The 54,018-nt window shown below is 68.3% G+C and carries 41 protein-coding genes, 1 tRNA gene and 12 pseudogenes; 33 read left to right on the top strand and 21 right to left on the bottom strand.

Annotated features, from left to right (window positions below):
* The 3 genes and pseudogenes from AOK23_RS01470 to AOK23_RS01460 all read left to right on the top strand — a co-directional run.
* Positions 1 to 280, top strand: a pseudogene (locus AOK23_RS01470) (DEAD/DEAH box helicase); the annotation flags it as partial.
* Between the two features lie 84 nt (positions 281 to 364).
* Positions 365 to 550 carry a hypothetical protein gene (locus tag AOK23_RS01465; RefSeq protein ID WP_055710918.1) on the top strand — a complete coding sequence of 62 codons (186 nt, stop codon included), beginning with the start codon at positions 365 to 367 and terminating at the stop codon, positions 548 to 550.
* Between the two features lie 267 nt (positions 551 to 817).
* Positions 818 to 4,543, top strand: coding sequence for an nSTAND1 domain-containing NTPase (locus AOK23_RS01460; protein ID WP_055710917.1), 3,726 nt, complete (start codon positions 818 to 820; stop codon positions 4,541 to 4,543).
* A 65-nt stretch (positions 4,544 to 4,608) separates the two neighbouring features.
* Here AOK23_RS01460 and AOK23_RS01455 read toward each other — a convergent pair whose 3' ends face one another.
* Complete coding sequence (locus AOK23_RS01455; protein ID WP_055710916.1) at positions 4,609 to 5,007, bottom strand: hypothetical protein; 399 nt, start codon at positions 5,005 to 5,007, stop codon at positions 4,609 to 4,611.
* 265 nt (positions 5,008 to 5,272) lie between these two features.
* Here AOK23_RS01455 and AOK23_RS49230 point away from each other — a divergent pair.
* Positions 5,273 to 5,553, top strand: a pseudogene (locus AOK23_RS49230) (IS6 family transposase); the annotation flags it as partial.
* A gap of 512 nt (positions 5,554 to 6,065) precedes the next feature.
* On the opposite strand, the gene AOK23_RS01450 reads toward AOK23_RS49230, so the two are convergent.
* From AOK23_RS01450 to AOK23_RS01425, 5 genes and pseudogenes are all read right to left on the bottom strand, one after another.
* Positions 6,066 to 6,785 (bottom strand): IS6 family transposase, encoded by a 720-nt coding sequence (locus AOK23_RS01450; protein ID WP_055710915.1) that lies wholly within the window; start codon positions 6,783 to 6,785, stop codon positions 6,066 to 6,068.
* Positions 6,786 to 6,995: 210 nt separating this feature from the next.
* Positions 6,996 to 7,073 (bottom strand) — tRNA-Met (locus AOK23_RS01445).
* A 97-nt stretch (positions 7,074 to 7,170) separates the two neighbouring features.
* A pseudogene (locus tag AOK23_RS46470) lies at positions 7,171 to 7,996 on the bottom strand (IS5 family transposase).
* A gap of 109 nt (positions 7,997 to 8,105) precedes the next feature.
* Entirely contained in the window at positions 8,106 to 8,882 is a 777-nt protein-coding gene (locus AOK23_RS51325; RefSeq protein ID WP_079049215.1) for a calcium-binding protein, read from the bottom strand.
* Between the two features lie 64 nt (positions 8,883 to 8,946).
* Entirely contained in the window at positions 8,947 to 9,720 is a 774-nt protein-coding gene (locus tag AOK23_RS01425) for a calcium-binding protein (RefSeq protein ID WP_055710912.1), read from the bottom strand.
* A gap of 496 nt (positions 9,721 to 10,216) precedes the next feature.
* On the opposite strand from AOK23_RS01425, the gene AOK23_RS01420 reads away from it, so the two are divergent.
* Together AOK23_RS01420 and AOK23_RS01415 are read left to right on the top strand one after the other, a co-directional pair.
* Positions 10,217 to 10,570, top strand: a complete 354-nt coding sequence (locus AOK23_RS01420) for a hypothetical protein (RefSeq protein ID WP_055710911.1) — start codon at positions 10,217 to 10,219, stop codon at positions 10,568 to 10,570.
* A 261-nt stretch (positions 10,571 to 10,831) separates the two neighbouring features.
* A pseudogene (locus tag AOK23_RS01415) lies at positions 10,832 to 11,236 on the top strand (IS5 family transposase); the annotation flags it as partial.
* On the opposite strand, the gene AOK23_RS01410 reads toward AOK23_RS01415, so the two are convergent.
* Both AOK23_RS01410 and AOK23_RS01405 read right to left on the bottom strand, forming a co-directional pair.
* Entirely contained in the window at positions 11,208 to 11,486 is a 279-nt protein-coding gene (locus AOK23_RS01410; RefSeq protein WP_240496201.1) for an ankyrin repeat domain-containing protein, read from the bottom strand. The pseudogene AOK23_RS01415 and the gene AOK23_RS01410 sit on opposite strands and share 29 nt — an antisense overlap.
* 41 nt (positions 11,487 to 11,527) lie before the next feature.
* Positions 11,528 to 12,453 (bottom strand): annotated as a pseudogene (locus tag AOK23_RS01405) (IS3 family transposase).
* A 388-nt stretch (positions 12,454 to 12,841) separates the two neighbouring features.
* On the opposite strand from AOK23_RS01405, the gene AOK23_RS01395 reads away from it, so the two are divergent.
* From AOK23_RS01395 to AOK23_RS01370, 6 genes are all read left to right on the top strand, one after another.
* The gene (locus tag AOK23_RS01395) at positions 12,842 to 13,246 is read left to right on the top strand and encodes a hypothetical protein (protein WP_055710907.1); all 405 of its coding nucleotides are present in this window, start codon (positions 12,842 to 12,844) and stop codon (positions 13,244 to 13,246) included.
* A gap of 20 nt (positions 13,247 to 13,266) precedes the next feature.
* Positions 13,267 to 13,680 carry a hypothetical protein gene (locus AOK23_RS01390; RefSeq protein WP_063791277.1) on the top strand — a complete coding sequence of 138 codons (414 nt, stop codon included), beginning with the start codon at positions 13,267 to 13,269 and terminating at the stop codon, positions 13,678 to 13,680.
* Positions 13,681 to 13,777: 97 nt separating this feature from the next.
* Positions 13,778 to 14,656, top strand: a complete 879-nt coding sequence (locus tag AOK23_RS01385) for a hypothetical protein (RefSeq protein WP_055710905.1) — start codon at positions 13,778 to 13,780, stop codon at positions 14,654 to 14,656.
* The gene (locus tag AOK23_RS01380; RefSeq protein WP_055710904.1) at positions 14,653 to 15,873 is read left to right on the top strand and encodes a peptidoglycan-binding protein; all 1,221 of its coding nucleotides are present in this window, start codon (positions 14,653 to 14,655) and stop codon (positions 15,871 to 15,873) included. Before AOK23_RS01385 ends, AOK23_RS01380 begins: the two co-directional genes overlap by 4 nt.
* Complete coding sequence (locus tag AOK23_RS01375) at positions 15,870 to 16,544, top strand: ABC transporter ATP-binding protein (RefSeq protein ID WP_055710903.1); 675 nt, start codon at positions 15,870 to 15,872, stop codon at positions 16,542 to 16,544. The genes AOK23_RS01380 and AOK23_RS01375 overlap by 4 nt, the downstream gene beginning before the upstream one ends.
* Positions 16,544 to 17,788 (top strand): ABC transporter permease, encoded by a 1,245-nt coding sequence (locus AOK23_RS01370; protein ID WP_063791275.1) that lies wholly within the window; start codon positions 16,544 to 16,546, stop codon positions 17,786 to 17,788. Before AOK23_RS01375 ends, AOK23_RS01370 begins: the two co-directional genes overlap by 1 nt.
* A gap of 7 nt (positions 17,789 to 17,795) precedes the next feature.
* Here AOK23_RS01370 and AOK23_RS51320 read toward each other — a convergent pair whose 3' ends face one another.
* Entirely contained in the window at positions 17,796 to 18,467 is a 672-nt protein-coding gene (locus AOK23_RS51320) for a helix-turn-helix transcriptional regulator (RefSeq protein WP_055710901.1), read from the bottom strand.
* Between the two features lie 766 nt (positions 18,468 to 19,233).
* Entirely contained in the window at positions 19,234 to 23,049 is a 3,816-nt protein-coding gene (locus AOK23_RS01360) for an nSTAND1 domain-containing NTPase (RefSeq protein WP_055710924.1), read from the bottom strand.
* Positions 23,050 to 23,191: 142 nt separating this feature from the next.
* Between AOK23_RS01360 and AOK23_RS49215 the strand changes: the two are divergent.
* Positions 23,192 to 23,317 (top strand): annotated as a pseudogene (locus AOK23_RS49215) (GNAT family N-acetyltransferase); the annotation flags it as partial.
* 84 nt (positions 23,318 to 23,401) lie between these two features.
* Here the strand turns inward: AOK23_RS49215 and AOK23_RS01355 are convergent.
* A pseudogene (locus tag AOK23_RS01355) lies at positions 23,402 to 24,297 on the bottom strand (IS982 family transposase).
* A gap of 300 nt (positions 24,298 to 24,597) precedes the next feature.
* On the opposite strand from AOK23_RS01355, the gene AOK23_RS01350 reads away from it, so the two are divergent.
* Positions 24,598 to 25,413, top strand: coding sequence for an IS5 family transposase (locus AOK23_RS01350; RefSeq protein WP_107102698.1), 816 nt, complete (start codon positions 24,598 to 24,600; stop codon positions 25,411 to 25,413).
* Here AOK23_RS01350 and AOK23_RS01345 read toward each other — a convergent pair.
* On the bottom strand, positions 25,346 to 25,840 hold the full coding sequence (locus tag AOK23_RS01345; RefSeq protein WP_055710922.1) for a hypothetical protein: 495 nt from the start codon (positions 25,838 to 25,840) through the stop codon (positions 25,346 to 25,348). The genes AOK23_RS01350 and AOK23_RS01345 overlap by 68 nt on opposite strands.
* Positions 25,841 to 26,276: 436 nt before the next feature.
* Between AOK23_RS01345 and AOK23_RS01340 the strand changes: the two genes are divergently transcribed.
* The 3 genes from AOK23_RS01340 (at position 26,277) to AOK23_RS48320 (ending at position 27,609) form a co-directional block, all read left to right on the top strand.
* Entirely contained in the window at positions 26,277 to 26,594 is a 318-nt protein-coding gene (locus AOK23_RS01340; protein ID WP_063791276.1) for a PadR family transcriptional regulator, read from the top strand.
* The gene (locus AOK23_RS01335) at positions 26,591 to 27,136 is read left to right on the top strand and encodes a hypothetical protein (RefSeq protein WP_055710899.1); all 546 of its coding nucleotides are present in this window, start codon (positions 26,591 to 26,593) and stop codon (positions 27,134 to 27,136) included. Before AOK23_RS01340 ends, AOK23_RS01335 begins: the two co-directional genes overlap by 4 nt.
* 299 nt (positions 27,137 to 27,435) lie before the next feature.
* Positions 27,436 to 27,609 (top strand): hypothetical protein, encoded by a 174-nt coding sequence (locus tag AOK23_RS48320; protein WP_169800263.1) that lies wholly within the window; start codon positions 27,436 to 27,438, stop codon positions 27,607 to 27,609.
* Between the two features lie 39 nt (positions 27,610 to 27,648).
* On the opposite strand, the pseudogene AOK23_RS44245 reads toward AOK23_RS48320, so the two are convergent.
* A pseudogene (locus AOK23_RS44245) lies at positions 27,649 to 27,897 on the bottom strand (transposase); the annotation flags it as partial.
* 101 nt (positions 27,898 to 27,998) lie between these two features.
* Between AOK23_RS44245 and AOK23_RS44240 the strand changes: the two are divergent.
* A pseudogene (locus tag AOK23_RS44240) lies at positions 27,999 to 28,768 on the top strand (transposase family protein).
* A 21-nt stretch (positions 28,769 to 28,789) separates the two neighbouring features.
* On the opposite strand, the pseudogene AOK23_RS01320 reads toward AOK23_RS44240, so the two are convergent.
* Positions 28,790 to 29,137 (bottom strand): annotated as a pseudogene (locus AOK23_RS01320) (RICIN domain-containing protein); the annotation flags it as partial.
* A gap of 399 nt (positions 29,138 to 29,536) precedes the next feature.
* Between AOK23_RS01320 and AOK23_RS01315 the strand changes: the two are divergent.
* The 6 genes from AOK23_RS01315 (at position 29,537) to AOK23_RS01295 (ending at position 35,072) form a co-directional block, all read left to right on the top strand.
* The gene (locus AOK23_RS01315) at positions 29,537 to 31,426 is read left to right on the top strand and encodes an amidohydrolase (protein WP_055710895.1); all 1,890 of its coding nucleotides are present in this window, start codon (positions 29,537 to 29,539) and stop codon (positions 31,424 to 31,426) included.
* Positions 31,427 to 31,507: 81 nt separating this feature from the next.
* Entirely contained in the window at positions 31,508 to 32,410 is a 903-nt protein-coding gene (locus AOK23_RS01310; protein WP_055710894.1) for a TIGR03619 family F420-dependent LLM class oxidoreductase, read from the top strand.
* Between the two features lie 289 nt (positions 32,411 to 32,699).
* Positions 32,700 to 32,981 carry a protein-arginine deiminase family protein gene (locus tag AOK23_RS01305; RefSeq protein WP_055710893.1) on the top strand — a complete coding sequence of 94 codons (282 nt, stop codon included), beginning with the start codon at positions 32,700 to 32,702 and terminating at the stop codon, positions 32,979 to 32,981.
* 9 nt (positions 32,982 to 32,990) lie between these two features.
* Positions 32,991 to 33,881 (top strand): nuclear transport factor 2 family protein, encoded by an 891-nt coding sequence (locus tag AOK23_RS01300; protein WP_055710892.1) that lies wholly within the window; start codon positions 32,991 to 32,993, stop codon positions 33,879 to 33,881.
* A 19-nt stretch (positions 33,882 to 33,900) separates the two neighbouring features.
* A complete protein-coding gene (locus AOK23_RS44230) occupies positions 33,901 to 34,068 on the top strand; it encodes an RCC1 domain-containing protein (RefSeq protein WP_338056417.1) in 168 nt (55 codons plus the stop codon).
* A gap of 2 nt (positions 34,069 to 34,070) precedes the next feature.
* Positions 34,071 to 35,072 (top strand): alpha/beta hydrolase, encoded by a 1,002-nt coding sequence (locus tag AOK23_RS01295; RefSeq protein WP_055710921.1) that lies wholly within the window; start codon positions 34,071 to 34,073, stop codon positions 35,070 to 35,072.
* Positions 35,073 to 35,284: 212 nt separating this feature from the next.
* Here AOK23_RS01295 and AOK23_RS01290 read toward each other — a convergent pair whose 3' ends face one another.
* From AOK23_RS01290 to AOK23_RS46460, 3 genes are all read right to left on the bottom strand, one after another.
* Positions 35,285 to 36,253, bottom strand: a complete 969-nt coding sequence (locus tag AOK23_RS01290; RefSeq protein WP_157877908.1) for a protein-arginine deiminase family protein — start codon at positions 36,251 to 36,253, stop codon at positions 35,285 to 35,287.
* A gap of 29 nt (positions 36,254 to 36,282) precedes the next feature.
* Positions 36,283 to 36,597: a hypothetical protein gene (locus AOK23_RS47590; RefSeq protein ID WP_055710890.1), complete on the bottom strand. Its 315-nt coding sequence runs from the start codon at positions 36,595 to 36,597 to the stop codon at positions 36,283 to 36,285.
* Positions 36,598 to 36,774: 177 nt separating this feature from the next.
* Entirely contained in the window at positions 36,775 to 36,933 is a 159-nt protein-coding gene (locus AOK23_RS46460; RefSeq protein ID WP_206336094.1) for a GntR family transcriptional regulator, read from the bottom strand.
* Positions 36,934 to 36,951: 18 nt separating this feature from the next.
* On the opposite strand from AOK23_RS46460, the pseudogene AOK23_RS44225 reads away from it, so the two are divergent.
* A pseudogene (locus AOK23_RS44225) lies at positions 36,952 to 37,098 on the top strand (LUD domain-containing protein); the annotation flags it as partial.
* 424 nt (positions 37,099 to 37,522) lie between these two features.
* On the opposite strand, the gene AOK23_RS01275 reads toward AOK23_RS44225, so the two are convergent.
* The 4 genes and pseudogenes from AOK23_RS01275 to AOK23_RS46455 all read right to left on the bottom strand — a co-directional run bounded on the left by AOK23_RS01275 (position 37,523) and on the right by AOK23_RS46455 (position 45,728).
* A complete protein-coding gene (locus AOK23_RS01275) occupies positions 37,523 to 40,708 on the bottom strand; it encodes a glycosyl hydrolase family 95 catalytic domain-containing protein (RefSeq protein ID WP_055710889.1) in 3,186 nt (1,061 codons plus the stop codon).
* Between the two features lie 171 nt (positions 40,709 to 40,879).
* Entirely contained in the window at positions 40,880 to 42,931 is a 2,052-nt protein-coding gene (locus AOK23_RS01270) for a family 43 glycosylhydrolase (RefSeq protein ID WP_055710888.1), read from the bottom strand.
* A gap of 1,092 nt (positions 42,932 to 44,023) precedes the next feature.
* Positions 44,024 to 44,832: pseudogene (locus AOK23_RS44220) on the bottom strand (IS5 family transposase).
* An 81-nt stretch (positions 44,833 to 44,913) separates the two neighbouring features.
* Positions 44,914 to 45,728, bottom strand: a protein-coding gene (locus AOK23_RS46455) for an IS5 family transposase (protein ID WP_240496202.1) whose coding sequence is annotated in 2 segments (ribosomal slippage) — positions 44,914 to 45,380 and positions 45,380 to 45,728 — 816 coding nt in all. Because the reading frame shifts where the segments join, the coding sequence is not laid out codon by codon here.
* 266 nt (positions 45,729 to 45,994) lie between these two features.
* Here AOK23_RS46455 and AOK23_RS01250 point away from each other — a divergent pair.
* The 8 genes from AOK23_RS01250 to AOK23_RS01215 all read left to right on the top strand — a co-directional run.
* A complete protein-coding gene (locus AOK23_RS01250) occupies positions 45,995 to 46,879 on the top strand; it encodes a LysR family transcriptional regulator (protein ID WP_055710885.1) in 885 nt (294 codons plus the stop codon).
* A gap of 73 nt (positions 46,880 to 46,952) precedes the next feature.
* Complete coding sequence (locus AOK23_RS01245; protein WP_055710884.1) at positions 46,953 to 48,011, top strand: tartrate dehydrogenase; 1,059 nt, start codon at positions 46,953 to 46,955, stop codon at positions 48,009 to 48,011.
* A 114-nt stretch (positions 48,012 to 48,125) separates the two neighbouring features.
* A complete protein-coding gene (gene solA, locus AOK23_RS01240; RefSeq protein WP_079049206.1) occupies positions 48,126 to 49,262 on the top strand; it encodes an N-methyl-L-tryptophan oxidase in 1,137 nt (378 codons plus the stop codon).
* 124 nt (positions 49,263 to 49,386) lie between these two features.
* Positions 49,387 to 50,067, top strand: coding sequence for a haloacid dehalogenase type II (locus AOK23_RS01235; protein WP_055710882.1), 681 nt, complete (start codon positions 49,387 to 49,389; stop codon positions 50,065 to 50,067).
* Between the two features lie 390 nt (positions 50,068 to 50,457).
* Positions 50,458 to 51,570: an ABC transporter substrate-binding protein gene (locus AOK23_RS01230; protein WP_055710881.1), complete on the top strand. Its 1,113-nt coding sequence runs from the start codon at positions 50,458 to 50,460 to the stop codon at positions 51,568 to 51,570.
* Positions 51,563 to 52,702: an ABC transporter ATP-binding protein gene (locus AOK23_RS01225; RefSeq protein ID WP_055710880.1), complete on the top strand. Its 1,140-nt coding sequence runs from the start codon at positions 51,563 to 51,565 to the stop codon at positions 52,700 to 52,702. Before AOK23_RS01230 ends, AOK23_RS01225 begins: the two co-directional genes overlap by 8 nt.
* A gap of 3 nt (positions 52,703 to 52,705) precedes the next feature.
* Complete coding sequence (locus AOK23_RS01220) at positions 52,706 to 53,593, top strand: ABC transporter permease (RefSeq protein ID WP_055710879.1); 888 nt, start codon at positions 52,706 to 52,708, stop codon at positions 53,591 to 53,593.
* Positions 53,590 to 54,018 (top strand): ABC transporter permease (locus tag AOK23_RS01215; RefSeq protein WP_420823679.1); only part of this gene is annotated, 429 nt, incomplete at its 3' end. The genes AOK23_RS01220 and AOK23_RS01215, both read left to right, overlap by 4 nt.

Below are 54,018 nucleotides of genomic sequence, written 5' to 3'. Positions count from 1 at the left end.
CTCCGACACCAACCCCCTCGCCCCGGCCCGCCGCACCCGCCGCACCTTCGAACAGACCGTCCAGCTCCTGGAACTCTTCCTCCACCGCGACGGCCGCGCCCCCACAGCCCGCGAGACCATCCGCGTCGACGGCGACACCGTCAAGATCGGCGCCTGGCTCGCCAAAACCCGCACCAAGCACCGCACCGGCCAGCTCCCCGAGACCCATGCCTGCCTGGTCGCCGCCCGATTCGACGGCGACTGGACAACCGAGGCCGCCGTCCCCGCCGTCCTGGCCTGAACGCCCGCTGCCAGCGGGGCGTTTCCGGGGCCCGTATGCTGCGCCGGTCCGACGTACCGCCCGCTGAAGGGAAACCGCCCCACCGTGTTCCAGCAGACCCCCGTCTACGACCGCCTCGTCGCCGAACGCGGCGACATCCCCGTCCAGGTCCGTGGGGAAGCCGACCGGATACACCGCGACCTGGTTCAGGTCCTGCGCCAGGCGTCCGCACCCCAGCCGAGCATCCCGCCAAGTGTCTTCGAGCCGAAGCAGCCTCCCAGCACCCTGTAGGCGTGCGGCCGTTGCCCTTTTCTTGGGGGAGCAGCGGACGGGCACCTGACTGGTCCCTCTCCCGCCAGGCTGTCCGGCGCTGTGCGGCCAGGCAGGTCTGGGGGGTCACCCAACTCGCCCCGAGTCGTTGAAGAGGGTGACAGCGCCCCGCCACGCCCTTCTCAAGGCGGAAACTCCGGCCCAGTATGTTCCGAAAACTCTGACGCGGCAGGTCACCCGACCCAGAGGGTGACATGCACGCACCATCCAAGGGGGTTGGGGGACGCCATGGGGCGACGCGAGCGGGACTTGGATCCGGAGGCAGGGCCGTTACAGCGCTTCGCGCAGGAGCTGCGGCAGTTGCGGGAAAAGGCCGGCGGGCCGAGTTACCGGGAACTGTCCAAGCGCGCGCACTACTCGGTGACCGCGCTGTCCGAGGCGGCAGGCGGTGTGACGCTGCCGTCCCTGGCGGTCACGCTGGCCTATGTGGCTGCGTGCGGGGGCGACCGGGAGGCATGGGAAGCACGGTGGCGCGCGGTCGTCGACGAGGTGGTGGTGCCCGACGAGCCGAGCGCCGACGAGTCGGAGACCTCCCCCTATCGGGGGCTGTCCTCGTTCGAGCCCCACCATTCCGAATGGTTCTTCGGCCGCCAGGAACTGATGACCGAGCTGTGCTCACGCGTCGATCGGGAACCCCTCCTGGCCGTGTTCGGGGCTTCGGGAAGCGGGAAGTCGTCACTTCTGCGCGCCGGGCTGCTGCCCAGGGTGCGGACCGGGGCCGTACCGGGCGGCGAGGGCTGGACGACGATCCTGCTGACCCCGGGCCGCCATCCGATCGAGGAACTCGCGGCCAGGCTGGCCCATCTGCTGGGCGTCCCCGCCACCTCGCTCTGCGCCGACCTGACCGCCGACCCGAAGAGCATCGGCGTGCTGTGGCGCCAGGCGCTGGTGGCCAGACCGGGCACGAAGCGGGTGCTGCTCGTCGTCGACCAGTTCGAGGAGATCTTCACCCTGTGCGGCGACCCGCAGGAGCGGGGCGCGTTCATCGACTCCGTAGTGGCGTCCACCGTCGGCCAGGACGACCGGATCAGGACCGTCCTCGGCATACGGGCGGACTTCTTCGCCCAGTGCGCGCGGTACCCCGAGCTGGTGGGTGCCCTGCGCGACCGCCAGGTGCTGGTGGGGCCGATGGAGGCAGCGGACCTGCGATGTGTGGTCAGGGAGCCCGCGCTGCGGGCCGGCATGAAGGTGGAGGCGGCACTGGTCGAAGCCGTCGTCGCCGACACACACGGTGAGCCGGGCGCGCTGCCCCTCGTGTCGCACGCGTTGTACGAGACGTGGAAGCGCCGGAGCGGCAACACGATGGCGCTCGCCCGCTACCGGCTGGCCGGTGGAGTGCAGGGGGCGATTGCACAGTCCGCGGAGCGTGTGTACGCCGAACTCGACGAAGCCGAGCGGTCCCTGGCGAAGAACGTGTTCCTCCGGCTCACCGCCCTCGGCCAGGGCACCGAGGACACCCGGCGGCGCGTCACCCGGGAGGAACTTCTGGGCGGCGCGGATCACACGGCGGTCACCACCGTGGTGTCCCGGCTCGCCGCGGCGCGGCTGGTGACCCTGGGAACGGACACGGTCGAGGTGGCGCACGAGGCGCTGATCAGATCGTGGCCCCGGCTGCGGACCTGGCTGACGGAGGACCGCGAAGAACTGGCTGCGCACCGGCGGCTGACCGACACGGCCGCGGAGTGGGAGAAGCACGGCAGGGACGAGGGGATGCTGTACCGCGGGGTACGGCTGGCCGAGTGGGACAACCGGAAGACGGACCGGCTCAACGAGCTCGAACACGAGTTCCTGGCGGCGAGCCGCCACCGCGCGCAGGCCGAGCGGACCGCCGCACGGCGCCGCGTCCGGCTGACGGTCGGCGGCCTCACGGCGGCGGTCGTCGCGCTGGCCGTCCTGGCCTTCGTAGCGCTCGCACAAGCACGGCGGGCGGAGGCCGGACAGGAGCTCGCCTTTGCCCGGCAACTCGTGGCGAGCGCACGCAGCCAGGCACAACTCGACCCCGAACTAGGTCTGTTGCTGGCCAACAGGGCCTACCGGACAAGCGCGACCGACGAGACCGAGGCGGCGCTGCGCCAGGCCGTGTTCGAGTCACGGGTCCGGGCCGTGCTCCACAGTCATGAGGGGCAGATCCTCGGAGTCTCCTTCAGCCCCGACGGGCGACACGTGGCCACCAGCGGGGGAGACGGCGCGATACGGGTGTGGCGGTACGGGAGGACGCTGCGAGACCCGTTGGTGCTGCGCGGGCACGACGGCGAGGTGTGGACGCCGGTGTTCAGCCGGGACGGCAAACGGATCGCGGCCGCCGGCGTGGACGGCACGGTCTCGGTGTGGGAGTGGGCGAGCGGTGCCAAGCCGGTGATCCTCCGAGGGCACGCGTCACAGGTGTGGAGCGTGGCGTTCAGCAGGGACGGCCGCCGCGTCGCCGGTGCCGGCGACGACGGGACCGTACGGATCTGGAACTCCACCGGGACAGGAGAACCGGTCGTGCTGCGCGGCCACGACGGACGCACGCTCGGAGTCTCGTTCAGCCCCGACGGCCGACGGCTGGCCGGCAGCGGCGGTGACGGAACGGTACGCATCTGGGACGTGGCTAGCCGGCGGACGACCGTGGTGCTGCGCGGGCACGGAAACTCGGTGGAGGCGCTCGCCTACAGCCCGGACGGACAGCGCATCGTCACCGCGAGCACCGACGGCACCGTGCGCCTCTGGGACCCCGACGCGCCCACTGAGTCCGTCGTGCTCGGCAGCCACGACGGCACGGCGGAGTGGGCCGGCTTCAGCCGGGACGGCACCCGGGTCGCCAGCACCGGCAACGACGGCACCGTACGGATCTGGAACGTGCGCCATCGTGCGTCTCCGCTGATCCTGCGTGGGCACCGGGGCACCGTGACCGCGTGCGCGTTCGCCCCCGACGGACGGCGGCTGGTGAGCGTCAGCGAGGACGGCACCGCACGGATCTGGGAGGCGGCCCCGACGGGCAGCGACAGAGTCCTGACCGGTCACAAGGGTCCGGTGTGGGCGACGGTACCCAGCAGGGACGGCCGCCGGCTCGCGAGCGCGAGCGCCGACGGCACCGTGCGCGTCTGGCGGACCGGGAGCACCGCCCCGCCGACCGTTCTGCGGGGCCACGACGGTGAGGTTCTCGGCGTGGGGTTCAGCCCGGACGGCCGCCGGGTGGCCGGCACCGGCACCGACGGGACCACGCGGATCTGGCCGGTGGACAACGCGACGAAACCCGTCGTGCTGCGCGGCCACGACGGGGCGGTGTGGACCGCGGATTTCAGCCCCGACGGACGCCGACTGGTCACCGGCGGCACTGACGGCACCGTACGGATCTGGACCGCCACCGGACGGGGGGCACCCGTGGTGGTCGACACCGGTCAGGGCAGCGTGCGGTACGTCGCCTACAGCCCTGACGGACGACGTGTGGCCGCGGCCGGGCTGGACGGCACCATCCACATCCTGGACGCCGCCACCGGCGACGAGCGGAAGGTGCTGCGCGGTCACAACGGCCTGGTGTGGTCGGTGGCGTTCAGCCCGGACGGGCGACGTCTCGTCAGCGGCGGCAACGACGGCACGGCCCGGCTGTGGGACCTCACCGGACGGAGCGAACCACGGGTGCTGACCGGACACCAAGGGCTGGTGTGGAGTGTGGCGTTCGGGCCGGACGGCCGCCTCGTGGCGACCAGCGGCAACGACGCGACCACCCGGATCTGGAGGACCACCGACAGCAGCCCGCCCGTGGTCCTCCACGGATTCGGCGCGTCCGTCGAGAACACGAACTTCCTGGCCGGCAACCGGTTCGTCAGCTCGCACGACGACGGCACCGTACGCGTGTGGACGTGCCTGCCCTGCGAACCGATCGACGAGGTCGTCAGGCGTTCCCGGGACCACATCACGCGGGAGTTCACCCCGGAGGAGCGGGCCGGTTATCTCAACGAGCCGGCCGGGTGAGCCGGCCGCAGCGGAACGCGGCCGGGGGTGGGTGGCGGCAGGCCACCCACCCCCGGCCGTCGGGCTCAGTCGACGTAGTCGTTCCGGATGCCCTCGCACTCGGTCAGCCCATCGGTCTCCGAGATCTTGCATCCACGCCATTGGATGGTCTGCCGGGCGACGTTGCCGGCGACCGATTGGTTGATCTCGCTGCAGCTGATTCCGCTGGTCCAGCGCCAGGACCCGCTGCCGATCCGGTATTTCACCGCGATGAACCAGCCGTCGCCGCACATGCGGTCCTTGATCGTGAAGCCGTTACGTCCCACCGCGGGGTTGTGGTTCGCCGAGTTGAACCACACCTCGCCGGCGATCGGCCGACTGCCCGACCAGTGGTAGACGAAGCTCTGACTGGTGGCGGCGCTCGCCGAACCGGCAGTCGCGACGAGCAGCCCCAAGGTGCTCGCGACGACCGCGGCGGAACGCATGGGCGAGAGTCGGATTCGTTCGCGTAGAGCCATGTGCCTCTCCCTGTCTCTGCACAGCGGTGGCGCGTGACCCGCGCCGCAGGCAGATTCGCCAGCTCCGCGAATGTCCAGCAAGCCCGGACGACCGTGGACAAACAAAGCCCCCGCCGTGAGCACGATCCCGCGGATCATGCGCAAGCCCCTGCCGAGAAGACGAGTCGGCGCTGTCACGTTGGTTGGCCGGGTGGGATGATCTTCTGGTTGATCGTGTTGGAGGAGGCTGTCCGTGGGGGCCGTGTCGCCGTCATACAAGGGGCACCGGTACCCGGTCGAGGTCATCTCCCACTGTGTGTGGCTGTACTTCCGCTTCCCGCTGTCGTTGCGCGAGGTCGAGGAGCTGATGATCGAGCGCGGGATCGTCGTCTTTCAACGAGACGGTGCGCCGCTGGTGCCAAGTTCGGGCCGGCCTACGCAGGCGCGCTGCGCCGCCGGCGGCCTCGGCCTGGGGACAAGTGGCACCTGGACGAGGTCTTTATCAAGATCAACGGGCGGTTGCAGTACCTGTGGCCGACTACCTCGACCAGTACGGCCGCCGCCACCGCGCCGAGACGATCCCTCCGATCGACTTCTGGGCCGCAGCCGCCAACCACGCCCACCGCGCCGACCTGAACGCACCCGGCGACTCAGCCTGGAACCGCGGCCTGTACCGGGATGCCGCCCAACTCCACAAACGCGCCACCAGCCACGGCAACCCCCAAGCTGCGGTCACCCTCGTCGACCACCTCCATCTCCTGCACCCCACTGATCCCCGCCCCGCCCGATGGGCCGCCATCCGCGCCATCGATGCCGCCCTCGACAACCCGTACGCGGCGGCTAGGCTGCTGAGGGTGCTGGGGGAGGTTGGGGCGGGTGAGCAGGTGATCGCCCTGGCCACACGGGTCGCCACCAAGGCACCCCTCGACAACCCGTACGCCGTGGCCGGGCAGCTGGGAGTGCTAAGAGAGGCGTTGTCACGTTGTTGGGTGTGTGGGTGCCTGTTGGTGTACCGGGGTGTGTTGGGGTGGGGTGTCGGCCTTCGGTCAGGCTGTTGCGGGCTGGCCAGCGGTGCCGGTGATGTGGTCCCAGATGGCGAAGCGGATGGTCATTTCGGCTCGGTAGTTGTGTGCGGTCATCAGGTGCCGGTGGGGTCGGAAGTGGGGTGAGATGCCGCTGAACGCGGACAGGAACCGCTGGGCCCCGCCCGCGGAGCGGAAGCCTTTCATCGCGCGTTCGCGCTGCCTGGTTGGCTGGTGGCTGTTCTCCGCCCGGTTGTTGAGCCCCTTGTGGGAGCGGTGTTCGACGGAGGGGATGACCTCGCGGTGAGCGGCGCCGTAGGAGCGGAGCTTGTCCGTGACGACCACCCGCGGCACCGGACGGGTCCTTTTCATCAGTCGGCGGAAGAAGCGCCTGGCCGCGGTCTTGTCCCGCCGGTTCTGCACCAGGACGTCCAGCACCATCCCGTCCTGGTCGACAGCCCGCCACAGGTGCTTCCGCTCGCCGTTGATCTTGATGAAGACCTCGTCCAGGTGCCACTTGTCACCAGGCCGGGGCCGACGGCGGCGCGGCGAATTGGCGTACCGCTGCCCGAACTTCACGCACCAGCGGCGGATGGTCTCGTAGGAGACGATCGCGCCGCGCTCAAGCATCAACTCCTCGACCTCACGGAAGCTGAGCGGGAACCGGAAGTACAGCCACACGCAGCGGGAGATCACCTCGACCGTGTACCGGTGCCCCTTGTACGACAGCGCCGCGCTCCTCACGGACGATCCCCCTCCACCATGATCAACACGAAGATCATCCCACCCGCTCAGCCAACGTGACAGCGCCCTTTGCCCGCAGCCGTTGTGGCAAGTCCGCCCCACCCCACGCGGCCTCGACAGGGAGCACGCCCCGACGTCGGGCAGCGGCCCGGACGCTGCTCATGAACGGATCCGGCCCCCGGCGACGTGATGTCGCCGGGGGCCGGATTGTGGTAGCGGGGGCGGGATTTGAACCACGCGACCTCTGGGTTATGAGCCCAGCGAGCTACCGAGCTGCTCCACCCCGCGTCGGTCCGACCAGCGTACAGAACACCGGCGGGCCAGGCAGGGATTTTTCGCGCTGTGGTTGTAGGTTCCAGGGCTCAGTTAGGGGCTTTCGTTTGGATCAGCGGGCGGACCACAGGAAGATGCCAGCGATGTGGAGTCCGGCCAGGTAGATGGTCGCGGTCTTCTCGTAGCGGGTGGCGATACCGCGCCACTGCTTGAGGCGGTTGATGCACCGCTCAACGGTGTTGCGCTGCTTGTAGGTCTCGCGGTCGAAGGCCGGTGGCCTGCCGCCCCGGCTGTCTCGACGCAGCCGGTGGCCACGCTGATCTGCCGGGACCGGGATCACCGCCCGGATGCCGCGCTTGCGCAGGTGGTCGCGGATCGCACGGGATGAATAGGCCTTGTCCGCCAGGACCACGTCCGGCCGGGTGCGAGGGCGGCCGCGCCGCCGGGGAACGCGCAGGCGGGCCATGACGTCGGTGAAGGCCGGTGCATCGCCGGCCTGGCCAGCGGTGAGGACGAAGGCGAGAGGTCGGCAGCGGGCATCGGCCGCGAGGTGCATCTTGGTCGTCAGCCCACCGCGGGACCGGCCGATGGCGTGGTCGGCCGGTTCGCCAGCTGGGGCCCCTTTTTGCGGGCCCCGGCCGCGTGCTGGTGAGCTCGCTCAATCGTGGAGTCAACGGACACGGCCCAGGCCAGGTCCTCATCAGCGTCGGCCTGTGCCATCAGCGCGATGAACACCCGCTCCCATGTGCCATCGACGGCCCACATCCGCAGCCGGTTGTAGACGCCCCGCCAGTTGCCGTACTTCTCCGGCAGGTGGACCCACTGCGTTCCGGTCTGGGACTTGAAGGCGATTGGAGCAACGGCTCGGTCCGCGCCCACTGCGCATCTGTCAACGGCACACCCGGACCAACGACCGACTGATCCAAACGAAACTGCATAGCAGTCGTTCATCACCGGCTGTCATCCTGCCGCCGGACAGCCGCTACGGCTGTCCGGCGACGCCTCCACCCGATTGGGCAGCCCATTACTGAGGAAACGAGTGGTTGATCAGGGGCAGTTGACGGCCGTGTCGCCGGTGTCGCGGTTGCAGGTGTCGAAACCGAGGCCGCCGTCGAGGCCGTCGTTGGCGATCACGTTGTCCACGGCGTTGAGGGTGTCGTTGCCCTCGCCGCCGATGTGCGTGTCGTTGCCGCGGCCTCCGGTGAGGGTGTCGTTGCCCTGGGCACCCTCGAGTGTGTCGTTGCCGTCGTCGCCGTTGAGAGTGTCGTTGCCGGCATTGCCGTAGATGGTGTCGTTGCCGGCCAGCCCGGAGATCGTGTCGTTGCCGGGGCCGCCGTTGATGGTGTCGTTGCCCGGCGTCGCCCGCAGGCCAGTGGCATCCGGGTCGTCGCCGACGAGCCGGTCCGCCCGGGGACCGCCGTTGAGGCGGTCGTCACCCGCACCGCCGATCACCGTTCCCGCGGCTTCCAGGTTCGGGGAGATGCTGACGCTGTCATCGGAGTCGTTGGCGTTGACCCGTATCGACGTGACGGGCAGCGGACACTCCGCCGTGTGCGTCCCCGTCGACTGACACGGGGCAACGGCGGACACGGTGTCCCCCGCGTCCGTCACCACGACAACGTTGCCCTGACGCCGGATGGTGATGTCATTCGCCACACCCTGGGCGGCCGTGACACCAAGGGTGTCGCCCACCTCCTGCACGACCGTGGTGTCCGCCAGGCTTCCGCCGGGGGCCGCACCGGGCGCGGCGGAAGCGGCGGTCAGCGGAGCGCAGGTGAGTGCGCCGAGCGCCACCACCGTGGTGCAGATACCTCGTGTTCTCATCGGTGCCCGCCTTTCGTGTTGTCTCGCCGTGTACGGGTACTGGCGTGCTGCTCACTCACGCTGGTCAGGGGCATCCGCTGACGTTGTCGCCCAAGTCGGCGCGGCAGTCGTCCACGTCAGCGCCGCCTTCGACGTAGTCGTTGCCGCTGACGTTGTCCACGGTGTCGATGGTGTCCCGGCCGTTGCCGCCCTCGGCGTAGTCGTTGCCGGCGCCGGCGACGATGCGCTCGTTGCCGCTGCCGCCGTAGATCACGTCGTTGTCGGCACCGCCGTCCACGATGTCCGAGCCGCCGCGTCCCTCGATGGAGTCGTTGCCGGAGCCGCCGAAGATCCTGTCCGCCTCGGCTCCACCGGTCAGGGTGTCGTTTCCTGCGCCGCCGGAAAGGAAGTCGGATCCCTCGTCGCCTTCGAGGGTGTCGTTGGCGGATCCGCCGTAGAGGTTGTCGTTGCCGGCACCGCCGATGAGGGTGACGCCGAGGGCCGCCAGCGAGGAGGTGACGGTGTCGTCCTGGTCGCCGGCGTTGACCACGAGTTCGGTCGTGTCGGCGGCCCTGCAGGCGACTTCGGTCGTGCTGATGGCGGTGCAGTCGCCGGACGGTGCGACCGTGTCTCCTGTGTCTTTGATTCTGATGTTGCTGCCTGACTGCCAGACGCTGATCGTGTTGCCCCGGCCGACTCCGGCGGTGACCGTGATCGTGGTGCCGGTCTTGTTCACCAGCGTCGTGGCGAAAAGATGTGGCGTCGGTGCGTCGGCCGCGTGGGCCACGCCAGGGAGGCACAGAGTGAAACCGCACACCGTGGCCAGAAGTGCCCCGGTGCGATGGTGCGTTCTCTTCATGACCTGCTCCTGAAATTGGGCGTTGAATGTCGATCTCGCAACTGTGCGCAGTGCTTCCCGGCCGAAAATGCCGGTGTTCGCTCGAAGGAGCGCTACCTTTTGCGGTCTGCCGACCGCGGCCGGGACCTGATAACCGGCTCCGGCGGAGTACCGGGGGAAAGGGTGTGGCCGCAAGCGCCGAACGTTCGGTGCGGCCCACTCCGGCGCGACATCCGAATGTTTTTGCTGCATTCAATAGCCTCAGCCCGCGCAGACTCCTCCCATACCGCCATGGCCGACGCCTGCTCGACCGGTGATCGGCGCTGGCGCTTGGGCACCCAGAGCATGTCGGGATGTGAAGCCGTGCTGAAGCCGAATTTGCGCCATTGCCGAACACAAGGGTCTCCGCGCGTGGATCGTCGCCCTCGCCTGGAATGGGATCACCTGGGGCATGCCCGCCGTTTGACTTGCATCGCCCCAGAGGTGTCAATTAACGATTCATTCGTACCGCATTCAATTGATCGCGGTACGGGTGATCCGCGCAGCCCGCGAGCTGGATCTGCCGACGGTGGCGCTGCGCTCCCGCGACGAGGCGGACGCGCTGGTTGTGCGGCCCGGAGACGCCTGCCCCAGCCGCGACGGCTTGCGGTACCGCGACCCGGCCAATGACCCGGACAGCCCCAGCTACGACGGCGACGACAACGGTATCCCCGACCGCAACGAGAACGACGACTGGGGATCGACCGGCAGTAACTCGGGCGGCTCCACCACCAGCGGGGGCAGCGGCGGGGGCAGCTACAACCCCGGCGGCTGCCCCCCTGGCGGCTGCGACAACAGCCGGCAGTGCCCGCCGGGCGGCTGCAAGAGCTGAGCCCGCCTCATGCCCCTTGGGGTCAACGAGGACAGCAGAACTGGCCGACACCACCGACGGGAGGAAAAAGACCGCACTCGGGCCGTCATGGACGCCGCACTCGGGGGCCTGCGGACCAGTTGCGGATTGCCGAGTGTTTCTCGGGCTCGGAACAGCGGGATGCCGGGGCGGCCCGCGCTGCAGCAGATGAAGAACGTCGCCGACCTCACTCGCGAGCATTGGCAGGGCCAGTGGGTCGAAGGCGGCTTCCGCATCTACAACCACTTGATCACCGAGCGGACTGGTCTGCCGCTGACCGTCGGAATCTCGGGTGCGAACCTACATGACAGCCAGGCTCTGATCCCACTGGTGAAGGACATACCGCCAATCCGATCCTGCCGGGGACCTCGGCGACGCAGACCGGGCAAGCTCCACGGCGACAAGGGCTATGACTACTCCCACCTGCGGCGATGGTTACGCGAGCGCGGTATTGCGGACCGCATCGCCCGTAAGGGCGTCGAGTCCTCGCAGCGGCTGGGCAGGCACCGCTGGACCATCGAACGCACCATGTCCGGGCTTGCCGGCTGCCGCCGTCTGCACCGACGCTACGAACGTAAAGCCGAGCACTTTCTGGCATTCACGGCCATCGCCTGCACGTTCATCTGCCTGCGCCGCCTTGCCCGCTGATGTGTCGACGCAACAGCTCTACCGCCAGCGTGTGGTCGTACTGCTCGGCCATGTGCATGGGCGTGTGACCGTCGGGATCCACGAGCTCCGGGTCGGCGCCGAAGGCCAGCAGGATGGCCGTGGTGTGCACGGTCAGCGGGCGCCCGCTCTGCAACGTGCTGTCTCCCTCGACGTCAATGGCGTGCGTCAAGAGCGTTGAGTTGCCCTGTACCTCGTTGGGATCTGTACCGGCGGCCAGCAGACGCGCCAAGGTCTCGGCATCGGGCCTTGACCCGGAGTCCTGGACACGGGTTATGCGGCTGGTGCCAGCGTAGTTGATGTTGTTTCGGACGCTGTCTCATAAGCGATCGGACTGCGATGTCCGAGGTGGGAGTGACGGCGTCGGGTGTTGTAGCGGTGCAGCCAGCGGAACGCGTCGAGGTGGGCCTCGCGCTCGCTGGACCAGTGCTTGCGGTCCTGGAGCGTCTCGCGTTTGAACGTGGCGTTGAAGGACTCGGCGAGTGCGTTGTCCGCCGAGCTGCCGATCGCGCTCATGGACTGACGGACGCCTGCCCTGCGGCAGGCGTCGGCGAAGGCGCGGCTGGTGTACTGGGCGCCGTGATCGGTGTGCATGACCGCTTCGGCGAGGCTGCCGCGGGTGCGTTCGGCGGCGGCCAGGGCGTCGATGACGAGATCAGTGCGCATGTGATCTGCGATTGCCCAGCCGACAAGACGGCGTGAGGCGAGGGCGATGACGGTGGCCAGGTAGAGCAACTTCCCGCCGTCCACGGGAAGATAGGTGATGTCGCCGACATACTTCGTGTTCGGCTTGCTCGCGGTGAAGTCGCGGCCGATCAGATCCGGGTCCTTCACCGCGGACGGGTCCGCGATCGTGGTGCGGTGCCTGCGACGCAGCCGCATGCCTGCCAGGCGGTTCACCAGCGCGTCTCCCCGGCGAAATACTTGGCCGCCTTCCGTAGGATCTCGCGTTCCTCCTCTAGTTCGCGGACCTTCTTGCGCAGGGCCGCGTTCTCTGCTTCCAGCGGCATGGGCGGCTCGGCGGGCGCCTCTGCCCGGCGTCCCCGTGGCCGGCTCGCTCCGGCCGCCCGGACCCTCCGCAACGTCTCCGGATTCACCCCCAGATCAGCGGCGACCGACCTGATCGTCGCTTCCGGCCGCGACTCGTACAACGCGACCGCGTCCGCCTTGAACTCCGGCGGATGGTGCTTCATGACCACGGGACAACCGTTCTCCTGGACTCAAGATCCAAGTGTCTCGGGTGTCCAAGATCCGGGGTCAAGCCCCGAGTCGATATGCACCTCTACTCCCAACATCTGCCGCACCTATCCCATGTCTGACCAACTGTTCCGGGATATGTCCGGGCCAGATCCCGCTCAGTGCCACGAACAAGCCGGGTATGGCTTCGCGTACTTTCTGCTCCTGGATGGGGGGCTTTGGCGATCCGTGGCACATACTTCTCGCCGCCTTCCTGTCGGGCGTAGCGGTGCCGCCCCGACCTGTACCCAGGTCCGATGTGGCGATCGGGAGCCCTCCGTACCGTCGATCCTGTTGCGCCCGGGGCAAGGTGCGCAGCTGATCCTGGAGGTATGGGAGGCAACAGTGCGTTTGAAGAGATTACTGTCGACGGTACTGGCCAGCGCGGCGCTGGCCACGGTGGGCGTGCTCTCCACGGCGAGCACGGCCGGCGCCGACAACGGGGATGGTCTGTCCGCCTGCAATTCGGGTGAGATCTGCTTCTATCGCTACAGCGGCGCCGTGCTGTGGCAGAAGCACTTCTGGTACACGGGGGACCACGGCTCCTACAACTGGTGGGCCGGCCAAGCAACCAACGTCCGGATGCAGGACGACGCGGTCGAGGTCAACAACAGAGACACCCAGTGTCAGGTGCGTGTCGGCAATCTGAGTCCCTCGACGGGGTTGTGGACCTGGCGGTACTTCCCGAACGACCACGTGCGCCGTGACCTCGGCGCGATCAGGAACGCCAACGACCGTCACGAGCGGTGTGCATGACCGGCTTCGGAGGGACATCCATGATCGCTCGTAGTCTTCGTGCGACAGCCGTCGCCGCTGCCCTGACAGCGGCAGCAGTCGTGTCCGTGCCGTCCTCCGCTCACGCGGACAATGGGGACGGCCGACCCGACTGCGCCCACGGCGAAATCTGCTTCTGGTACAACGCCGGCAATACCTACCAGAAGCAGTTCTGGTACACGGGGGACCACGGCGGCAACAACTTCATGTACTACAACGGGTCCGTCTACCGGGAATCGAGCGAGCGCGTGCAGGACAACGCGCTGCACGTCACCAACCGCGACACGCAATGCCGGATCCGGGTCGGGGACCTCTCCGGCGGGTTGTGGACCTGGCGGTACTTCCCGAACGACAACGGTAGGTACCACCTCGGTGAGATCAACAACCGCAACGACCGTCACGAACGTTGCGTGTAGGAGCGGGGCCCGGCCGCGCGAGCGGCCGGGCCCACCCCACCTGCCTCAAGGGACGCTGATGCAAATCCGATCGACACGCACGGCCTTAGGGATCACGATGGCTGCGGTGGTGCTATCGGCCTGTACGGCCGGGGCCACCGAAGCTCCGGACCTAGCTGCCGTCTCGGCCGACAAGGTTGCCGACGAGGTCTTCCAGGCCGACGACATTGACCTGATCGAGTCCGTTCGGAACGGACTGATCGCCGACTGCATGGCAGGGCAGGGTTACCCCCAGCTGAAGCAGGCCGGAGTGCCCCAGGACGCCAAACCGTTCACCGACATGAACGTGCAGACGCCACCGTTCGCCATACGTACCGATGAGCAGGCGACGCTTCTTGGATTTGGGGAGAACAGCCGCCCGAAAGTCGCCAATGTGCTCAGCTACGACCGGGGCTTCGACGCGAGACTGAAGAAGTGCCAGAATAAGGCGGAAGACAAGCTCGGGCACGAGTTCTCCGAGGTCCAGAACCAGAGCTACCAGCTCTACAACGATGTGGCCGACGAACGGGACGTCCTGCTGAAGTCCCCGGAGGAGGCCGAGGTCACCGCCGCCGCACTGCGCCCACTGCTGGAATGCGTCGAGGCCGCAGGCTTCCGTCAGATGGTCTCCGGCGCCCGGACGCTCGACAGTTTCGGGATCGGTCTGCCCAGGGGCCGCTACGAAGGCACTGAACCTCCGGAGCCGAAACGGCTTCCCGGAACCGTCGAGATCATTCCGGCTATTCCCGAGCGGCGCTATGTGCCGACTGCCGAAGAATCACGACTGGCCGTTGCCTCTGCCCGGTGCGCGCGCACGACAGGCTTCGGAGACAAGATCGCGGCTCAGCGTGTCCGCATCCTCAGGAAGGTCGTCGGGGGACACGGCTCCCAGATCGCGGAACTGAAGCCGAAGGTCGAGGCACTGGCGAAAGCAGCGGCGAAACTGGCCGAGCGATGAGCGGATCGACCCTGGCCAGGCAGCGTCATCGCTCCGTCCTGTCCGTTGCCGCCGCCGTGCTGGCGGCAACCCTCGCGCTGACCGTCGGGATATTGATCGGTCCCGCGGTGCGATCGCCCGCACAGGCGGTTGCGGACGCAGGCCCACCCGAGGCCTCCCTGGTGACAGTGGCGGCCGAACGGCGAGTGCTGGCCGAACCGGTGATCGCCCGCGGCACCGTCCGGCCGGGAACCTCGGTCAAGGTCGCAGCGCCGGCCGGCCTGGGGGGCGACACCGCCGTCGTCACCCGACTGACCGCCAAGACCGGGACAGCACTACGCGAAGGCGACATCTTCGCCGAGGTGTCGGGGGCGCCGCTGTTCGGTCTCGTCCTGCCCTTTCCGCTGTACCGCGATCTGAGCACGGGAATGCAGGGTCCGGACGTCACGGCGGTGCAGAAGGCACTGCGCCGCCTCGGCACATCCGCCCAGGTGACTGGAACCTTCGATACCGCCACCGAGCGGGCGCTGGTGGGCTTCTACCGTGCCCGGGGCTACGAGCCGCCCCGACCGCAAGCGCCACACGACCCGGCAGTCGCGCCGTTCGGCAAGCCTTCGGCGAACGCTCCCGAAGCCGCAACGGTGATACTACGGAGAACCGCCGTTGTGGCCCTCGACCGAGACGCACGCACGATCTCTGCCGTGCGAGTCAAGGTCGGCAGTGTGCTCGGTGACGCGAACTCCGTCCTGCTGGAGCTGGACACCGCTGCGGTGACGGTGCAGGTCAAGGTTGACAAGAAGCAGCGCGCGCTGGTGCGAACCGGCGGTACGGCCGAAATCGTCGACGAAACCCAGGGGACTGCGTTGAAGGCCGTCGTCCGTCGGGTGGCCGACCGAGCAGGGGCGGACGGCTACGAGGTTTCGCTGGCCTTCACCGGTCCGGCGTTGTCACCCGGAGGGGACCACACGGTCCTTGTCACCCTTGATCCTATGCGAGACACAGAGCCAGTGCTGGCCGTTCCGGTAGCCGCAGTCTATTCGCGTCCTGACGGGACCACGTTCGTGACGGTCGAGGGGAAGGACCACAGCCTCACCGACGTGGGGGTCGACTCCGGCAAGGTCGCGGGAGGCTGGGTGCAGGTAACACCCGAGCGGACTGGCTTCACGGCCGGAGCGAGGGTTGTCGTGGGCAGTTCCGCAGACACCGGTCCCCTTGGCAGCGAGGGGGATGGACCGTGACAGCGGTACTGTCCCTGCGGCAGGCCGGCCGTAGCTACGACGACGGTCATGTCGTCCGCGCCCTTCGGCCAACCGACCTGACCATTGAGCGCGGCGACTACATCACTGTCACCGGGCCTTCGGGCTCCGGCAAGTCCACCTTGCTGAACCTGATCGGCCTCCTCGACCGGCCCGATGTAGGCACCTGCCATATCCTCGGACGAGACGCCTCCAGTTTTTCGGAGGCAGAGCGGGGCGCGCTGCGTGGTGAGATGTTCGGGTTCGTGTTCCAGGCCTTCCACCTCGTTCCGGGGCGCAGTGCGGTGGAGAACGTGGAGCTCGGGATGCTTTACGGCCGTCATCCGGCGCGACGGCGGCGGGCGCTCGCGCGGGAGGCGATCATCCGCGTCCGGCTGGCCCACCGGGCCGACTCCGATCCGCGGACCATGTCGGGCGGGGAACGGCAACGGGTCGCCCTGGCCCGGGCCGTGGCCGGTGACCCGGTCGTTCTGTTCTGCGACGAGCCAACGGGCAATCTCGACGGTGCCAACACCGAGAACGTTTTGGAACTGCTGCGGCAGCTCCATGGTGAGGGCATGACGCTTGTGGTCGTCACGCATGACAGCAAAGTGGCCGCACAGGGCACTCGGCGGCTGCGTGTCGATGACGGCGTCGTCAGGGAGGGTGCTTGATGCACGGCGACAGCGCAGTCCCCACTCGGTCACGTTTCCGGCCGCGTGACCTCTTCTCCGAAGCGGTCCTCTCACTCCTTGCCCATTCCGGACGGTCCGCGTTGACTGCGGCTGGAATAGTGCTCGGATGCGCCGCGTTCGTGGCCACTATGGGCATTTCCGCGACCCTGTCCCGCCAGGTGTCCGCGTCCTTCGACATCGCGCGCGCCACGCAGGTCGTGGTGCACCAGCCGGCTGACGAAGCGCGCAAGTCCGGTGCCGCAACGGTCGGTTCACCGGTGCCGTTGTGGCAGCGGCCGACGGCAGTGGATCGCTTGCGCCGGTTGAACGGGGTGGACAGCGCGGGGCCCCGAATGACCCTGCCCGAGCGCACCCTCGCCCGCACACTGTCGACCGGGGGGTCTGACACCCAGGCGAAGATTGTAGGAGTCGACGCTGGAGCCCTCGCCGTGATCGAGCCGCACCTCATCCGGGGCCGCTACTTCGACAGGTTCCACGACCGAACCGCAGCTCCTGTCGTCCTGCTCCCCGCGAATCTCGCGCGCGTGCTGAATATCGACCGAGTCGGCGTCGCGATCTTCGTCGACGACCGCCCGTACACGGTGATAGGTGTCTTCGACGACGTGACCCGGGAAACGGCCACGATGGGTTCGGTCGTCATGCCTTTCAGCACGGCGCAGCTTCTTGTCGCCGGTTCGGCCACAGTACCGCCCGAGCGTGCCGTACTGATCGAGGTACGTCCCGGCGCCGCGCACCCGATCGGCAATCAGGCCCCGCTCGCGTTGTTACCCGAGGCCTCAGGCCAACTGGAGTCGATCGCGCCACCCGACCCTCTCACGCTGCGCCGTGCCGTCGAGGAGAACGTCACCATGCTGGTCCTCGTCGTATCTTTCATCGCCCTCGGAGTGGGGACGTTCTCCATCGCGACGGCGGCGACGGCCGGGGTCACGGCCCGAGCCGCGGAGATAGGGCTGCGCCGTGCGATCGGTGCCCGGCCACGACACATCTTCGTCCAGTTGCTCACTGAGACGACGTTGCTGGGTACGGTCGGCGGGATTGTGGGCAGCGCGCTGGGAATCGTTGCGGTCGTCGCTGTCGCGTTGAGCAACGGCTGGGAGCCAATTCTTGACGTCCGCACCGCGGCTCTGGCCGCAGCCGGCGGGGTGGTGACAGGTCTGATCGCGGGATTGCTGCCCGGCTGGCGGGCGACGCGGGTACAGCCGGTCGCGGCCCTGCGGCAGTGACCGCGCCTCAGCCGTCGTCCGGCTGCCAGTCACCGGAGCGCTGTGCCATGGCCACAGCATGCGCGCGATCTCGGGCGCCGAGCTTCATCAGCAGGTTCGTCACATGGTGCTTGACCGTGCGTACAGTGATGGTCAGGTTCTCGGCGATCTCCGAGTTGGACCGACCATTGGCGATGTGGTCCAGGACCTGGCGCTCGCGTGCTGTGAGCGAGGCGGGCAGTTCACGCAAGGACGGCGGCAGTCGGCGCAGCAGCTGGGCTCCCACGGCCGGGCTGACCCAGCGCCTCCCGGCGCCGACGCTGACGATCGCGGTGACCAGTTCCCCATCGAGAGCGGGACGTAGGACGATGCCACCGACATCGGCTTGGCCAAGGGCACTGAGTTCTGCAGTCGTCACAGCCTCGGCTGCGACCAGTACTGCCATGGAGGTAAACCGTCGGGCGGTTGTCGTACTGTCCGTCACCACGACGACGGGGGCGTACAGTTGCGAGTGGCTGTCGTCCAGTGAGTGGGTCGTGCTGTGCTGCACCACCAGCGAGCTCGTGGCACCCAGCAGTGACGCGATCTGCTGCGATATGAACCCGGCCGCGAATTCAGTCCGTACGACCAGGAACCCCGACACCGGATGCTTCGTGGACGCGACCCGGAGTCGCGACGTCAGGCGACAGTAGTAGTACATGGAAGTTCCCCCTGAAAGTGTGGCCGGAGGGTTCGCGGCGCATCCCGTTTGGCTTCCTTGGCGCGGGCGTGGCCGATGGTCTGCCAGCTGGCGCCGCCCCGGTTACCGAAGGCTGCGGTAACCCTGCGGTCTGGTTGTTGGGGGAGCGGGTCTTGTCGCCGTCCCACTCCCTGCCCACGTCCTAGATCACGCCGCAGGCGTAGGCCGACTACATGGAGCTGCTGTCCTCGCAGCCGGGGTACGGACAGAGCCAGCCCCCTTGGCAGAAGGCTGCGGATCCCTCTCCAGGACCGGTCCGGGTGCGGGGCGCGGGGCCTGATGCCGGTTCGCTGCGGGGGAGAACGTCGCAGCGAGGGTGGCTGTGACGAAGGCAGGCGCAGGGGGGTGCAGCAGCCGTGGTTTCTTGGGACGTCTGGTTCGATGGATGTCGTGGGGCGTGAGTTCGGGTGTCGGCACGGCGTTCCTCACGTGTCCGTGGTCCGTCGCAGCTGCCGGTTGCTTGCGGTGCGAGGCCCTGCTGCGTTGTTGTCACGGACCAGACTTCGAGCCGCTCGGATTGTCCAAAAGAGCCCGCAGAGCGGCCTGGACAATTGAACAACTGGGGCGACGCGGCAGCAGTGTTGTGGATGCGGTGCCCGCGTCCGTTCTCTGGAGCACAGCGAGGGGATCAGCGCTGATCACCGTGCACCAGCCAGGAGACGTCTTCGCCGTCATCCTGTTCGCAACACCCCTTGCTGTACGCACCCGGTCGTTCGAGCCGGTGAGCTCAGGGACATGTCCGTCGGTAAGGAACGCCGGGGAGTTGCCGCTTCCATTCGTCGGGTGAGAGGCCGTCGGTGGCTCGCCGGCAGATGGTTCGCGCGGCACCGGTCGGGGAGATGTCGTAGGTCTGCAGCGGTGTGTGGTCGCCTGCCGCGTACAGCCTGCGGCCATCGGGACTGAAGGCAAGGGCGTGGACGGTGTCGCCCGGGGTGGGAAGGGGGGACCCGATCCTCTGACGTGAGGCGGTGTCCCACAGCTGCAGGGCCCCTTCGTCGCCGGCGACGGCGAGGACCCGGCTGTCGGGGGAATAGGCGAGGGCGGATACGTACTGGCCGTTCGTGGTGTCAGGGGCGAGGACACCGAGGCGTTGGGTGAGGTGCCCCTCCCAGAGAACCACGCGGCCGGATTTGTCACCGGCGGCCAGGTACTCACCATTCGGGCTGAAGGCCAGCGTGCTCGTCGTGCCGGATGTTCGCCTGGCCGGCAGCCGGGTGCCCGAGGGAAGGCGGTAGGCGTCGCCCTGAGTGGTGAGAGCCAGGTCGCCGTCGGGGTGCAGCGTTGTGTCGCCTCCGGCGCCGGGGACCGTGTGCGTGGTGGTACGGCGCCGCAGATCCCAAATCCGGCTGTATGTGCCGACACCGGGTATGCCGGCCAGGATCAGGGAACGATCTCCAGGTCCGAAGGCCAGGTACGCTGGCGCGTCGGGGCCGGCCCCGACGACGTTCAGTTCTGTCTCGGTACGGCGCCGGGGCACGTCGTAAAGGGCGATACGTGGAGGCGCGGTGGTGGGTGAGGTAGGCCCCACACCGTAAGCCAGCACGGTCCCGGTGGAATCGAAGTCCATGAGCACCGTACAGGTCGACAGAGGGTCCCCGGCCGGCATTGGGCACTTCACAGCAGGAGGTTCGGGCAGGGCCATGCCCGAACGTCCGTCGAAGAGGCGGAAGCGGATGCGCTTGCCGCCGCTGTCCCACATCGCCGTGGCCAGTGTCGCGCCGTCCGGGCTGAAGATGCTCTTCAAGGAAGGCGTTGCAACCCACTGGTTCGTAACGGACCTGCCAAGAGTGAGGGTGTGCACCGTGGGCCCCCAGGAGTCGCCCGGACCGCCGAGGTAGCGGAGGATTCCCGTGCGGGTGTCGATCCTCAGGTCCTTGATGGTCTCGCCCGACACCCGGTGCCGGAACACAGGAAAGAGCGGCGCCGCCAACCTCCACACGAAGATCTCAGTGCCGTCCGAGGCCGCTACGAAGGCACCGTCGTCGCTCAGTTCCGTGATCTTCAGTCCGGAGTGCTCGACAGACCCAACCTCGTCCCCGGTGATGGTCCTCCAAGTACGGATGCCTGTGACATCGACGATAGAGAGCAGACTGGCGTCGCTGCTGAATTTGACCTGCTCTTGGGCGCATTGCCGTGCGGAGACACGCGGCAGCCAGGGCGCGGCCATTCGGCGTGCCCTGGAGACGTCCCACAGCTGTACCTGCTCTCCGGGTACACACAGAGCGAGGTAACGGTCGTCCGGGCTGAGCGTCGCGTCGGGGAAGGACGCGTCTTCCGAGACGAGCACACGGCGATCTTGCTGTAACGCTCTGAGCACGGCCATGAGGTGAGGCCAGGCCAGGCTGCTCGGATCGACGGTGCGCGCCGGGTCCTGCAGCTCGATCTGCAGAATCTTACGGCGCGCTTGGGGCTCCCAGACCTGGAGACGACGGTGCGCGCCCCGTCGGTCATAGACGATCAGGGTGCGACCGCTCGGGCCCATCTCGGTGCCCCCGTCGGCGTCCGTCAACACGGTCCGGCGTCCCGTGGCCAGGTCGAGCGATGCGACCTTTGTGTCCTCAAAGACCGGGACCCATCGGGTGGCCGCCCGTGGGAAGCCCACGTTCTCCCAGGCATGGCCCAGGCCCGGCCATACATCGGTGCTCCGGTGGGCGGAGATGTCCCAACGGGTCGTGCGGTCGGCGCTGATGCTGAGCAGCGAGTTTCCGTCAGCGCTCAGCCGACGCATGGTCTCGGTGCGCCCGTCAGGGTCGGTGAAGATGTCCTGTTCCCTCTGGACGGCGCCAGCCAGCAAAGCGGAACGGGTCTCGGGGAGATCTGCGGTCTCCCAGGCGGCAAGGCTCAGACGCATGGCGGTCGGCGGATCGGACAGGCGCAGGCTGCCGGAGACGCTGGCGACGCGGCGGGCATCGACCTCCGTGCGGCGGCGTTCGCCAGCTTGATTCTGTTGCCAGGCGACGAGAGCGGCGATGAGGCTCAGCACAAGGAGGATCGATACAGCGGCGATGCGGGCCAGTCGCCTGCGACGGCTGCGCTCCCGCGCAGTGAGGCTGGCGGTGAGGAACTGCCGCTCCGACGGAGTGAGACCCCCACGCCGGTCTGGGCCAGCCCAGTGCTCTTCGGCGACGGACAGCCGCAGTCCTCGGTAGAGGGAGCCGGAATCCTGTCGCAGCGCGTGCCAGGTAGCTGCTGCCTCGGTGAGGTGGCGCTGGGTGCGCAGGCGGTCGCGGTCCTCATCGATCCATGCGCGCAACCGTGGCCAGGCGGCCAGGACAGCCTCATGAGAGAGATGGACGGTGTCCCGGTCGAGCGTGATCAGACGGGCCTGGGCGAGGCGCTCGAGAACGAGGTCGGCGTCGGACGGGGTACCGGGACCGAGCACAGTGACTTCACTGCGGTCGGCAGGCCGACGGGTGTCTTGGTTTCCTTGCCCGGGAGAGATCAGGCGCAGCAGAATTCGGCGAGCAGCCTGTGCCTGCTCGGTCGTCAGCCGTGTGTAGACGTCGTCCGCAGTGCGGGCGATGGCCCCTGAAATACCACCGACAGCCTCGTAGGCAGCCTCGGTCAGGACTCGGCCCTTGCGTCGCCGCCAAGTCTCCAGCAGGGCGTGGGACATCAGCGGCAGTCCGCCGGGTTCGTCGGCAACTTCGGCAATGATACGGGCGGTCAGGCCACGCTCCACGACGAGCCCGCCCAGCGCGGCCGGCTTGACGATCGTCTCTCGCAACTCCTCGGGGCTCATGGGGGGCACCAGCAACGTGGCGCCTTGGGCCGCTTCGGCGAGGTGACGGTGCTGGGCTACATGGCCGTAGAAGTCGGCGCGGACGGCCACGACGACGCGAATACCGTGACTGGGCCGGACTGCACACAGGAGGTTGAGGAAGCGTTCGCGTTCAGTTCTGTCCGTGCAAAGGGTGAAGACCTCCTCCAACTGATCAACCACGATCACCGTGCCGGCGGGCGCCGACTCGGGATCGAGGATTGCCGCATGAGTACGCGCTGGATACGGTCCGGGCGTCAGGACACGGATGGAAGTGGGGCGTTCCCGCCGGGACGTGCTGTTCTGCAACCGGGCGATCAACCCGGCGCGAAGCAGCGAGGACTTGCCGCTGCCGGAAGGTCCGGTGACGACCACGAGGTGTCTGCGGCCGACCAGCTCCACGAGCTGATCCACAAGGCGGTCCCGGCCGAAGAAGCGCTCGTGGTCACCGACGCCGAAGCGGGCCAGGCCCCGATAGGGCGGCTCACCGTCGGCGTCGGCGCCGCGGGTCAGTTCGGAAGCTTCTTCCCCGGCCGCGTGCCAGCGCCGTTCCCACTCCTCGCGGTCTCCGCCACACGCGCCGACGTACGCCAAGGCTACCGCGAGTGATGGTAACCGGTCCCCAGCTGCGGCCTGTGCCAGTGTCGCGGCTGAGTAGTGCGCCTTGCCAGCCATCGCTCGATAGGTGATACCGCCAGCCTCCCGACGGAGTTTCCGTAACTCGTACGCGAACCGCGCTACCGGCCCCTCAGCAGGATCCAGCGACCCTTCGCGACGCCCCATGTTCCCGTCCTGCCCGCTCATCGACTCAGGCAACACGTTACCCGTGGGTGGCCTGCGACCCCAGGGGGCCTTTTATCGGCCTTGACAAAGCCTCTGGACGTGGCGGTAGGTGATCAGGCAGACGGCGACTATCCACCGAACGGCGGCAGGCGCGACAGACGTCGTTCTGTTCACGGCCCTGGCCAACCCCACCAGCAACACCCTCTACCAGCGCATCGGCTACGTTCACCTCGCAGACTTCATTGCCGGAAGACGACAGCCCGCATGAAGGACACTGGCGTTTGGAGCGAGCGGGCCGATATCACCCTAATCGTCCCGTGGGCGAGGGCTAGACGAGTAGTTCCGATGCGGCTCAGTGGTCGTAGGCGATCAGTGAGCGGGTGATAGGTGCTCCGATGGCGCGGTTGTGCCAGATCGCGCAGGTCATCGCCAGGATCCGCTGGGCCACCCGGACACCGACGCCCTCGATGGTGCGGCCGCCGTGTTGTTCCAGGTCGAGCTGGCCTTTGAGGGTGTCGTTGACCGACTCGATCAGTTGCCGGCCCGTCTTGAGCAGGGATTCCGCAGGCTGTGGGGTGCCGCGGTTGCGGTAGGACGGTCGTAGCAGGCTGACGCCGCGAGCGCCGAGGAAGCGGTCGAGTTCGGCGGCGATGTAGCCCTTGTCCGCCAGGATCAGCAGCCCCGGCCGGGCAGCTGCCAGATGCGGTTCGTCGTCGATCAGTGCGGCCAGGACCTGCCGTTCGTCGATCTTGGGGTCGGCCAGTGCCCAGGTGACGGGCAGGCCGGCCGGGGTGCACACCAGGTGCAGCTTCAGGCCCCAGTAGAAGCGGGAGTGGGATCGGCAGTATCCGTAGTTGGCCCAGCCGGCCAGGTCGGAGCGTTTGACGGTCTCGCGGGAGCGGGCGCACTCCACGGGAGTGGAGTCCACGATCCAGACATCGTCCAGCCATAGGTCGGTGTCCGCTGCCGGCGACCGGATGGCCCGTTTGACCGGCGGCAGAGCGGCCCGCAGGCGCTTGTTGTAGGCGGGCCGCTGGGGCAGATACGGGAACAGGCCGCGCAGGTGGGCGTGGGCGAAGCGCAGCCAGCGGGCCTCGCAGTGACAGCCCGGCACGGCCTGGGCCACGGCCAGGTCACCAGCTCGGCGTCGGTCAGCCGGGGCGGACGCCCACGCCAGCGCGGGGTCTTCAAACGGTCATCGACATGCACGTACAGTGCCGTCAAGAGGGTGTCTAAATCGGTCGTCACAACCCGATGTTGGACACCCTCCCTCCGTCTGACTGGCTGTTCGCTATCCGCTCGCGTGGTCGGTGGGGTTCGAACAGCATGCTGGTTCGGGTGAGTTGGCTGGTCGGCGGGCATGGAAGAAGGGCCTCTTGGTAGCTCGCGGTTGTCGAGTCCAGCGAGAAGCAAGAGGCCCTGGTGTCGAAGTGCCGCGTGGTCGGCGTTGCCGGGTCCAGTCCGTCCACTCGTGGGTGTGACTGTCTCGCCCACAGGTTCGGGAACGCGGCCGACCGGCCGGATCGCCGGCCTCGATACGGCTCGGACATGAGCGATGCCGAGTGGTTCCTGGTGCGGGATCTGCTGCCGGTTCCGGTTTGGCTGGCGGGCCGGGGCGGCCGTCCTGAGGGCTACTGCCACCGGCAGATGATCGACGCAGTGCGTTACGTCGTCGACAACGGCATCAAGTGGCGGGCGATGCCCGCGGACTTCCCGCCCTGGTCTCGGGTGTATGCCTTCTTCGCCCGCTGGCGGGATACGGGGCTGGTGAGCGAACTGCATGAACGCCTGCACCAGGCGGTCCGCCGGGCAGAGGGCCGTGCACCGGAGCCGAGTGCGGCGGTCATCGATTCCCAGTCGGTGAAGGCGGATGCCACCGTGGCCTGCGGCTCAAGGGGATTCGACGCCGGGAAGAAGATCAACGGGCGCAAGCGGCACCTGCTCACCGACACCCTGGGACTCCTGCTGGACGTGGCTGTCACGCCGGCGTCCACCACCGACCGGGATGCTGCCCGCATCCTGCTGCCCACGGCGAGGAGCCGTTCGCGACGGCTTTCGACGATCTGGGCGGACGGCGGTTACCGCGGCCACCTCCAGGACTGGGCTGCCCAGCACCTCGGACTCGTCCTCGACGTCGTCCTGCGCCACCAAGACGTCCAGGGTTTTCAGGTCCTGCCCCGCCGCTGGGTCGTGGAAAGATCCTTCGCCTGGCTCCTGCACAGCCGACGCCTGGTCCGGGACTACGAACGACGCACCGACACCAGCGAAGCCGTCATCCGGTGGTCGATGATCGCACTCATGAACCGCCGCCTGGCCGTCCGACAGCGTCAGCGTCCTGGGGCTGCTCCGACGCCGGCAGCGTGAACCGTCCCGGCTTCACCTCCACCAGCCTCTTCAGGCGTGCTCTCGCTCCCTCGACGCGGGAAGCGGACGCGCTGTCCCAGCCGAGCACCACCGCTGCCCGCCGGGCACCGAGCCCATCGGCTCCCGCGTCCGCCGCCGCGGCCATCACCGCCTGGTAGTCCACCGACAGGTCCTCGGCCCCGGCCGCGTTCTCCCGATGCGGCACCGCCCGTCGCGGCCCGACCGGCCTCCTGCGCGACACCACGGTCACCTCCGCGGGCGTCTCCTCCTCGGCCAGTGCCTCCAGATACTGCTCGAGACCGATCACCCGGCGCCTGAGGACCTCTTCCGCGTCCGCCAAGTCCGTCCGCACCCGCTCCAGTTCGGCTTCGAGCTCCTTCACCCTCACCACGGCGGCCTTCCGCCGGGTCTCCAGAACGGCCCGCATCGACGGCATCCACCACCCCCACAACATCTCGGCCAGCAACGAGCCGAGACTTCCGCAACACCTGCGATCCCATGCCTGACCAGCGGAATCCGCACACGAGATTCGGAAAGAGAACGACCTCTGAGAACCCCCCATTCGGAACTACTCGTCTAGGGCGGCCAGCGCGGCGAGTTTGTCGGTGGTGAGCTTCGCGCGTCTCCAACTCTGGAGGCGGGGCCAGCGGAACGATGTTCGCGCTGCCCGTCCGTCAGGGCCTGCCAGACCGCCGGGGTGCGCTGGTTGGCCAGCCACTTCCCGATGTCCATGGCGTGGACGGTGAACCCGGGCAGGACTTCCGCCCGGCCCTCTTTGCCAGCCACCAGCTCGCGCAGCGCGGCGTGAGGCCTCTACATATGTTGCCTCGCGTTGGCGACATATGTAGAGTCAGAGTGTGGATGTGACGTTGACGCCTCAGACGGAGCGGGTGCTGCAGGCGTTCCGGGAGGACCCGGGAGCCGCGCGGTACGGGTATGAGCTGATGAAGGCGGCGAAGCTGGCGAGTGGCACCCTGTATCCGATCCTGGCCCGGTTGAAGGATGCGGGGCTGGTGGAATCGGAGTGGGAGACACCCGAGGAAGGGCAGCGGCCCCGCCGCTACTACAAGCTCACCGCGGAGGGTGCTCGTGTCGTGCATCTGAAGCTGGCCCAGCTCTCGTTCGACCGCTCATCGGGCGGAGTCGGCCGTGCCCGTCCGGCTCCTGGGGGTGCCTCGTGAGCGACGGCGAGAAGCCGGGGCTGGCTCTGCGCTGCGCGGAGGGTGTGATCCGCACGGCGTGTCGGATGCTGCCGGAAGAAGAGCGGGCTGACCGGGAGGCGGAGTGGTGCTGGGAGATAGAAGCGATTGCCGGTGATCCGGACATTCGTTGGCGGGCGGCCGTGGTCCTGAAATTCGCGTTGCACCTGCTGCCGCACGTGCGGGCCACCCGCAGCGCTTCCGCTGCGATGGCGCAGCGTGCGGCCCTGCACCGCTCCTTCAAGCGTGGTCTTGTCTCTTTGGATCAGGTCCTCACCGACGCCTTTAGGCAGGGCCGCGTTGGCGGCCGCGTCCTCGGTGTCGCCTCCGTCGTCCTTGGCGTCCTCGGTGTCGTCTGCTTCGTCGGCGGCGTCGTCAACCTGGTCGGCGCTGGCGTCGGTCGCGTCGGCGTCGCCGGAGTCGTCCTCGGCGTCCTGGGAATCATCCTCGGCGGAGGCAGCACCGTTGCCATCTTGGAGCAGCTGCGGAAGGTGCTTCGGCGCGAAGGAGACATGGGACATTGATGGGGTTTCTGGATGCCATGGCTGGTTTGGTAAGGGCATCGTCTCCCGGCGTGCGGGCTGCTTGGGATGTCAGTTCGCCTTCTGGTCTACATATGTAGAGAGGTGAGTGAAGGCGCACGTCTGAAGGACAAGCGGTCGATCCGTGTCAACGCCCCGCTTCGTGACCGGCCGGGGTCTGCGGGCCGTCGAGCCGGTGCCGGAAACCCGGCCCCCGACGGCCTGTGACCTCCTCAGGAACTCTCGCATCAGACTCCTGACTCCCCCTGGGGGCGTCCGAACTCCCCAAGGGGGACCTCTTCATGTCTACGCTTGTCCTGCTGGTCGGCTTGCTCCTCGTGCTGGTCGGCCTGATGCTGTTCGGCGGTCTCGTCTACCTCGTACACCGCCACCCGACCTGGGCTGTGCCGATCGGCGTCGGCCTGGCCGGACTGACGCTTATGGGCACCATGATCACCGCGATCACCTCCCGATGACCGGGCGTCGTGTGTGGTTGGGGCACGGGGGAGCCCCCTCCCGGCTCTCGACCAGATCGGGAACCGGCGATGGGCGGTGGACTTCGATATCCCAAAGCAGGGTGGCAGGTAACGCCAGGAGCAGCCTCTGACCAGGACGTAGATGATCGCCGCGAACAGCGTCTCATCAGGCGTGTCCTGCGTTCCGTCGCCCTGCGGCCGTACCTTCGACGGTGGGATCAGCGGCTTCGCGATCTCCCACAGCCCGTCCGGAACAATCCAACATAGGACACCGTGAGCCCTTTTCAAGCTGGCGGCGCTGACCGTGAGTTGGACTGTCCTGCACAACGACGAAGCTTCTGGTAGACGGGTTCTCGACCAAGATCACCCGTATCCGCCAGGAGCTTCGCGTGCTTGTCTACCCGTCCTCGATTGATCTGTCCAGCCGCACCTTGCGGTTCCTGACCGGGCAACTGACAGCCCGGCGGCAGGAGATCGGAACGCGGTGGCGGCGCCTTCCTGCCGGACGTCAGGCCCTGCTCGCCCTGGCCCACCTGCGGTGCGGTGACACTTACGCCCAGCTCGCCGCCGGGTTCGGCATCGGGATCGCGACCACGTACCGCTACATACGTGAAGCCGTCGAGGCCCTGGCCGCCCTCGCGCCGTCCCTGGACGAGGCGATGACGACTATCCGGGCGAAGGCGTTCGTCATCCTCGACGGCACCTTGCTGCCGATCGACCGCATCGCCGCCGACGCCCCGTACTACTCCGGGAAACATAAACGCCATGGCATGAACGTCCAGGTCCTCACCGATCCCTTCGGACGACTGCTCTGGGCCTCGCCGGCTCTGCCCGGCTCGACTCTCACGACCTGACCGCCGCGCGGCAGCACGGGATCATGGAAGCCCTCGCCGATGCGGGGCTCAAATGCTGGGCGGACAAGGCGTATCAAGGCGCCGGCGGATCCGTCCGGGTTCCGTTTCGGGGCCGCCGCCTCAAGCGATGGAAGCGTCGCCACAACACCACCCACGCCAAGATCCGCTGCCTCGGCGAGCGGGCCATGGCCACCATCAAGGGCTGGCGCCTCCTGCGGAAGCTCCGCTGCAGCACCAACCGAATCACCGACGTGGTGAAGGCCGTCCTCGTCCTTCACCACGCACTTCACCACGCATCAGCGTGAGGTTGGAAAAGGCTCAATTACTCCCTCGTCGACGGCGAGGCAGAGTCCGCTGTAGCGGTTGATGAGGAAGTAGTGGCCGTCACCGGTGGGTGTGACGGCCCAGTGCTGCTGGGGGGCGTTGGCGTCCGCCCAGATGGCCACGTTGCCGCCGTCGGCGCGGGAGAGACCCGCGACCTCCAGGAGCTTGCCGCTGGCCACACCCTTGATCTTGTAGTAGCCGTCGCCGGTGTGGGTGAAGGTCCACTTCTGGTTCGCCTTGTTGAGCCACGGCCACTGCAGCACGTTGGTGTTGTTCGCGGTGCCGCCGCCTTCCACGTCGGCGACCTTGCCGCTGTGCCGGGCGACCAGCCGGTAGGTGGTGCCGTCCGAGTAGACGGCGTCAGCTGTGCGTAATGGGGGATTCTCATGTACGGGAAGGGAAGGTCGACGTATGTCGTCGTGGTCAGGCCGAGCACTCCGGTGCCGCCGCAGGCCAGGGCGCGGGCCGTGCTGGCCGGGGCGTAACCGAATTCGCGTGCGGCGGCGAGCACGCGCTGGCCTGGTCGTCTCGGACAGCCGTCCGGTGCCGTTGAGCGCGTTCGACACCGCAGCCGTGGACACCCCCGCCCGTGCCGCCACGGCGCCGAGTGGGACGCCGCCAGACACGCGAACTCGTCATGTGTGTACCCCACCCCAGCAGCCCCATGAGGCTTGTGGTTAACACCTTAATCACTCAGCGTACCCAGCGACAGTGACCGGAACGACGGCTCCCGGGTGAGGAGTTACCAGATGTCAGATGTTCTCGACGGCACCTCCGCGGCACCCGCGGACGGCCCGCTGCAGCGGCGGACGTTCCTGGCCGCGGCCGGGGTGGGCGCCCTCGCGGTGGCCGGTGCCGGTACGGCAGCCCGGGCGGCGACCGGCCGGGCCCCGGCGCGGGTGGCCACCGTGGTGCTGAACGGGCAGGTGTTCACCGGAACCAACGGCGGCGCGCGAGCGCAGGCGGTGGCCGTCGGCACCGACGGAAAGGTTCTCGCGGTCGGCAGCAACGCGGACATACGCCGTCGCATCGGTCCGCGTACCGTCGTCATCGACGCCGACGGCGGTACGGTCATGCCGGGCATCCAGGACGGGCACATCCACCCGCTCGGGGCGGCCGCGCAGTCCCTGAACCCGTCACTGGGCAATGCGAGCATGACGGTTGAGCAGTTCCGCGCGAGGATCCAGGAGATGCTGGACGCCACGGCGTCGCGGGAACCGGACGGCTGGCTGCAGGTGACCGACTGGAACCCCGTCGGCCTGCTGCCCGCGGGCACGGTGGCGGACAAGTCGCTGCTCGACTCGCTGAACACCAGACGCCCGATCTATCTGCAGGGTTCCGACTTCCACAACAGCCTTGTCAACAGCCGGGCGCTCGCCCTCGCGGGAGTGGACCGCACCACCTCCGACCCGGCGGGCGGAAAGATCGTCCGCGGCTCCGACGGGGAGCCGACCGGTCTGTTGGTGGACGAAGCCCAAGGGCTCGTCGCCCGGGTGATCCCGCCGGCCAGTCCGGACCTGATCCTCGCCGCCCAGAAGAAGATGGCCGGCGCGCTCCTGGCCGCGGGCATCACGTCCTTCCTCGACGCCGCCTGCGGCGAGGAGTTCGTCAATACCTACGCCGAGCTCATGGCCAAGGGCGTGCTGCCGCAGCGGATCACTCCCGCGCTGCTGATCGACGCGGAACTCGCCACGAAGCCCCAGGAGGCGGCCGAGTTCCTGCGCGGCGTGCGCAAGCGGTTCGCCGGACCGGACCGGCTGCGGCTGACCACGGCCAAGGTGCTCCTCGACGGGGTGATGGAGTTCCCGGCGCAGACCGCCGCCCTGCTGGACCCGTACATGGACGCCCAGGGCAGGCCGACCGACAACCGCGGTCCCCTCCATGTCAGCGACCGCGACTACCGGGCCCTTGTCCGTGCTCTGGACGCGGACGGCTGGCAGATGCACGCCCACGCCATCGGCGACCGCGCCGTCCGCACGGCCCTGAACGCCTACGAGGCCGTCGCCCGCCCCGGTCGCCGAAGCCGGCGGCACACCATCACCCACCTCCAACTGGTGCACCCCGACGACTACCGGCGCTTCGCCCGCGCCCAAGTGGTGGCCAGCATGCAGCTGCAGTGGGCACGGCCCTCCTCGTTCAACGACGACGTGAAGCCCTACATCGGGCCCGAGCGATACGCGCGCCTGTACCCGGCCCGGAGCCTGGCCAAGGCGGGGGCCTTGCTGGCCGGTGGCTCGGACTGGGCGGTCGACCCTCTGTTTCCCTTCATCCAGATCGCCACCGGGATCGACCGCAGCAACCCAGAGGGGAACCAGCCGCCTCTCAACGCCCGCGAAGGACTGACCCGCACCCAGTCGCTGGTCATGCACACCGCGGGCGCGGCGCACCAGCTGCACGACGGGGACTCGGGAACCGTCTGTCCGGGCAAGCGGGCGGATCTGATCGTCCTCGACCGGGACATCACCAAGGTGCCCGTGAAGGACATCCGCGCCACCAAGGTCCAGTACACCCTGATCTCCGGACGGGTGGTCCACGACGCGGACTCCCAGACGGGACGGGCCCGAGCCGAAACGGCGCAGCGCATCGGCGCCCAGAGCACCGGCCGGACATCGGGTAAGTCCTGCTGCCAAGGGCACTGACCCGCACAGACCGACACACCCCGGATGGCGCACATCCTTGCTCTGGCGAAGTCACCTCCCTCCACCTGAGAAAGAACAACCATGAAGATCGGTTTCGCGCTCCCGCAGTTCCACAAGCAGGCCTTGGGCATCGCCCGGACCGCCGAGTTCGCCCGGAAGGTCGAGAATGCAGGGGCTGCCAGTCTGTGGGTTGGCGACCGCAACCTCGCCGCTGTCAACCCGAAGGTCGGTTATGGCGGGCAAGGCAACACCATCCCGGCCGAACTGAACCCGGCCGCCGACCCCTTCGTGCTCCTGGGTATCGCCGCGAGTGCCACCGAGCGCGTGCTCCTCGGAGCTCACGTACTCATCGCCCCCCTGTATCCGCCAGTGCAACTGGCCAGGTCGCTGACCAGCATCGACCTGATAAGCGGTGGTCGTCTGCTGCCTGGATTCGGCATCGGCTGGTCGCCCGAGGAATACGAAGCCACGGGCGGGGACTTCACCCGCCGTGGAGCCCGGATGAACGAACTGCTCGACGCTCTGGAAGCCATCTGGACCACCGACCCGGCCGCATACCAGGGTAAGTCGATCTCGGTGCCCTTGCACCACTCTCCGCTCAAGCCGGCACGGCGCCCACGACCGCCGTTCTACCTGGGCGCACTGTCAGAGCGGGCACTGCGGCGGGTCGCCGAACGCGGGGACGGCTGGCTGCCGTTGTGCGTCGTGCCGAGTTACCTGGACATCGACGGTCTGGTAGCCCAGCGGGCGGTCATCGACCGGCTGGCCCAAGAGGCCGGCCGGGATCCGTCCGCGATCGACGCGGTCCTGCGGGTCAACATCGACCCGGACACCACCTCACAGCAGGTCGCGGATGCTCTCAAGGCGGTCCATGAGCGCACCAGCATCGATCACTTCATGATCGACTCCATGTACGCCGTCCACAGCGTCGACGGAGCCATCGCCTTCGCCGCCGAGCTGATCGAACTGGCAGGCAAGGGCTGACCGCCGGCCATTCCGACCGGGCGAGAGCGCCCCGCCGACCCGTGTGCTCAGCCATTCGCACACCGCGTGTCGCGGGAACACGGGTCGCCACACGGGGCCGGCGGGCTCTGGTTACCCAGTGTCGGGGCCGACCGCTGGGAATGACCGCGGGGCCGGGTCGGCCGCCGCGCAGCCGTGATCTCGTCCGGGATCGCTGTACGCGCGTAACGGATGCGGCATGACCTTGGGTGTGGGCGACGTGACCATCGAGAAGGTCACGCTGTAAGCCGCATGACGCGGGTGGCAGCGGGTGTCCGGCACCTCGGGGATCCGCCCCGACGCAGCGTTGGAGATCCTTTGCGCACTGACCGCGACCGCCGAACTGCGCGCAGGGTCATCGGCGACAAAGGACATCCTCGCCGAGACGGTGACCCGGGCGTACACCAAGGCCGGCAGGTGCGTGCGCTACCTGGACGACTGTCGTACCCACCACGTCTCCGGCGGCGAGGTGCGCTGCGGCGCCCACACCATCCACGCCGCCGGCACCCGCTGGTGGAACTCCCCCCACCAGCACCGAACCGACCATACATAGGAGATTCAAGTGAGATACCGGAAGACTCTGCCCTGGCTCGCTGCGGTGGCCTGCTTCGCGACCGCCTGCAGCAGCACGTCCGGCACCGACCCGGCCGCCCCGTCGACGACGTCCGCCGCCGCCCGCTCGGCGTCGGACTCCGAGGAGCGGAACAAGGAGCTCGTCCTGCGCCTGTACTCGGAGGCGTTCAACAAGGACAAGACCGGCGTGGTGAAGGAACTCGTCGGCGCCGACTACGTGCAGCACGACAAGGCGGTGCCCGGCGGGGCCGACGGGCAGATCAAGCAGTTCAAGGACGTCAAGGCGAAGATCCCCGGTGCGGTGGCGACCGTCAAGCACGTTGCCGCCGACGGTGACCTGGTGGCCGTGCACTGGCACGCCTCGGCCACCCCGAAGAACGAGGCGACCGGCCAGGCCAAGGCCGACCTCTTCCGGGTCGACAACGGCAAGCTGGTCGAGCACTGGGGCATCACGCAGACCGTGCCCAAGAAGACGGCCAGCGGGAACTCGCTGTTCAGCGACGTGTACCGGTACCCGGACGGGGCACCGACCCTGTCCGAGAAGCAGGAGGAGAAGAACCGGAAGTTCGCGGTCGACGCGTACCGCAAGCTCTCCGACGGTGACGCGTCCGTGATCGACACGAGCTGGGATTCTCGGTACTACCAGCACAACCCGATCGCCCCGAACGGAACGGCGCCGCTGAAGCGGTTCTTCCAGCAGAACACGCAGGACGCCCCCTCTCCCAGCAGCAGCGGAGGCGGCGGGACCCGGTTCGGCAACACCCTCGCCGACGGGGACCTGGTGTGGGTCTACAGCTCCGACTACGTCGTCGTGGACCTCTTCCGCGTGGTCGACGGGAAGATCATCGAGCACTGGGACGTCGTAGCCGACGGGCAGTAGCCCTCTAGTTGGCCTCGCCCTGCTGGAGAACGGCGTCTACGCCGGGGGCCGCGGCGTCTTCGGCCAGCTCGGAAACGGCAGCCGCGCCACCAGCTCCGTACTCCGGCAGGTGCAGGGCCTGGAGAACATCGTCTCCATCGCCGCGGGCTGTCACCACGCCCTCCAACTGGCAGAGAGGCCGCTGTGAAGATGAGTCAGCTCGACAGCCTCGATCCTGAGCTACGGGCACCGTTGGAAGAACTCCTCGAGAACTTCCCCGGTGGGGTGTATGCCGTCGAGGACCTGGCGGAACGTCGGCGCATCGATGCCAACCATGCGGCAGAGATGGTCGAGGCGGTCAAGGCGGCCCAGACGTGCTCCACCGAGGACGTACGGGCGCCTGGTCCGACGGGGTGCGCAGACGTGCCTGTACGCATCTACCGGCCCAGACGGCTCCAGTCGGCCTCGCCCGCCGTGTTCTTCATCCACGGCGGCGGGATGTACCTCGGTGACCTCGACTACGAGCACGCAACGGCCGTAAAGATCTGCGAGGAGCTCGGGGTACTCGTCGTCTCCTCTGGCTACCGCAAGGCGCCTGAACATCCGCACCCGGCACAGGTCGACGACTGCTACGCCGCCCTCCGCTGGATGAGCGACAACGCGGCGTCCCTGGACTTCTACCCAGGACGGTTGGCGATCTTCGGGGGAAGCGCGGGTGGCAATCTGGCCCTTGCCACTGCTCTCAAGGCGCGTGACCTTGCAGGACCTGCGCTCTCCTATGTCATGGCCCTCTACCCGATGGTCGACCACCGCAACACCACGCCCTCGGCTCACGAGATCACGGAGACTGGGGCGTGGGACCGAAGGACCAACGTCGAGGCCTGGGAGTGGTTCCTCGCCGGGCAGGAGCCTGACGGATATGCCGCTCCGCTGCACGCGGAGGACCTGGCCGGGTTGCCGCCGACGTTCATCGACGTGGGAACCGCCGATGTCTTCCGGGACGAGGACATCGCCCTGGCGCAGCGGCTCCTCGCCGCGGGTGTCACCACAGAGCTGCACGTCTACCCCGGCGTCTATCACGCTGCGGAGCACTACGCGCCCGACGCGGAAGCGGCACGCCACATGTGGACGGTCCGGTTCCGAGCGCTTCGCAGGGATCTCGGTATGCAGCCCGTGCCTGTCAACGCCGACAGGAACGGGCATGACAACTGACCACCGCCGTCGGCCCGGCGGCCCCCGCGTCGGGCGAGCGCGTTCCCTTGAGGTGCTCAGGTCCGGCCAACCTCGGGTTGAAGGACGGCGAGTCGTCCTCCCGGGCGAGGGAGGGCATCAACGGCAGCGAGCCAGGTCAGGACCCTCCCGCGTCCCTGAGGTGTGACATCGCGCTGAGGCGTGCAGAGCGACCGCGCCTCAGGAGTCCGGTCCTACTGAGTGGAGCTCCACCACGCCGTGTCCGCAGCGCGGATCGTGTTGGTGCCGCAGTGCACCTCGCCGGCGGACACGTGGTGGGTGCGCCAGTCGTCCAGGTAGCGCACCCGCATGCCGGTCTTGGCGTATGCCTTGGTCACCGCGGCGGCGAGGATGTCCTTGTCGTCGACGACCGGGCCCCACTGCTTGGGGGCCAGGTAGGTCTTCGGGGTCAGTACGACGCCGTTGACGGCACCGGGGTAATACGCGATGACCGGCCGGTTCTGCGCCCGCGCGGACGGCGCGGAGCGCGTCCCGGGGATGCCACCGAAGCCGAAGCCGCTCTCGAACATGGCCGGGATCTTCACGATCTCGGCGTCCGTGACGCCGGTCTCGCGCTTCAGCAGTGCCAGGTTCTCCTTGAGCTTCCGGGTCGCGCACGCGTTGTCCTTGAGCAACTGCCGGTCGGACAGGGCCTGGTCGATCGTGGGGATGCGGCCCCAGGCGTAGGAGCGGGGGATGGAGAACACCTTCGTGTGGCCGTGTCCGTCGCGCTGTGCCTTGCGCAGCAGGGCGAGCGCGCCCTCCGGGTCGGCGATGCTGATCTTCCATCCGCGCGGGGTGTCGGCGGGCAGGAACTGCACGAACTCGTCCACATGACCGACGCCGAGCCAGCTGGCGTCGAGCACCAGCGGGTCCTGGGCCTGCTGGGCCTTGAGGAAGCCGGTGTGCGCGGGCAGCCGGGAGCCGTGCCGACCGGTGATGATGCGGCCCGCCGGGTAGGACGTGCCGTTGTGGGTGTACGGCGGGATGGTCTCCAGGTTGCCCGTGGAGTTGATCTGGCCGTCGTACAGCCCCTTGTTGATCTGTACGGCGCCGACGCCGGGCCCGCGCATCTCGAAGACCTGCTTGCCGGCGTCGCGGTCCATCTGCGCCGAGCGGATCATCATCCGCAGCACACGCGGCTTGCCGCCAGGGCCGGGCATGCTGAACCCGGGTAGCCGGCGTAGACCACCTAGAAGCCGTTGCGGCCGGAGTCGGACGGACCCAGGGCGAACGCCTGGGACAGGCGGTAGGTACCGCCGCGCAGATAGACGTCGATGCCGGCGGCCATGCCGGGGGCCAGGCCCGCCACCTTGCTCTTGGCGCCGTCCAGACTGCACGGCGCGCTCAGCGAGCAGGTGTTGCCGGAGCCGGAGGGAGAGGCGTACAGCACGGTCGGCGTGGCGGCGTACGCCGGTCCGGCCGTGGAGAGCGCGGCGCATATGAGCTCCGCCAGTGTGCCGAGCACACCGGACAGGCCGGCGGCTCTGGAGCGGAACAGCGGCATTGATGCTCCTTCAGGGGGTGAGGAATCGGGGATGCGGGCCCCGGTCCGCAAGGGCGGCGCCCGTCGTGGATCACGCCGAGCGGGTACCGGCTGCGGCTTGGGGGAGTTGGTGGCCCGCCGCCAGAGCGGCGTGGGAGGGGGGATCGGGCGGTGGCGGGAGCGGGGCGGTCAGGGCGGTCAGCCGGTGAGAGGTTCCTCAGGGGCATCGGTCAGGCTGGTCGCCAGCCACTGCTCGACGGCGGTGATGTGCACCGTCGCGGCCGAGGCGGCCGGCAGGGCGTCGCGTGCCCGCAGCGCGCCGAGGATCTGCTGGTGGTCCCGGTGCGCGTTGTCCACGGCCAGATCGCCCCCGACGTGTCCGAGACGCTGAGCCGACTCGATCCGTACCGGCCCCTGACGCTGGTGTCCGGTCCCTCGGCAACCAGTGACATCGAGCTCGACCGGGTCGAGGGTGTGCACGGCCCGCGGACGCTGGACATCATCGTCGTCGCGGCCACGTAGTTGGCCTGAGGTCATGTCCGCCGCTCCATGGCGGCTGGGGGAGGCGCTGCGCGGGGAGCGCCACGAGGTCGCCACAGGCTGCACCATGGGGGATGTCGCCCACTTCGGCTACCGCTGCTGTACGCGGCCACCACTCTGCCGGCCTTCTTGCCGACTGGCCGCCCACCAGGACCCGAGCGAGAGCGTGACCGGCATCGCGAAGCACCGTGACGCACCCGCGATCGTCGGCGAAGCCTGGCTCGGCTGTCTCACCCACCTCCAGACTCAGGACGGCGAACGTCCGCAGGACAAGCAGTGGGAGTGGGTCGTCCACACCTTCGGTGAGCACGGCCCTCAGCCCGCCGAGCAACTGGCGGCCACGTCCCCCGTGCCAGGGGGCAGCCCCCGCCGCCCTGACCGATGTGACTGTGAGCAGTTGTCGCCGTCAGGGCACGGCCGGCGTGATCTTCGTGTCGGCGCCGTTCACCCGCACGGTGACGCTCCCCGTGCCGCGTGCCCGGTCGGCCACGATCTTGTAGGTCGTGACCTTCCCGTCCCGCCACTCGCAGTCGACCTGGTAACCGCCGCGGGCGCGGAGCCCGGTGAAGGAACCCGTTGTCTTCCACTCGTCCGGGAGGGCGGGCAGCAGGTGGATGACGCCGTCGTGGCTCTGCAGGAGCATCTCCGTCACGGCGCCCGAGATGCCGAAGTTGCCGTCCATCTGGAAGGGCGGGTGGTTGCAGAACAGGTTGGACAGCGTGTTGTAGCTCAGCAGTCCGCGCAGCATGGTCTGGGCGCGCTGTCCGTCGCCGAGGCGGGCGAAGAGGGCTGCCCGCCAGGGCCAGGTCCACGAGCGGCGGCTGTCGCCCGACACCGTGGCCGCCGTGAAGGGGACGCCGGTCTTCTCACCGCACCGTGCCTTGAGCGAGACGAGGGCGGCTGCCGCGAAGGCGGGTGTCCTGGGGGTGATCTGGCGCCCCGGGTAGACCGCGAAGAGGTGTGAGGTGTGGCGGTGGATGTCGGTGGGGCTGTCGATGTCCTCCTGCCACTCCTGCAGCTGACCCCAGCTGCCGATCTTGTTCGGCGCGAGCCGCGCCTGCATGTCGGCGACCTTGGTCCGGTAGGCGGTGTCGACCCCGAGCACCGCCTGGCAGTCGAGGTAGTTCTGGAACAGGTCCCAGATGATCTGCTGGTCGTACATGACGCCGTCCTCGCGCGGCCCGTGCTCGGGCGACCAGCCGTTGGGCGAGACGAGGAGGCCGTCCGCGCGGACCTTGAGGCGGTCCTCCCAGAACTCGCAGATCTCCTTGATCATCGGGTAGGCCACGGTGCGCAGGTAGTCCAGGTCCTGCGTGAACGCCCAGTGCTCGTAGAGGTGTTGCGCGTACCAGGCGCTCGCGACGGTGTTCCACTCCCACCCGTTGCCGCCGAAGATGCTCTGGCTGGTGCGGGCGGTCCAGCCACGCACGCCGCTGCCGAAGGCGTTGCGGGTCGCCACGCGGCTGGGCACCGCCACCTGCCGGATGAACCCGATGAGCGCCTCGTGGCACTCCGGCAGGTTCGTCGTCTCGGCTCCCCAGTAGTTCATCTGGATGTTGATGTTGGTGTGGTAGTCGGACGCCCAGGCCGGTGAGTTGCTGTCGTTCCACACGCCCTGGAGGTTGGCGGGCAGGCCGCCGGGGCGCGAGGAACTGATCAGCAGGTACCGGCCGTAGTCGAACATGGTCTGCTCGAGGCTCGGGTCCTTGCCGCCGGCCCCGTACCGGGCCAGCCTGACGCTGGTCGGAAGGGCGAGAACCGCGTCGTCGGAGGTGCCCCAGGTGACCGAGACACGGTTCATCAGGTCGCGGACCTGAGCGGTGTGCTCGGTGCGCAGGGCATCGTAGGTCTTGGTGGCCGCATTGGTGAGCGCGGTGGCGATGGCCGGTTCCGGATCGGCTCCGCGCCAGCCGGCGGCGGCGTCGAGCTTGTAGTTGGTGCGGGCGTCCAGCAGCAGGGTCAGGGTGGTGCACTTGCTGAACCGGAGCACCGACCCGTCGGCGCTGAAGGTGCCGTCGGTGTGCGCGATCTGGACGGTGCAGGCGTGCTTGAGGGCGTTGGCCATGGTCCCGCGGAACGTGATCCGCCGGTTGGTGGCGTCGACGGTCGTCGTGGCCCCCTGCGCGGATTTGAGGGAGATCGTTCCGGACAGGCCGTCGGCGCTCTCCGTCGTGTAGCGGAAGACCATGACGTCGGCGGCCCGGCTCGCGAAGGCCTCCCGCAGGACGCGGTTGCCCGGCGCGCCGTGGCGGGTCACGTGGACACCGTCGCCGAACTCCAGCGCGCGCTGGTAGTCGGTGAACGTGCGCAACGTGCGCGTGGTGAATCCGCTGCCCTCCAGGACGATGTCCGCGATCTGGAAGCTCGTGGACGAATCGCCGGGGGTGAACGTGAGCCGGTAGGCGCGGTAGGCCGTGGTGTTGGTGATGCGGAAGGTCCTCCTTTCGCCGCGGCCGGCGAACGGCGCGCCGGGGCTCTGGGTGTCGAGGGTCACCCATGCCTGCCCGTCCTGCGACCCTTCGAGCGTCCAGCGACGGGGGTCGTCCAGCGGGCGGTCGGCCGCGGCGGTCAGCGTGTACGAGGTGACGGCGGACGCGCGCGGCAGGTTGGTCTGCCAGACGACGGTCGGCGGGGCGGCGTCGACCCGCCAGACGGTGGCCGCGTCGCCGTCCACCGAACGCGAGATGTCCGTGGCCGCGGTGCTGGATCCCTCGGAGTGCCCGCTCGGCGACCACAGGTACATCGAGCCTGCCCCGGCGGGGTCGCCCGCCAGCGCGATCTCGCTCACCTGCCAGTGGGTGACTCCCGCCTTGGGGACGAAGTCGAACCGGTAGAAGCGGTAGACGGTGCTGTTGGTGAAGGTGAACTCCTTCGTCTGGAAGCGGCTCTCGAAGGGTGCCGTCAGCGTGCGGCTGTCGAGCTTCGCCCACGTGGTGCCGTCCACGGAACCGTAGAGCGTCCACTCCTGAGGGTCGCGCTCCGGCCGGTCGTTGGCACTCGTCAGACGGTAGGACGCGACAGCGATGGGCTTGGGCAGGTCGATCTGCCACTGCACCTTCGCGGGCGGCCCCTCGATGCACCACTTGGTGGCCGAGCTGCCGTCGTAGGACTTGTCGAGGCCCTCCGTCGAGGAGGTGCGGTACGGGCCACCCGGCGCCGTGACCTTCGGGCGGGGAGTGAACGTGACGGTGACGTCACCGAAGTTCCGGTAGGAGCCGAAGCCGGTCACGCTGGTGTCGAAGGCGCTGTCCGACTTGCCCGCGAGGGCGTTGTCGTAGTTGTTGGCACCGCCCCACATGCTCAACTCGTTGAACTGAATGCGCTCTTCGTCGGGGTCGGCGAAGAGCATGGCTCCGAGTCGGCCGTTGCCGATCGGCAGCGCCTGCGACTGCCAGTCGGTGGCGGGGACGGGGTACTTCAGCGCCTTGCGCGACAGGGTCGGCCACGTGATGGCCGCTGCGGCGGCGGCCTCGGCGGCGACAGCCTGGCCGGCGAAGGTTCCGCCGGCCAGGGGAGCGATCACCGGGGCGAGGGCGAGGGCGCCGCCGAACTTCAGGATGCTTCTGCGCTGCGGTAGCGGCTCATGGGTCACGGCTAGTTCTCCTGACCATCAGGTCGGTTCTTTGAGGGGAGAAGGGCAGCCACATCGACATCCGCCGAGGGCAGCGACATCCATCCCGGGCGATTGTCTGGGGGTGGGGTACTGATGCCACTGATGCCGTCCGTCACGCCCGTTGCGACGGTGTCGAGCGGTAGGGGTTCGCTAGGGGGTGACGCGGCGAAAGGTCCACTGCTGGTTGGTGCTGCCCCTGTCGGTGTACTGGATCAGCGCGGCACCATCGGCCGTACTGCCCGAGTTGACGTCGAGGACCTTGCCGCTGTTGCGGTTGACCACGGTGAACGCACCACCGGTCAGCGGGCGCAGCTGCCACTGCTGGCTCGTCCGGCCGTCGGCGGTCGCCTGTACGACCCGTGCGCCGTCCGCCGTCGAGGACCCCGCCACGTCGAGCACCTTGCCGCTGTGGACGCACATGATGGTGTGGTAGCCGTCGCCGGTGGACTGGAAGGCCCACTGCTGGTTCGATGCGCCGTTGTCGGTCCACTGGATCACGGCGGCGCCGTCCGCGGTCGAGGCACCGGAGACGTTGGCGACCTTGCCACTGCGCACGCTGACGCACTTGTAGGCCTGGCTGGGCGCGATGGTGTACTGCACCGAGTCCACGTCGACGTAGCCGGTGCCGTTCGGGTTGTAGGTGTACAGGCCGATCCGGTCGCCGCGGTAGCCGCCCCAGGTGAGCTGGTAGGTGCCGCCGAACGAGGTGAACGCGCTGCCGTCGAGGCTGTAGGAGAACCGGCTGACCCCGTTGACGTCCCAGGTGGTGCGCAGCCACACCGTGTCCTGCGTGACCGCCGGACCGTCGGTCACGGTGCCGCCGGCGTTGTGCGCGATCGTGGTGGTGGTCCCGGAGCGCCGGACGCCCAGCCCCGCGTAGGTGGCCGCGAAGTGACAGAGCCCGGCGTGCTGGCCGTCGGCGAGGCCGGCCAGTTCGAGGCGGACGGTCACCGTCGCGCCGCCCGCGGTGCGCAGCACCCGCTGGGTGAGGGTGTTGCCCGCCTTGGTCAGGTTGTCGGCCACCAGCGGGGCGAACGCCTTCAATCGCAGGTAGCCGGGGCGTTCGGTCAATGACCAGTAGCCCGCGCGCGGCTGGTAGTGCCACTCCCACTGCGGCTTGAGGCGGGTGTCGGTGAACCGGTCGCTGGTCACCACGGGCGGCAGTGCGTCGAGCGGCAGACCGGGCGTGCCGCCGGCGGGCACCTGGCCGGTCCACACCATGGTGCCGATGCCGTCCGAGCCCACCTCACCGATGATCGGCCAGCCGTCCACCCAGGTCACCGGCAGCAGGGACAGCGGACGACCCTCCCAGTCGCCGTGGCCGTGATGGGTCACGAAGTACCACGTGCCGTCCGGAGTCTGCAGCAGGCCGCCCTGGTTGGGATCACGGTCGACCGGGGTGTTGACGTGCAGCAGCTGCCGGGTCTCGAACGGGCCGTAGGGGCTGGAGCCGCGGTTCATCATGAGCACCCGGCCCTCGGTCTTCACCTCGCTGAACAGGTGGTAGTAGACACCGTTGATCTTGTACAGCTTGCTGGCCTCGCTGCGCGGCGACTGGTGGATGACCGTGGACGTGCCGACCAACGACTTGCCGTCATCCGACAGCTTGAACAAGTGGATCTTGTAGGAGTCGGAGAAGTGCGTGGCGACGAGATAGCCCTGGCCGTCGTCGTCCCAGAAGGGGCACGGGTCGTCCCAGCCGGAGGTCCGCCACAGCGCCGTCAACGGCTCCCATGGCCCGGCCGGCGACGCGGCGGAGGTCATGAAGAAGCCCTCGTCGGGCGCATTGAAGTACACCCAGTAGCGGCCCGCGTGGTAGCGGATGGCCCCGGCCCACACGCCGCGGCCGTAGCGGCTCATGCGGTCCCAGTTGAGTGCCGGCCCGATGCGGGTGAGATCGTCGACCGCGCCGCTGATGGTCCGCCAGTTGACCAGGTCCTTCGAGTGCAGGACGGCCATGCCGGGGGAGAACTGCATCGTGCTGGTGATGCCGTAGTAGTCGGAGCCGACCCGTATGCAGTCCCAGTCACTGAAGTCGCCCGGAAGGACGGCGTTGACATACGTGCCATCCCCCTGATCCCCCCACTCCCCGGCCGAGAGCGCGGCTGCCGCCGCCGTGCCCGGTGGCAGCAGGCCCGGGAGTAGGAACGCGCCGGTGCCGACCGCGGCGAGCCGGCCGAGTTGTCGTCTGGTGATGTCCACGAACCTGCCCTCACATAAGAAAACTCTGCCAGCCATCCGATGTATTGGCGCTTTTCGACGCGAACCATAACCCGGTTCCTGTGTTACGCATAGATGTCGATTAGAAACATCGGATGGAAGTCAGTGCCGCAGGGTGCGGTGTTCGTGTACACCGCCATCAGAGGAGTGCCTGCCCATAGGAGGAGGTGCTCGGTTCCAACCCTGTCTGTTGGCGCCTGCCGGCGAGGGGCGGATCCGTACGGTCTTCGGTGTAACTCCCGATCATGGAAGTATCACCTGGTGAACGGCGTGACTGTCTCTGCCGAGGCGGTTCAAGAGGTTCGGCCGACCGGGTTGCCGACGTACGGGAGACGCGCGGGCGCGTCGCTCATAACAGGAAGCACGCCACGGAGATCGCCTGCCTTGCCCCGCGGGGCGCGTCGGACTGTCCGCAACCGTGGCGCGGAACCTTGAGGGGCGCCCGGACTGCGGCGGCGGGGTCGGTTCCGGTCCCGGCGTGTTCGCCGTCACCGTGCGACACACCCTGTGACCGATGACGCAGGGGGCCCGGCTTGCCGTGAAACCCCCTGGAGCAGGACGCCCAAGGCGTGGACCCGCAGGCCGACTTCACCGACCTGGCAATCCTTCGGCTTGCCAGGTCGGGTCATCGACGACAACGACTGGAGGGCGGCCGACGGCTCGCCGACCGGTTCAGCTGTGCACGGGCATCGGCAACGCCATTCAGATGCGGAACCGGAGAGTAGCCCACAAACGTGGAGGTGCGTCGAACGCACTGCCCCTGAGCACCCTGCCCAACCAACGGCCTCCCGAGTACGGCGATTCGGTTGCTGCCGCTCGGCGACAGGGTCGGCTCCGTCCCATGCCGGAGTGTGATGCCCTGTGTACCGGAGACGATCTGACCGAACTGGCCGGTTCTCTTGACGTGCTCTTGGCGGTGAGTCTACCTTCTGGCCGAAGTTGCGTACGATGTTCGAGTTTTCGAACGAGTGGGAGGATTGCCCGTGTTGTGCACCCGTCATCGGTTCACGCCTTGGCAGCTCCGCCGAGGTTGACCTTTCGCTCCTCATCCGGCTGGAGTACTAACTGATCATTTCAGAATGAGGTTCGGAGTCGTCTCAAGCAGATGATGCTTGCAGGCGAGTTGGAGCAGTCCGAGGTGGAGGTCGGCTCGTATCTCGTAGCGGATCCGCAGGCGTTTGAACTGGTGGAGCAGGCGAAGGTGCGCTCGACGACCCACCTGGTCCTGCCGAGGCCGGATCCGTGGGCGGTGCCCTTGCGGGCGATCTTCGGCGTGATGCCGCGAGCGCGGAGGAGCCGCCGGTACTTGTCGTAGTCGTAGCCGCGGTCGGCGAACAGCCGCCGTGGTCGGTGACGCGGCCTGCCCACCAGGCCGCGGATGCGGGGTATCGCGTCCAGCAGGGGCATGAGCTGAGTGACGTCGTGACGGTTTCCGCTGGTCAACGACACCGCGAGGGGTGTTCCGTGCCGGTCGGTGATCAGATGGTGCTTGCTGCCCCGGCGGCCGCGGTCGACCGGCGAAGGTCCGGTGTGAGCCCCCCTTTCAGGGCCCGGACGTGCGAGCCGTCGACCGCGGCGTCCTCCATGTCCAACAGTCCGGCCTTGCGGAGTTCCGCGAGGAGGATCTCGTGCAGGCGGGGCCAGACGCCGGCCTCGGTCCAGTCCCGCAGGCGCCGCCAGCACGTCACCCCGCTGCAGCCGACCGTCTCGGTCGGTACGTCCGCCCAGGTCACACCCGTGCGCAGAACGTAGACGATCCCGCGCAGAGCCGCACGGTCATCCGCCGGCAGCCGGCCCGGATACCGCCGACGCCGCGGCGGGCGAGGTGGGAGCAGCGGAGCGACACGATCCCACAGATCACCAGGCACAAGATCATCCGACACTCGCAGAACTCTGCCGCCCACCTGCCCAACTGCCAAGCCAGTGAGCCAAACTCATTGTGAAACGATCAGTAAGACCGTGTCCTACATGGTCAGTTTGAGGAGCCGTTTGTAGCAGCAGAGTGCAGCTGCCAGTCCGAGAAAGGCCAGGTAGTTGCGGGGGCGCCGTTCGTAGCGGTGGTTGAGGCGCCGGTATCCGGTCAGCCAGGACATGGTGCGTTCGATGACCCACCTGCGTCGGCCGAGCCGCTCGCTGGAGTCGATGCCTTTGCGGGCGATGCGGACACCGATGCGCTTGCCCCAAAGCCATCGCCGCAGGTGAGGGAGGTCGTACGCCTTGTCCGCGTGAAGCCGCACAGGCTTGGAATCGGTCGCGTGGGATTCGTGTCCCATGTGGAAATGGGACAGCATCGGCTTCAGGGCGAGGCTGTCGTGAGTGTTGGCCGCGGAGAGGCCGACGCGTAGAGGCAGTCCGTTCGCATCGGACAGGACGTGCATCTTGGAACCGGGCTTACCCCGGTCCACGGGCGACGGACCTGCAAGTTCGCCCCTTTTTTAGCGCGGACGTGAGCGGAGTCGAGGACAGCGCGCGACAGGTCGACGAGGTTCTGGCCGTCCAGGAGCTCGAGCACCTTCTGGTGCAGTCGTCCCCACACACCGGCCCGGGACCAGATAAGAAACCGGCGGTGCACGGTCGACTTGGACGCCCTGAAGCACGGCGGCAACGCCCGCCAGGAACAGCCACTGACCAGCACATAGATGATCGCGGCGAACACGGCCTCGTCATCGATGTTCGCGACTCCGCCGCCCTGCGGACGCACCCGCGCCGGCGGCAACAATGGCTCGGCGATCTCCCATAAGCCATCCGGCACGATCCATCCCCACCGCCCACTCCCCATAACCGAACCAACGACCAACTGACCATGTAGGACAATCGGTGACGGCACATGCGAGAAGCCCAGTGCCTGTTCGAACATCAGGCCGGGAGACGGGTGACCGAGTGCCGCAGCCGGTCATTGAGTGCCTCAGGTGGCTGTGACCGCACTTCGTGAGGATTACGGCCAGTGCGTCGGTGGTCCGTACTTCGTCGAGGCGATCCTTCACGCCACCATGGTCGGGACCGATCGAGTCGTCGGTTGATTTCTTTCCGGGGCAGAGGGCGCGTATGGACATTCGGCAGCTGGAGTACTTCCTTGCGATTGTTGATCGTGGGGGCTTCAACCGTGCGGCGTCGGCTCTGTATGTGTCCCAGCCGTCGCTGTCCCAGGCCGTGCGAGCGCTGGAGCGTGATCTGGGCTCGGAGCTGTTTCATCGCATCGGGCGCAGGGCCGTGCTGACGGAGGCGGGAAGGGCTCTGATCGATCCTGCACGGGAGGCTGTGCGGAGTCTGGAGACGGCGCGGGCGAGTGTGGCGGCGGTGCATGAGCTGCGTGAGGGGCGCCTGGATGTGGCGGCGATGCCGTCGCAGGCGGTGGAGCCGCTGACGAGCATGGTCAGTGCCTTCAGCCGCCGTTATCCCGGCGTTTCCGTGGCGATCAATGCCGCGTTCACGTCGCGCGATGTGATCGACATGGTGCGCACGGGCGTCGTGGAGCTGGGGCTCCTTGCGTCCGCCGGTCCTGTTTCCGACAAGGAGGTCGTCTCCCATGCGCTGGGGCGGCAGCGTTTTGTGCTGGTGGTGCCGGCCGACGGCCCGTTCGCCGGCCGGAGGGCGGTGGAGAGCCGGGAGCTTGCGGGACAGCGTCTGATCGTCGGGCAGTCGGGTACCGGGATGCGTGCCTATGTCGACGCGTTGCGGGACCAGGGCATCGACTTCGCTGTCGCCGTCGAGACCGAGCACCGGGTGTCGCTGATGCCTCTGGTGCTGGCCGGGGTGGGGCTGGCGGTGGTCACGGATTCCTGGCGGGACCTCGCCGGGCGGCTGGGCGCCCGCGTCCTGGACATCGAGCCGGAGAACACCTTGGACATCGCCCTCGTCGCCCGCCGCGGCCTCCTGTCGCCCGCAGCCGCCGCGTTCGTCACGGCCGCGACCTCGGCCGCCGACAGCTGATAGGCCCCGCTTATAAGACAGATCCGCTTTGCGTCTTGGACGCCCCACCAACCGCCCTGCTGCAATCGACGCCATGACGACGAACCACCGGATCGCCCTGATCCCGGGCGACGGCATCGGCGCCGAGGTACTGCCCCCGGCACAGCAGGTGCTCGATGTTCTCGGCCGCCGCCACGGCTTCAGCCTGTCCTACACGTCGTACGACTGGTCGTGCGAGCGGTACCTGCGGGAGGGCGCCATGATGCCCGCCGACGGGATCGACCAGCTGCGCGAGGCGGACGCGATCCTGCTGGGCGCGGTGGGATACCCGGGGGTGCCCGACCATGTCTCGCTGTGGGGGCTGCTGATCCCGATCCGGCGCAGCTTCCGCCAGTACGTCAACCTCCGGCCCATCCGCGTCTTCGAAGGCGTCGACAGTCCGGTGCGCGGCGCACGGCCGGGCGAGGTCGATGTCGTCGTCGTGCGCGAGAACACGGAAGGCGAGTACAGCGAGGTCGGCGGCCGGCTCAACAGCGGCTTCCCGGACGAGTTCGCCGTGCAGGAGGCCGTGTTCACCCGGGCCGGCGTCACCCGCCTGCTGGACTACGCCTTCACGCTCGCCTCCCGTCGCGGCGGCCGTCTGACCTCCGCGACCAAGTCGAACGGCATCATCCACACCATGCCCTTCTGGGACCAGCTCGTCACCGAGCGGGCCGCCTCGTTCCCGCAGGTCGCCTGGGACCAGGAGCACATCGACGCGCTCGCGGCCAAGTTCGTCCTGGAGCCGGCCCGCTTCGACGTCGTCGTCGCCTCCAACCTCTTCGGCGACATCCTCAGCGACCTCGCGGCCGCCGTCGCAGGATCCATCGGCATCGCCCCGGCGGCCAACCTCAACCCCGAGCGGGACTTCCCCTCGATGTTCGAGCCGGTGCACGGCTCCGCGCCCGACATCGCGGGGAAGGGCATCGCCAACCCGCTGGGCGCGATCTGGTCCGCGGCCATGATGCTCGACCACCTCGGCCATCCCGCCGCGGCCAAGGACATCACGGACGCCATCGCCGCGGTCCTGGCCAAGACCGATACCCGCACCCGTGACCTGGGCGGAACCGCGACCACCGCCGAGTTCACCGACAAGCTGATCGAGCTCCTCTGAGCCATCTTCCCCTGCCTCAAGGGTGAAGCGAAGTATGGGTTGACCTGCAGGATTCCATGGCCGAAAGTGAGCGCCATTCCAGCGGGACCTTAAACCGGAAGAAAGGAGCGAATCATGAGCATCCCGAAGCGAGTCGCCGTGATCGGTGCCGGCAGCATGGGCAGCCAGGCCATGTGGCGGCTGGCCGCCCGCGGAGCCGAGGTCATCGGCTACGACCGGTACGCACCGGGGCACGACCGCGGCGCCGCCGGCGGCGAGAGCCGCATCTTCCGAGCCGCCCACCTCGGCGAGCCCGGGTACGTTCCGCTGCTGCGGCTCGCGGACCGGATGTGGGAGCAACTCCAGGCGGAGACGGGCCGGTCGCTGCTACGCCGCAGCGGCAGCCTCGTGATGGGAGAGACCGCCTCACCGTCCATGCAACTCCTCCTCTCCACCAGCGCCGCCCAGGGTCTGGATCACGAGGTACTGGAACGGGAGGAACTCGCCCGCCGCTACCCGCAGCACCGGCTCCCGGACGGACACACCGCCGTCCTCGACCGGTTGGGCGCCGTCATCAGGCCGGAGGCGTCCATCCAGGCCGCCGCCGCCCGTGCCGAGCAGTTGGGCGCCCGGCTGCACCGCTACACCACGGTGCGCGAGGTCGTCCCCGCGGCGGGCGGCGGGGTGCAGATCGTCACCGACCAGGGCACGGACCACGTGGACGCCGCCGTGGTGACCGTGGGCCCCTGGATCAACACCCTGCTCCCGGACCTCCCCCAGGCCATCGACGTCCGCCGGGTGATCTGCTCCTGGCACCTGCCCACCCGCCACGACTGGTTCGCGGGCGGGGCCCCTCCCTTCGTGCGCGCCACACCCCACGACTGCTTCGGAATTCCGTCGCCCGACGGCATCTCCGTCAAGCTCGGTCTCTCCTTCAAATACCATGCGCCCGTGCCCGAGCCCGAACGGCTCGACCGCACGGTCCGCCCCGAGGAACTCGGCATCTTCCGCGAGCTCATCGGTGAACTCATGCCCGACCTGAACCCCGACCCCATCAGGATGTCGGCCTACATGGAGGGCTACACCAAGTCCGGGAACCCGCTCGTCGGTCATCTCCCCGGTGAGGACGACATCATCGTCATGGCCGGCTTCTCCGGCAGCGGCTTCAAGCTCTCGCCCGCGATGGGCCAGATCGCCGCCGACCTGGCGCTCGACGGCACCACGGAACACCCCGTCGACTTCCTCGCTCCGGCTGGAGTCGGCGCCACCTGACCCGGGGCGAGCGTCGACGACATCACCCCGCACCCCGCACCCCACTCCGACATCTCTGTCATGGACATGCCCGAAATCGGGTTGCCCGTAACCCGTTCCCCGCAGCAAGAAAGTGAGCACTCCCATGCCCATTCCCTCGTTCCAGTGGCGCCCCAAGTACGTCTCGTTCGACTGCTACGGCACGTTGATCGACTGGCCGATGAACCCCATCACGCGTGAGCTCGTCGGCGACCAGATCCCGGCCGAGCACTGGGACCAGTTCGTCAAGGAGTTCCGCGGCTACCGCTACGACTCGGTCTGCGGCGAGTACAAGCCCTACGAGCAGACACTGCAGGACGCCTTCGAGGGCGTCTGCCGAAAGTGGGGCATCAAGGCCGCCCCGGACGCCGGCAAGCGGCTCGGCGACGGCGTCCGCAGCTGGGGCCCGCGCGCCGATGTGCCGGAACCGCTGAAGAAGATGGGCGAGAACTACAAGCTGGTGATCCTCTCCAACGCCGACAACTCCTTCCTCGAGGAGAGCGTGCCCCGGCTCGGCGCGGACTTCCACGCGGTCTTCACCGCGGAGCAGGCCGGCTGCTACAAGCCCCGCTACGCCGCGTTCGAGTACATGCTCGACCAGCTCGACGCGTCCCCCGAGGACTTCGTGCACGTCTCCTCGCACACCCGCTACGACCTGCTGCCGATGCACGACATGGGCTTCCGCAATCTCGTCCTCCTGGACCGCGGCAGCGACCCCGTCACCCACGGCTACGACTACGTGACCGTCAAGTCCCTGGACGAGCTCAACACCATGCTCGGCATCTGACCCGCGACGCACAACCGTCCCGCACCGACACCTTGAAGGACCCGCAGTCCATGTCGGCGACGCCCGCGTAGAACTGGCAGTACCGGGTCGAGGGCGACGTCCTCCGCCGCATCCTCGACCCGGCCGACAGCGGGGAACACACGGTCCCCGCTGTCGGCCAGCGGGCGGATCGCCTGCGGCATGCACGGCATCACCGTCCCCGACGCGGAACTGGCCGCCCTGGCCCTCCCTCCCGTGGGACCCCGCCACGGCCACGCGCCCAACCCTGCGGCCCACAGGCCAGGGCGTCGATTCCGACGAGGCGGATCCCCCAGACCCCAGCTTCAGCTGCCGCTTTCCACGTCCCCAGCCGCTTCCCTTCTCGCGGCCGGCACCACCAGGAGGCACACGATGAAAGACACCCGAATAGACCGCAGACTGTTCCTGAGAGGCATAGGCGGGGTCACGGCGGGCGTCGCCGCCGCGACCGCCCTCAGCGCCTGCGGTACCGGTACCAGCCGGACTGCCGGCGGCAGCGGTAGCGGTGGCAAGGGATCCAAGACGGTGGTCGTCCGCGACAGCGGCGGTTCCTACGGGGCTGCGCTGCAGAAGGCGATCTACACGCCGTTCACGCAGGAGACCGGCATCAGCGTCAAGGTGCTGAACCTGGACAACGCCCCGCTGCTGGCGCAGATCAAGCAGGGCCGCCCGCAGTGCGACCTCATCAACGACGCGATGGTGTCGCACACCAAGTACGTCAAGCAGGACGCGCTGGAGGCGCTGGACCTCGACCGGCTGGGAAGCGTGAAGAGCGCGAAGATCCCCGAGAACCAGATCACCGAGTATGCCATCGGCCACAGCTTCTACGGCCAGTGCATCGCCTACCGCACCGACGCCTTCGGCGGTAAGAAGCCGGAGTCGTGGGCGGACTTCTTCGACGCCAAGGCGTTCAAGGGCGGCCGTGCGATGTGCAGCCCGGACGGTGACCTGCCCGAGCTGGAGTTCGCGCTGCTGGCCGACGGCGTCCCGATGGACAAGCTGTACCCGCTGGACGTGGACCGCGCGTTCAAGGTGCTGACCCGTCTGCGGCCGGACATCAAGAAGTTCTGGGACAGCGGCCCGCTGCCCGGTGTGCTGCTCAGCCGCCAGGAGGTGACGATGTCGACGGTCTGGGACGGCCGGATCGCCGACCTGCAGAAGCAGGGTGTCCCGGTGGAGCGTCAGCTCAACGGCATGCGGCGTCAGTTCTCGGGCTACGCCATCGCCAAGGGGGCGACCAACGCGGACAACGCCTACAAGCTGATGGACTTCGCCTTGCGTGCGGAGAGCCAGGCCGCGCTGGCGAAGGCCTTCCCGTCGAACCCGTCGTCCCCGGTGGCCTACGCCAAGCTCACCGAGGACGAGCGCAACGCACTCGCCGGTGCGCCCAAGTACTACGACAAGGGTTTCGACGCGGACGTCGACTGGTGGCTGAAGAACGAAGCGGCCGTCACCAAGCGCTGGTTGGAGTGGGCTCGTGGCTGACTTCGGTGTTGCCACACCGTCGGTGAAGGTGGCCGGCGCCAAGCCGGCCACCGCCACCGGCAAGGCACTGTCGGTGGTGGCCCTGCGTAAGACCTACGGTGACGTGGTCGCCGTGGACGAGGCGTCGATGGAGATCGCGGCGGGTGAGTTCGTCACCTTCCTCGGCTCCTCGGGCTCGGGCAAGACCACCACCCTGATGATGATCGCCGGTTTCTGCGAGCCGGACTCCGGAACCATCACCGTCGGCGGCCGGGACGTGACGCGGCTGGCGCCGCAGAAGCGCAACCTCGGCTTCGTCTTCCAGCAGTACCTGCTCTTCCCGCACATGACGGTGCAGGAGAACGTCGCTTTCCCGCTCACGCTGCGTGGGGTGGGCAAGGACGAGATCCGCCGCCGGGTGGGGGAGACGCTGGAGATCGCGGGCCTGTCCCGCTTCGCCGGGCGCAAGCCGCGCGAGCTGTCCGGTGGCCAGCAGCAGCGTGTCGCCCTGTGCCGGGCGCTGGTCTACCGCCCGCCGGTGATCCTCATGGACGAGCCGCTGGGCGCGCTGGACAAGAAGCTGCGTGACCAGCTCCAGGTCGAGATCAAGACCATCCAGCAGGAACTCGGCCTGACCGTCATCTATGTGACGCACGATCAGGAAGAGGCGCTGGTCATGTCGGACCGCATCGCGGTGATGCGCAACGGCCTGATCGAGCAGTTCGACACCCCCCGGGAGCTGTTCGAGCGTCCCAGGACCCCGTTCGTGGCGGACTTCCTCGGCGCGGCCAACTTCCTGCCCGGCCGCATCGAACAGCAAGACGGAGAGCACACCCTGGTACGCCTCGACAACAGTGGCGGCCTGATCAAGGCCCGCCGCCACGACCTGGCCACCGGAACGCAGGTGAAGGTCGCCGTGCAGCCGGGCCGGCTGCGGGCCTGCGCCGCCGACGACGGATTCTGTACCGGCGCGGTCGAGACCGCCACCTACGTCGGCACCCTCGTCCGCGCGGGCGTGCGCATCGACGACAAGGACGCGCCGCTGCTGCGCCTGGAGGTCCCGGCCGGCCGCGGCCCCGTCGCCGGCGAGCTGGTCGGAATCACCGCCGACCCCGACGACGTCAACCTCTTCGCCGCTGAACAGGACGGGTGAGCCATGGCCGCCCTCACCGCCCCCGCCCGTCCGCGCAAACTCCTGGCCTCGCGCCGCACCAGGGTCGGGATCCTCTACGCCCTGCCGGTCGTCGTCTACCTGCTGGTGCTGTTCGTCTACCCGATCTTCTCCACGCTGCTGCTCAGCCTGAAGGACGCGGACGGATCGTTCACCCTGCACTGGTACGCCGACGCACTGTCGGGCGTGAACCTGTCGGTGCTGTTCACCACGCTGCGGATCTCCGCAGAGACCGCGGTGCTGAGCCTGGTGTTCGGGTTCGTCCTGGCCCAGGCGATCACCCGGCTCAAGCCGATCCTGGCGGGCCTGGCGATGCTGGTCGTGGTCGTGCCGCACTTCGTCTCCGCGCTGGTGCGCACCTACGGCTGGATCATCATGCTCGGCGACAAGGGCCTGGTGAACGAGACCCTCACCGCGCTGTCGATACCGGGCGCGCCGTTCCAACTGCTCTACAACGAGCTGGGTGTGGTCATCGGTACCACCTCGATGATGCTCCCCTACACGGTGCTGCTGCTGTACGGCGTGATGCGGGGTGTGGACCGGCGCCTGCTCGCGGCCGCGGCCAGTATGGGCGCGGGCCGGGTGACGATCTTCCGCCGGGTCTACCTCCCGCTGGTGGCGCCGGGTCTGGCCAGTGCCGGGCTGCTGAGCTTCATCCTCTCGCTGGGCTACTACATCACCCCGGCCCTGATGGGCGGACCCAACCAGACGATGATCGCCACCCTCATCAACCAGCAGGTCACCAAGGAGAACCAGTGGAACGGGGCCGCCGCACAGGGCGTCATCCTGCTGGTCCTCACCCTGGCCGGACTGCTCCTGGTGAAGGTCGTCAGCTCCCTGGGCGCCAGCCGCAGAAGGAGGAACGGATCATGATGGAGCTGCGCAAGACCCTCACCGGCAAGATCGCCCTGACCGCCGTCGCCACCGTGATCCTGCTGTTCCTGGCCCTGCCGATCGTCGTCATCCTCGTCACCTCCTTCAGCAACAACGCCTTCGCCTCCTTCCCCCCCGAGGCATGGACGCTGAACTGGTACAAGGCCCTGTTCGCCGACGGCAGCAAATGGCCCGCCGCGCTCTCCCTGAGCGCCCTGGTCGCCGCCCTGAGCACCGTCTTCTCCCTCATCATCGGCGTCACCGCCGCGACCGCCCTGGTCCGCAGCGAACTCCCCCTGCGCTCAGCGGTCTTCGCCCTCGTCCTCGGACCCCTGCTCATCCCGCAGATCGTCACCGCACTGGGGCTGTTCCTCCTCTTCGAGCCGGCCGCGATGCTCGGCAGCCCGATCGCCATCGCGCTCGGC

It is taken from the genome of Streptomyces torulosus (assembly GCF_001419765.1).
GTDB classification, from domain to species: domain Bacteria; phylum Actinomycetota; class Actinomycetes; order Streptomycetales; family Streptomycetaceae; genus Streptomyces; species Streptomyces torulosus.
Note: the sequence above shows the minus strand (reverse complement) of the source record. Positions and strands in the feature narration are given on the sequence as shown.

Excerpts from the sequence above, each read along its gene's own strand:
- AOK23_RS01295 (WP_055710921.1), top strand. The coding sequence starts at position 34,071 with ATGAGTCAGCTCGACAGCCTCGATCCTGAGCTACGGGCACCGTTGGAA.
- AOK23_RS01310 (WP_055710894.1), top strand. The coding sequence starts at position 31,508 with ATGAAGATCGGTTTCGCGCTCCCGCAGTTCCACAAGCAGGCCTTGGGC.
- solA (WP_079049206.1), top strand. The coding sequence starts at position 48,126 with ATGAGCATCCCGAAGCGAGTCGCCGTGATCGGTGCCGGCAGCATGGGC.
- AOK23_RS01380 (WP_055710904.1), top strand. The coding sequence starts at position 14,653 with ATGAGCGGATCGACCCTGGCCAGGCAGCGTCATCGCTCCGTCCTGTCC.
- AOK23_RS01350 (WP_107102698.1), top strand. The coding sequence starts at position 24,598 with ATGAGCGATGCCGAGTGGTTCCTGGTGCGGGATCTGCTGCCGGTTCCG.
- AOK23_RS01425 (WP_055710912.1), bottom strand. The coding sequence starts at position 9,720 with ATGAAGAGAACGCACCATCGCACCGGGGCACTTCTGGCCACGGTGTGC.
- AOK23_RS01315 (WP_055710895.1), top strand. The coding sequence starts at position 29,537 with ATGTCAGATGTTCTCGACGGCACCTCCGCGGCACCCGCGGACGGCCCG.
- AOK23_RS01230 (WP_055710881.1), top strand. The coding sequence starts at position 50,458 with ATGAAAGACACCCGAATAGACCGCAGACTGTTCCTGAGAGGCATAGGC.
- AOK23_RS01235 (WP_055710882.1), top strand. The coding sequence starts at position 49,387 with ATGCCCATTCCCTCGTTCCAGTGGCGCCCCAAGTACGTCTCGTTCGAC.
- AOK23_RS01455 (WP_055710916.1), bottom strand. The coding sequence starts at position 5,007 with ATGCGTTCCGCCGCGGTCGTCGCGAGCACCTTGGGGCTGCTCGTCGCG.
- AOK23_RS01245 (WP_055710884.1), top strand. The coding sequence starts at position 46,953 with ATGACGACGAACCACCGGATCGCCCTGATCCCGGGCGACGGCATCGGC.
- AOK23_RS01360 (WP_055710924.1), bottom strand. The coding sequence starts at position 23,049 with ATGGGGCGTCGCGAAGGGTCGCTGGATCCTGCTGAGGGGCCGGTAGCG.
- AOK23_RS51320 (WP_055710901.1), bottom strand. The coding sequence starts at position 18,467 with ATGTACTACTACTGTCGCCTGACGTCGCGACTCCGGGTCGCGTCCACG.
- AOK23_RS01390 (WP_063791277.1), top strand. The coding sequence starts at position 13,267 with ATGATCGCTCGTAGTCTTCGTGCGACAGCCGTCGCCGCTGCCCTGACA.
- AOK23_RS47590 (WP_055710890.1), bottom strand. The coding sequence starts at position 36,597 with ATGCCGCTGTTCCGCTCCAGAGCCGCCGGCCTGTCCGGTGTGCTCGGC.
- AOK23_RS01250 (WP_055710885.1), top strand. The coding sequence starts at position 45,995 with ATGGACATTCGGCAGCTGGAGTACTTCCTTGCGATTGTTGATCGTGGG.
- AOK23_RS01370 (WP_063791275.1), top strand. The coding sequence starts at position 16,544 with ATGCACGGCGACAGCGCAGTCCCCACTCGGTCACGTTTCCGGCCGCGT.
- AOK23_RS01290 (WP_157877908.1), bottom strand. The coding sequence starts at position 36,253 with ATGCCCGGCCCTGGCGGCAAGCCGCGTGTGCTGCGGATGATGATCCGC.
- AOK23_RS01385 (WP_055710905.1), top strand. The coding sequence starts at position 13,778 with ATGGCTGCGGTGGTGCTATCGGCCTGTACGGCCGGGGCCACCGAAGCT.
- AOK23_RS01220 (WP_055710879.1), top strand. The coding sequence starts at position 52,706 with ATGGCCGCCCTCACCGCCCCCGCCCGTCCGCGCAAACTCCTGGCCTCG.
- AOK23_RS01460 (WP_055710917.1), top strand. The coding sequence starts at position 818 with ATGGGGCGACGCGAGCGGGACTTGGATCCGGAGGCAGGGCCGTTACAG.
- AOK23_RS48320 (WP_169800263.1), top strand. The coding sequence starts at position 27,436 with ATGTCTACGCTTGTCCTGCTGGTCGGCTTGCTCCTCGTGCTGGTCGGC.
- AOK23_RS01345 (WP_055710922.1), bottom strand. The coding sequence starts at position 25,840 with ATGCGGGCCGTTCTGGAGACCCGGCGGAAGGCCGCCGTGGTGAGGGTG.
- AOK23_RS51325 (WP_079049215.1), bottom strand. The coding sequence starts at position 8,882 with ATGAGAACACGAGGTATCTGCACCACGGTGGTGGCGCTCGGCGCACTC.